The sequence below is a fragment of the Lentzea albidocapillata subsp. violacea genome (genome assembly GCF_900100275.1).
In the GTDB taxonomy this organism is placed as follows: domain Bacteria; phylum Actinomycetota; class Actinomycetes; order Mycobacteriales; family Pseudonocardiaceae; genus Lentzea; species Lentzea violacea.
Window position 1 is genome coordinate 1 of record NZ_FNET01000027.1, and the last position, 56,309, is coordinate 56,309.

The following is a 56,309-nucleotide window of genomic DNA, read 5'->3' on the forward strand; positions in this document are numbered from 1 at the left end:
CCACACCAGATCATGCGATCCAGTGTCGTATCCGGTATTAGACCTCGTTTCCAAGGCTTATCCCAGAGTACAGGGCAGGTTACCCACGTGTTACTCACCCGTTCGCCGCTCGTGTACCCCGAAGGGCCTTACCGCTCGACTTGCATGTGTTAAGCACGCCGCCAGCGTTCGTCCTGAGCCAGGATCAAACTCTCCAATAAGGATTGTGTGATCGCTCCAGACGGAATATGTCTGGCATCTATCTTCTCAAAGGAATTACCTCGACGAGAGGTAATTCATATATTACTGGCTGTGTTTCGGCACGCTGTTGAGTTCTCAAAGAACACGCGCACACCGCAGTCACATCAGCTTTCGCTGACTTACTTCCGGGGCTTGTGTTGAAGCTTATTTTCGTCAGGCCCGTTCCGGCTTGTTTCCCGGCCCGTGTCGCTCTGACTTGGAGAACATTACACGGGGCACTTTCGATCTCCAAATCGGGGGGTCACCTAAGCCTCAGCACCGCCGCTGACCTGCGCGTTCGTCACCGCGAAGACCGGATGGCGGTCCGCCTCGGCCTCGAACGCCGAGACGGGGTCGCCGACCCGAGCGTCGAAGAAAGGCCTAGTCACGGGCTCTTTGCGCACATAAGCGGCCAGCACGGGCGCCGCAACGGCCGCGGAAACCTCGTTCAAAACGACTTGACGTGACCTGCGTCCCCTTCGCAGGACCGCCGAACCGGCTGCCCGTGCGTTGTGCACCCAGTCCCGAACGCCATACGGCGCGACGAGCCACTCCTGGCCGTCGTGCTGCATCAGGCGAATGGGAATCGTCCGCTCAGCACCAGTGCGGCGGCCACGGATGGTCAGCAGCACGTAGCAGGAGGGCGCGATGCCGAGCGAGACAGCGCGACTGATGACGACGTTGCCGATACGGCGGACGAGGTGCTGACGGTAGGTCTTGGCCACAAGGTCAATCATGGACCTCATGGCGTTCGACGTGGTGGTGATTGGCGGAGGTCCGGCCGGCCGTGCACTCGCACGGGCGTGTGCGCACGAAGGCCTCCACACAGCGATAGTCGACCGTCGTCCGGACCGTCCGTGGACGGCGACGTACGGCGCGTGGGCCGACGAACTCCCGCCCGACACACCGACCAGGTCTGTGAGCACCACGGTTCGCGCGTACGCGCGCGAGGAGCATCAGATCCAGCGCACCTACGTCGTCCTGGACAACGCCAAGCTCCACGAACTGCCTGACACGGTCGAGGTACTCCAACGGCCAGAGGCAGCGCGCTACACGTTCAACGCCACAGGTGCGCGCAAGGGCCGTGCCGAGCAAACAGCTGTAGGCACGGTCATCGAGTCGGACAGCACCGAAACCACGTTGATGGACTGGCGCGGCAACGGCGACACGTTCCTCTACACGGTCCCGCTGGGGGGCAACCGGCTGCTGGTGGAAGAGACCTGTCTGGCGCGCAGGCCCGGCATGCCGTTGCAGGAACTCCGCGAACGCCTGCACGCTCGCCTCGCCCCAGGTGAGGAAGAGGAACGCGTGCGCTTCCCCCTCGACGCGCCGAGGGCCACGGACCACGCGTTCGGCGCCGCGGCCGGCTTCATCCACCCCGCCACCGGCTACAGCGTCGCCACCTCACTGCAGCTCGCGCCGCGGGTCGCCGGGGCGATCAAGGCGAACGAGGACCCCGGGCAGGTCATCTGGCCGAAGAAGGCACGCATCGTGCACGCCATGCGCAGGAGGGGCCTCGAAGCGCTTCTCCGCTTCAGCCCGGACGAGACGCTGGACTTCTTCGAGGTGTTCTTCCGGCTCGAGCCGGAAGAACAGCGCGCCTACCTGTCCGGCCGTGAGGACGTCAAAGGCACAGCAGCCGCCATGCTCGCGTTGTTCCGGACGACGCCAGGCCACCTGAGGTGGAAACTCCTGCGCTGAACTCCCAGCGTGAGGGCCACGTAACCGAACGCACCGCTGGTGTAGCAATTGGCCGCCAACCTCATGAACAGCTGGTAAACCCACTTGGAGCCGCTCGTTCGCACCGGCACGATCGGGATGTGCCCGCATTGCTGGATGACGTCAGGTTCGCCTTCCAGCCGCTGTTCAACCTGAACACCGGGGGCGTCGTCGCGATCGAGGCTCTGGCCCGGCCGCACGACGGCAGCGTGCAGGATCTGCTCCAGGCCGCCTTCCGGGCGGGCCTGCTGGCCAACGCCGACGTCGGACTGGCCTGCCGCGCCATCCGGTCCGCGGCCGACTTCGATTTGATGCTGCCCCTGCACGTGAACCTGCTCGCGATCACGATCGCGGACAAACCCGAGGTCATGAGCCCTCTCTACGGCGCTCTCCGGGACACGGGCCGGTCGCCGGGCAGCGTCGTCATCGAGATCGGCGAACCGTACTCACGCGCCAACCGCGGCCGTCTGGCTCATGGCATGCAGACGCTGCGAAACAACGGTTTCCGCATCGCGCTCGACTGCGTGGGCGAGGGCGACGTACCGCTCGGTCTGCTGACCAGCGCCTCGCCGGACTACCTCAAGCTCGACCGCGAGATCGTCCGCTCGCTGCCCGACGACGCCGCGCGGGGTGCGCTGGTGAAGTCGCTGGTGCACCTCGGCGAGTACACGGGCGGCCAGGTCGTGGCCGAGGGCGTGGAGACCGAGGCGGAACTGACCTACCTGCGCAAGCTGGGGGTGGGGTATGCGCAGGGCAAGTTCCTGGCGCCGCCGCAGCGAAGGCCGGCGGTGAACGCCCGGATCGCGCCCGAGGCGGTCACGGAGACCGGGGAGATCCGGCGCGGCAACACGGGTCCCCGGATCACGGCCTTCCTGCACCCCGCCACGGTGCTGCCCGAAAACGCCACGAGCGAGGAGGTGCGTGAGGTCCTGGCCTCGCAGCCTTCGGTCACGGGTGTCGTTCTCGTGGACGACGAGGGCCGCCCGAAGTGGTCGGTGGACCGCAACCGGTTCCTTCTCGCGGTGACCGGTCCGTACGGGCATGCCCTGCATGCCAAGCGTGAAGCCGCACGGCTCGCGGACAAGCCACACGTCATCGGCACCGATGCGTCGGCGCTCGACCTTCTGGACTTGGTGACGGGTGCGAACCGTGAACGCACGAACGACGACCTCATCGTCGTGGACCACAACGAGCGGTGCATGGGTGTTGTGCGCGTGGCCGACGTTGTGCGCGGTGTCGCCGAGCTCAAGGTGGAGCAGGCGGCCGCACTGAGTCCGCTCACGCGCCTTCCCGGTAGTGACGCGGTCGCGAAGGAAGTGGACAGGCGTATCGAGCTCGGCGAGATCTTCGCGATCTCCTGGCTGGACGTCGACAGCTTCAAGCTGGTCAACGACACGGTCGGGTTCGCGGCGGGCGACGACCTGATCCGCGCCATCGGGTACGACCTGGCGGACCTCGCGCACGCGTTCCCCGGCACGCAGGTCGGGCACGTCGGCGGTGACGACTTCCTCCTCCTCGCCGGGCTCGACGAGACAGTGCCCCTGAGTGCTCGTTTGCTGGACAAGCCGTACACGGCAGAGGGACGACACGTCACCCTCTCTCTTGCGACCCTTATCTGTGCCCCGGGATCAGTCGGGTCGTATCGCGAGGTGTCGCGGTTGCTGGCGCCAGTGAAGGAGCACGCGAAGTCGCTCGCCGGGTCCAGCTGGGTCATGGGTAGGCCGGGCACCGAACGACGCGACGTGCTGCGTGGTGTCGCGCAACGCGCGGTGAGTTAACAAGTACAACCAAACGCCTCCTGCGCCGCGCGCTGATCACTCATAGCATCGAGAGTGCTACTCAGTGCACAGGAGGTTCGGCGTGCAGGTCGGCAGCAGAACTCAAGCGGTACCCGCGCAACGCAGAAGCTTCGACGGCCTCCTCACCGTTGGCGTGGAAGAAGAATTCGTTCTCGTCGAAGCTTCCACCGGCCATTTGGCCAACCGCGCCACGGAAGTGCTTGCCGGAGCCGACCGGTTCGAGGTGGACCTGCAGCCGGAAATCGCGCAGTACCAGGTGGAATCGGCCAGCGGCATCTGCACGGACATGGCCGTGCTGCGCGAGCAACTGGTCGTGGCGCGCCGGGCGTTGATCGAACGGGCCGCGCGTCACGACGCGAGGCTCGCCGCGACCGGAACACCGGTGCTGGGCCTCACGATGCCGACGCCGCTGACGAACTCGCCGCGCTACCACCGGATGGCGCAGGAGATGGGCGCGCTCACCAACGACCTGGCGATCTGCGGCTGTCACGTGCACGTCGGCCTGCCCGACGACGAGTCGAAGATCTTCGTGAGCAACCACCTGCGGCCGTGGCTGCCCACGTTGCTGGCGCTGGGCGCGAACTCGCCGTACTGGCTCGACGGCGACACGGGGTACGCGAGCTGGCGGTACGTGGTCTGGAACCGCTGGCCCACTTCGGGTGCGCCGCCGCACTTCGACTCGGCGGCCGAGTACTACGCGGCACGGGAGGAGATCGTCGCGAGCGGCGCGGCGATGGACGCCGGGATGCTCTACTGGGACGTCCGGCTCTCCGCCCGCCACCCCACGCTGGAGTTGCGGGTCTCCGACGTCGCGCCGACGGTCGAGGAGGCGGTGCTGATGGCCGCTCTGGTGCGCGCGATCGCCGCCACCGCACTGAGTTCCGGTGCCGCGCCGGTGAAGCTGCCGCCGCACCTGCTGAAGGTCGCGATGTGGCGGGCCGCGCGCGACGGCCTGGAGGGCTTCGGCATCGACCCGGTGACGGGCGCGCCCACGCCCGCGTCGTCGATCGTCGCGTCACTGCTGCGGTGGATCAGGCCGGCGCTGGAGTTCGCCGGTGACCACGAGATGGTGACCACCGCGATCGACCGGCTGCTGCTCGACGGCACGGGCGCGGTGCGGCAGCGCCGGGCGTTCGCACGGCGCGGCAGGCTGGACGACGTGGTGGGATTCCTGGTGGCACAGACCTCACCGGTCTGAGCCGTTCACTCGATCGGGTACATGTCGAGCCGGCTTGGTGTGCCTCCAAGCCGCGATCCGGTAATCAGTCCCCGTGGCGACCCCCATCTGGGCACCGGGACTGAACGGTGCGGAGCTTCCCAACACCGCACGGGTCAGGGATTACTGGCTCGGCGGCACGCACAACACCGAGGCCGACCAGGAACTGGCGGCCCACCTCGTGTCCGCGGCACCGCACCTGCCGTACCTGTGCCGCACGCACCGCGCGTACCTGGGCAGGGTGGTCAGGCGACTGACCGCCCTCGGCGTGCGGCAGTTCATCGACCTCGGCTCCGGCCTGCCGACCGCGGCCAACGTGCACCTCGTCGCGCCGGACGCGAGCGTGGTCTACGTGGAGATCGACCCGGCGGTGGCGGCCGAGGGCCGGGCGATCGTCGCGGACGAGCCGCGGGTGGAGTACCTGTGCGCGGATCTGTGCGATCCGGAGAAGGTGCTGGAGTCGCAGGAGATCCGCTCGACGCTGGACCTGTCGCAGCCGGTCGCGGTGCTGGTGCTGGACGTGCTGCACTTCGTTCCCGACGAGGCCGAGCCGCACAAGGTCCTCGCCCGGTACCTGGACGCGCTGGCACCCGGCAGCTACCTCGGGCTCTCGCACACGTGCCGCGACCCGTTCATGCTGGCCGCCGTCGGGCTTTTCGGTGCCATGTACGGGAATCAGCCGTTGCCGGCGTTCACGTTCCGGTACCCGGAGCAGGTCGTGCGGTTCTTCGACGGCATGGAGGTCCTCGCGCCGGGCGTGGTGCCGATCCCGTTGTGGGAACCGGATCCCGGCGAGGTCCAGGACCGCAATCCGGAGAACTTCCATGGATGCGGCGGTCTCGCGCGCAAGCTCTAGGCGAGCAACGGGATCGCGGCCAGCACGATCGTCGACACGACGGCCATGGACATGCCGTAGCGCAGCTGCTGCCTGGCCGTCGGCAGGTCCCGCGCGAGCAGGAACGCCGAGCACGCGACGACCCCGACGGCGGCCCAGAACGGCCCGAACCGGAACCACAGTCCGCCGCCGACCAGCAGCAGCCCGCCGACGGTCAGCTGGGTGGTCGCGTTGACGGCGTGACGCGTGCCGTACAGGACGGCCGGCGTGCGTGACCCGACGCGGGCGTCGCCGGCCCGGTCGGGGACTGCCCACCAGAGCGCCCGGCCCGTGGCGAGGGCGGCGACCCCGGAGAACAGCAGCCACACCGCGGGATCGGCCTGGCCCCCGGCCGCCGAGTAGGCCGTCACGCTCGGCAGCAGCCCGGCGGCGATCGCCAGCACCACCGGACCCGCGTACCCGCGCCGCTTCAGCCTGATCGGTTCGAGGTTGTAGGCCAGGTACAGCACCAGAATCAGCCCGACACCGATCGCGACCTTCCACGACACGGCGACGGCCAGCGCGAGCGCGAAGATCATCTCGAAGATCGCCAGCGTGAGGACCTTCCGCGCGCCGATCTCCTGGACCGCCCGCGCCAGATGGCGTTTGTCCGCGGTGTGGATGTCGTTGCGGACGTCGGCGTAGGCGTTGAGGGGGTTGCCGGAGATGATCGCGACGAAGTTCGCGAGCACCGCGAGCACCACGGCGAGGTCGAATCTCGTCGCGTAGCAGGCACCCCAGGAGGCGGCGCACGCGTAGTGCACGCCGAAGGGGTGTTCCAGGCGGTGGAGGTAGGTCAGCGCCGGCAAGTGGCCACCATCGCGAGGCTCGGCGGCGGCGCCATCGCGGCGCCGCGCAACTGGGGTGTGCAGGTCGGGGAGCTGAGCTTGATGCGCTTGTGCCGCAGCAACGCCGTGACGATCAGGCGGATCTCCAGCAGCGCCAGGTCCCTGCCGGGGCAGTGCCGCACTCCCCCGCCGAACGGGAAGAACGCGCCGGGCGGCGGTGGCCGGCGAGCGGGGTCGAAGACGTGCGGGTTCTCGTAGGTCGCGGCACGGCGGTGCGCCAGGTAGATGCTCGGGGTGATCACCATGCCGTCGGCGCTCATCCGGTTCCCGGCCAGCGTCGCGGGCGGCGACAGCCTGAGCGACTCCCTGATCGTGGCTTCGAGCAGGTCGTCGTCGAGCCTCTCGGCCAGACCTGGCGTCCGGCTGATCCAGTACAACGTCCACGCGGTGGCGCTCGCCGTGGTCTCGTGGCCCGCGAACAGCAGTGACACGACCTGGTCGCGCAGGTCCTCGGGTGGCAGGAAAGCCGCAAGGGCCGGAGGTTCGGCGGTGCGCGCGCGGTGCAGCAGCATCGCGTCGAGATGCGGGTCGGACCTGGTGCTGTCCGGGGTCAGGCAGCGGTGCGCGAGGGTGCGGACGCGACTGCCGAGGCGGCGGTCCAGCCAGCGGGTGAACGCGGCCAGCAGCTCGTCGTCGTCCACGCCGAAGACGATGCGGCCGATGATCCGCAGGGTGAGCTTCCTGGTCCACTCCGGGAGGCTGGTCGGGCCGCTCGGCAGTGCGCCGATCGAGCGTTCGACCATCTCCTCGATCAACGCCTGGTAGCGGGTCCCGCGCAACGCGGGAGTGAGCGTGCGCCGGTACGCGGTGTGCTCGGCGCCGTCGAGCCACAGCACGGATCGGCTGCCCAGCAACGGGCTCAGCGTGCGGCTCGGTGGGTGCCGCAGGTCGCGGTCGTTGCGGAACAGGGCGGACATGACGTCCGGGTGCCAGACGAGCCAGCGCCGGTCCCGGAGCCTGACCATGCCGTCCTCGAGGCTCTCCACCGAGTCGAGGAACGGGATCAGGCGCAGCCTGAAGCCGAGCTCGGTCCGGTTCACCGGCTCACCGCGCAGGCGAGGTGGAGCGCGGCCATGCCTTCCGCCCGCACGATTCTCGTTGGCGTGTAAAGGTCCTTGTCGTGCCACAGCGGCGGGTGCTCGCGCTCTCCCCACTCGTGCATGAACTTCGCGCCACGGCTCATGGCTCTCGTGACGTCACGTGCCGAGTGCGCCAGGATGCGGATGGCGTAGGCGGTCTCCTCATAGGTGCCTTCCCACCGGCCCCACGAGCCGTCGTCGTGCTGCGTGCCGAGCACCCAGTCGACGGCCTTTTCGTTGCCTTGCAGGGCGTTCGTGACGCACGCGGTGGCGTAGTAGGGCGAGGCGTGCCACTTGTCGAGCCAGTTGCCCGCCGGTTCCTGCATGTCCCGCAACCACTCCTCCAGTTCGCGGTCGTGACCGATGGCCTGCAGCGCGTGGGCGTTCGTGCTGGTCGACGGCGTGCGCTCGTCAGGGAAACAGGCGAAGTGGCGGGCTTCCCGGTAGCGGTCGAGGGTGTCCACGGGCCCAGGGCTGTCACATAACGCGAGGGCGTGCAGTGCGGTGGCCGTGTCGTCGGCGTCGGCCGGGAGCCCTGGTCCGCCCGCCGCTCCTTGGGCACCGAGCGCGGCTTTGATCTGGCCGGCCACGGCTTCGGGAACGTCCAGGCCCGCGGATCTGAGGGCGACGACGATCCAGGACCGTTCGAACAGCGGGACCGGGACCCCGGCGGGGACAGGACCATTGTGCCGGCCTTGGACGGCTTCCAAGTAGTCGAGGCTCGCGCCCGGTAAGGGGCCTTGGAGCTGCGCTGCGGTGGCGGCCGGGCTGGCGGCGACGATGCCGTCGACCGCGGTGACCTCGGGACGGGGACCGAAGATCTCCAGGGTGTGCCAGAGTTTCTCCGGCAGCGGGCGTCGCCGCAACGCGTGCAACGGACGGGGGTCGAGCGGTGTGCGCAGGCCGAGCCTCTCCGCGAGCGCGGGCACGATGAGCTCGACGGCGACCGTGTCCGGCAGCTTCACCGGCAGGCTGAGCAGCCTGCGCAGCGCTTCGAGACCTCTGCGCGCCGCCGGGTGCAGGCCGAGTGCGTCGACCGCGCTCAGCGTCGGGACCAGCGCGTACTCACCGGGACCGCCCCACGTGCCGTCGGCGTGCTGGGTGTCGAGAAGGTACCGGACCCTGGCGTCGTGACCGGCGAGCCACGGCGCGAGCGCGACGAGCCGGCCCGTCTCGTACACGGACGGTGAAATGCCGCCCCAGGGATCGTCGGTCAGTCGCGCCAACAGCCTCATCGCGGGCCCCCGGAGATAGCAACTGCGTAACCCTAGGAACACAGAGAGTAGCACTCTGCGCCATTCGCACCGCAACGATTTAGTCCGTTCAGCGGACCACACTGCGGAGTGGGCAGGGCGGGCGGATCCTGGGTGAAAGGCCGGAAGGAGGAGGTTGTGACGACAGCGCGCGACATCATGCACCCCGGAGTGCGGTGCGTGGACGAGGACGCGAGCCTCGTCGAGGCCGCCCGCATGATGCGGGACCTCGACGTCGGTTCCCTGCCGATCTGCGGCAAGGACGACCGGCTGCACGGAATCATCACCGACCGCGACATCGTGATCAGGGCCGTGGCGGAGGGCATGGACCTCGCGACGACCCGCGCCGGCGAGTTCGGCGGCCACGTCCACTGGGTCGACGCGGAGGACCCGCTGGAACACGTGCTCGAGACCATGGGCGAGCACCAGATCCGGCGGCTGCCGGTCATCGAGGACCACCGGCTGGTCGGCATGGTGTCCGAGGCGGACCTCGCGAGGCACCTGCCGGAGGACCAGCTGGCGGCGTTCGTCGAACGGGTCTACGCCTGACGCGACCTGCCGTGCTCCAGGTACCGGGTCTCGCCTGATTCCCTTGCTCGCAACGCTTCCGCGACCCTGCGGGCGAGCCTGGGGATCAGGCGTTCCCCGGCCTCGGTCGGGGGCACGAACTCGTACGACCTGAGCTCTTCGGCCTGCAGGCGGATGCGGTCGCCGGCGGTGAGCAGGCCGCCTTCGAAGACGAACAGGACGCGGTCCTCGCCGTCACGCGGTGCCCAGTCGGCCACGAGCAGGCGGCCGGGTTCCCTGACCAGGCCCAGTTCCTCCTCGATCTCACGGCGGCAGGCCTCGCTCGGCGTCTCGCCGTGCTCGATCACCCCGCCCGGGATCTCCCAGTGCGGCTTGTAGGTGGGCTCCACGAGCAGGAGGCGCCCTGCTTCGTCGAAGAAGAGGGCGCCCGCGCCCGAGAGCGCTCTGCTGCTGTGTTCCACAGTTCCTTTGTACGGTGGTCGTCCGGCCAGGGTTCGAACCTGGGACCCTCTGCTTGTAAGGCAGACGCTCTTCCGCTGAGCTACCGGACGGTGGTCGTCCCGCCAGGACTTGAACCTGGGACCTACCGCGTATCAGACGGACGCTCTCACCGGACTGAGCTACGGGACGGAGTGGAAGACGAGGGTGTCGAACCCTCCGGGGCGATCTTGCAAGGATCACCTGCGCGCCGGCGCGTCCCCCGATTCAGTTGTGTCGTGCCCCAGGCAGGATTCGAACCTGCACTGGACGCGTTCTGAGCGCGTTGCCTCTTCCGTTGGGCTACCGGGGCGTGCGGATCCGGGGAGTCGAACCCCGACTGTCATGGCCCTCAACCATGTGCCTCTACCAGTTGGGCTAGATCCACTTTGCGGCGAGCGGCCGGAGGGCATCGAACCCTCTGCTTCGGTTTGAAAGACCGACGTGTCCGGCGAGTTCACCACGACCGCATTGTTTTCGAGCAGCACCGATGGAAGGAGTCGAACCCTCGGGAAACGGGTTTGGAATCCGTTCCGCTACCAAAGCTCATCGGCATTGGCGGGACAAAAAGAAAACCGCCCAGGGTTTCCCGTGGGCGGCTCCGAGGTCATGACCTGGGGATCAGGTCATGGCGTGGAGCCCCACGCCATCGCCAGCAGACCGCCGGCGACGAGGGCGAGAATTCGCCATCCCGCGAGCTGAGTCTTGGCAAGCATGTCTTCCTCCGGTTGATCTCTGTTGTTCGTGATGGGATCAAGCTATGCGACCTTCTCGCACGCTCGCAACGCATTTAATTCTCTCCCAGGAACTGGGAATCAGCCGCCGAGAGGTCTACGAATCTCTGCGGCGCGCGCCGCGCCGTACTGTGCCGTGAGTGCCTGGGTGAGCACCTGGTCGACGGTCGTGCCCTTCTGGGCCGCCACCTCCTCCAGTGCCGCGGTCGCCGTGTCGGCGAGGGACGTCGGGTCGGCCTTCCACCTCTCGCCCTCGCGCACGAACGTGAACTTGAGCGGCTTGCTGCTCGGCGGCCCGCCCGGATCGTCCGAACCGATCTCGGCGGTGGCGGTGTCGGCGCCAAGGATCAGCTTCGTCAGCACGGGATTCGACTCGGTGACGGTGCTGGTGCCGTCGGCGTACACGAGCTTGGTCGACGTGTTCAAGGAGATGAGGCCCTGCTGGACCGCCGTGATCAGAACGGTGCTGCCGTTGCCGGCCCGCAGGACGGCTGGATCGACGGTCGCGCGCAGGCCGTAGACGGTGGCGCGTTGTCCAGCCGGAAGCGCCGCAAGCTGAGCCTCGGTGCTCTTCAGCGCATGCAGCCGGTACTCCTCCCAGCGGGAGATGGCGGTGCTCGCCATCACCGCCAGCGCGATCTCGCCGTCCTTGGTGCGGAGGGCTTTCACGTAGACGGCGAAGACGATCTGGATCTCCTCCGACTGGTCGAACTTCCGCGACGTGGTCGTCGGAGGCGGCGAGGAAGACGCGGACGTGGACGTCACGGGGGGCGGCGTCGAGGAACACGCGGCCAAAGCCAGGACCACCAGCGGAACCAGTCGCTTCACGGCCGGAGCGTAGAGCAAACGGCGCGCATCCCGTGGAGGAATCGCGCCGTTCGAACTCGGGTGACGTCAGCCTTGGGCTCGAGAAGACCGGCTTGTCTCAAAGCTCAACGCCGTGCTCCAAGTAGAGGGTCGTCCCCTTCCTTCGAGCGCGTACAGCTGACGCCACTCGGCGCGCGAGTCTGGGGGATCATCCGGTCGGCCGCTGCCGAGAGAGCGACGAACTCGAGTTCAAGCAGCGGGACGATCCACTGCCACACCGTGAGAAGCTCACCGCCGCAGCATGGATCTGGGCCAAGCACCGACTCAGGCTGGTCTGAAACGGCAACGGCGCGCATCCCAGCGGGATGCGCGCCGTTCGAGAACAAGCCGATCAGACGGTGAAGCCCAGCGCGCGCAACTGGTCGCGGCCGTCATCGGTGATCTTCTCCGGGCCCCACGGCGGCATCCACACCCAGTTGATGCGGAAGTCCGACACGAGGCCGCCGCCCGTGCCGCCGGTGAGGGCCGCGCGGGTCTGGTCCTCGATGACGTCGGTCAGCGGGCAGGCCGCGGACGTCAGCGTCATGTCGATGGTGGCGACGTTCTTCTCGTCGACGTGGATGTCGTAGACGAGCCCGAGGTCGACGACGTTGATGCCGAGCTCCGGGTCCACGACGTCGCGCATCGCCTCTTCGAGGTCGTCGAGCGCGGCGACGTCAGCTTTGGGCTCGAAGACCGGCATGCCTTCGGCTCCCCGGACGACTTCTTCGGTGCTCATGCTGCTCCCTGGCTTCGTGCTACTGCGTCTTTGAAGGCCATCCAGCCCAGCAGCGCGCACTTCACGCGTGCCGGGTACTTCGCGACACCGGCGAAGGCGATGCCGTCCTCGAGGATGTCCTCGTCCGGCTCCACCTTGCCGCGACCCTGCATCAGCTCGACGAACGCGTCCAGCTTCTTGAACGCCTCGCCCAGGGGCTTACCCACGACGAGGTCGGTCAACACCGACGTCGAGGCCTGGCTGATCGAGCAGCCCTGGCCGGCGTAGGAGACGTCCTTCACCATGTCGTCGACCAGGTGGACGCGGAGCGTCACCTCGTCGCCGCAGGTCGGGTTCACCTGGAACGACTCCGCGTCGAACGGGTCGCGCAGGCCTCGGCCGTGCGGGTTCTTGTAGTGGTCCAGGATGATCTCCTGGTACATCTGCTGGAGCTGCATCAGGCCACCCCGAAGAACTTCTGCGCCTCGCGGACGCCGTCGACCAGTGCGTCGACCTCGTCCAGCGTGTTGTACAGGTAGAACGACGCGCGCACCGACGACTGGGCGTTCAGGCAGCGGTGCAGCGGCCACGCGCAGTGGTGGCCGACGCGCACGGCGATGCCCAGGCTGTCGAGCACCTGGCCGGCGTCGTGCGGGTGGACGCCCTCGATCTCGAACGGCACGGCACCGCCGCGGTCGACGGCATCGGCGGGGCCGAGCAGCCGGACGCCCTTCACCGAGGAAAGACCTTCCAGCGCGGCGACGGTCAGCGCGTGCTCGTGGGCGTTGACGCGCTCCATGCCGACGATGCTGAGGTAGTCCACCGCCGCGCCCAGACCGACGGCCTGGGACGTCATCGGCGAACCGGCCTCGAAGCGCTGCGGCGGCGGGGCGAACGTCGAGCCCTCCATCTTGACAAGCTCGATCATCGAGCCGCCGGTGATGAAGGGAGGCAACGCCTCCAGCAGCTCACGACGTCCATAAAGGACACCGATGCCGGACGGGCCGAGCATCTTGTGGCCGGAGAACGCCGCGAAGTCGACGCCCAGCCTGCGGAAGTCGACCGGGCGGTGCGGAACGGACTGGCACGCGTCCAGCACCGTCAAAGCGCCCACGCGCTGAGCCGCCGCGACGAGCACGTCGACCGGGTTGATCACGCCGGTCACGTTCGACTGGTGCGTGAACGCGACGACCTTGGTGCGCGGCGTGATCACGCTGTCCACATCGGACAGGTCGAGGCGACCGTCCTGGGTCAGCGTGAACCACTTCAGCGTCGCACCGGTGCGGGAAGCGAGCTGCTGCCACGGAACGAGGTTCGCGTGGTGCTCCATCTCGGTCACGACGATCTCGTCGCCAGGACCCACGACGAAGCGCGCGGCCTCGGGACCCGAGGTCGCGGCGTTGCCCATCGCGTACGCCACGAGGTTGAACCCCTCGGTGGCGTTCTTGGTGAACACCAGCTCGCCGAAGTCGGCGCCGACGAAGTCCGCGATGCGCTGACGCGCACCCTCGTACGCGTCGGTCGCTTCCTCCGCGAGCTGGTGGGCACCCCTGTGCACAGCGGCGTTGTGCTGCTGCAGGAAAGCCTTTTCCGCGTCCAGAACCTGCGTCGGGCGTTGCGAGGTGGCGCCGGAGTCCAGGTAGACCAGGCGCTTCCCGTCACGAACGGTGCGAGACAGGATGGGGAAGTCCGCCCTCAGGGCGGTTACGTCCAGTGGTGCTGCGGTGGTGGTCACAGCGCCTCCTCTCAACACCTTGAACACTAGGAAAGTGCGGCAGCTTCCGTCTTGCCGGTGTACTTCACGTAACCCTCGGACTCGAGCACGTCGGCCAGCTCACGGCCACCGGACTCGACGATCCGGCCGTTCGCGAAGACGTGCACGAAGTCCGGCTCGATGTACTTGAGGATCCGGGTGTAGTGCGTGATCAGCATGACGCCGACCTCACCGGAGGCCTTGTAGCGGTTGACGCCCTCGGACACGACGCGCAGGGCGTCGACGTCGAGGCCGGAGTCGGTCTCGTCGAGGATCGCGATCTTCGGCTGGAGCAGGCCCAGCTGCAGGATCTCGTGGCGCTTCTTCTCACCGCCGGAGAAGCCCTCGTTCACCGAACGCTCGGCGAACGCAGGGTCGATGTCGAGGTCTGCCATCGCACCCTTGACCTCCTTCACCCAGTGGCGAAGGGCCGGGGCCTCACCGCGCACGGCGGTGGCGGCGGTGCGCAGGAAGTTCGACATCGAGACGCCGGGGACCTCGACCGGGTACTGCATGGCGAGGAAGAGGCCCGCGCGGGCGCGCTCGTCGACGGTCATCTCGAGGACGTCCTCGCCGTCGAGGGTGACGGTGCCCGAAGTGATCGTGTACTTCGGGTGACCGGCGATCGCGTAGGACAGCGTGGACTTGCCTGAGCCGTTGGGGCCCATGATGGCGTGCGTCTCGCCGGCCTTGATCGTCAGGTCGACGCCCTTGAGGATCTCCTTGGGAGCGTCCTCGCTGACGACCGAGACGTGCAGGTCCTTGATCTCAAGGGTGGCCATGACTTGCCGTTCTCCTGGTGGTGTAGCTAGAAGTCAGTTCTTGGTGACGGTGACGTCGACGAAGACGTCGCCGTCACGGATGTCGACGGCGTAGACGTCGACCGGTTCGCTGGCGGGCGGCGAGGAGGGCTTGCCGGTCTCCAGGTCGAAACACGACCCGTGCAACCAGCACTCGATCCCCTTGCGGGAGACCTCGCCCTCGCTCAGCGACACCGCGGCGTGCGAGCAGAGATCCGCGAGTGCGTGCACCCGCTCGCCGTCGCGCACCAGTACGACGTCAGTTCCGTCGACGTCGGCGGCGAACGGCTTGCGGTCGTCCAACGAGGACAGTGCACACACCTTGATCACGTGCCGACCGCCTCGAGCTCTGCCTCGATGGCGGCCTCGAGGCGCTCGCGCACCTCGGGGACGGCGATCTTCGCGATCAGCTCCTGGAAGAAGCCGCGCACGACGAGACGCCGTGCCTGGTCCTCCGGGATGCCGCGCGCCTGCAGGTAGAACAGCTGCTCGTCGTCGAACCGGCCGGTGGCGCTGGCGTGGCCCGCACCCTCGATCTCGCCGGTCTCGATCTCCAGGTTCGGCACCGAGTCGGCACGCGCGCCGTCGGTCAGGATCAGGTTCCGGTTCAGCTCGAACGTCTCGGTGCCCTCGGCAGCGACACGGATGAGCACGTCGCCGATCCACACCGCGTGCGCGCCCTCGCCCTGCAGCGCGCCCTTGTAGACGACGTTGCTGCGGCATTTCGCCTGCGCGTGGTCGATGAACGGCCGGTGCTCCTGGTGCTGGCCCGCGTCCGCGAAGTACAGACCGAACAGCTCGGCGTCTCCGCCGCGGCCCGCGTACTGCACGACCGGCGTCACACGCACGACGTTGCCGCCGAGCGTGACCACGGTGTGCTTGATGGTCGCGTCGCGACCGAGCTTCACGTGGTGCTGCGAGACGTGCACGGCGTCGTCGGCCCAGTCGTGGATGGTGATCACCGTGAGGTGAGCGCCGTCCGCGACGAGGAACTCGATGTTGTCCGCGTACGCGCCGGAACCACGGAAGTCCAGGATCACGGTGCCCTCGGCGAACTGCGAGGCCTTGACCTGGATGTGGCCGTAGGCGACGGCATCCACGCCGGCACCGGTCACCGTGACGGTGGTCGGCTCGGACTTCACGTCACCGGGCAGCGTCACGATCGTGGCGTTCTCGAAGGACGAGTACGCCTGCGCCGCGACGCGGTCACCGGGGACGCCGGCCTTGCCGAGGCGCTCGTCGTCGCGACCGACGGTCTCGACGGTGACACCTTCAGCGGCGTTCACCTCGACGGCAGCGGAACCCGTTGCCGCAGCGCCGGAGTGCAGACCGGCAAGACGCTTGAGAGGCGTGAAGCGCCAGATCTCCTCACGGCCGCCGGGCACCTCGAACGCGTTCACGTCGTAGGACGTGAAGTGCTCCGCGCGCGACGTGACCGGAGCGACGGCTCCGTGGGAGTGAGGTTTCGTAGACAGGGCGGCCATGTCAGCCGACGGCCCCTTCCATCTGCAGTTCGATCAGGCGGTTCAGTTCGAGGGCGTACTCCATGGGGAGCTCACGCGCGATGGGCTCGACGAACCCGCGCACGATCATCGCCATGGCCTCGTCCTCGTTCAGGCCGCGCGACATCAGGTAGAACAGCTGGTCCTCGGAGACCTTCGAGACCGTGGCCTCGTGACCCATCTGCACGTCGTCCTCGCGGACGTCGACGTACGGGTAGGTGTCCGAGCGGCTGATGGTGTCGACCAGCAGCGCGTCGCACTTCACCGTGGACTTCGAGTGGTGCGCCCGCTTGTTGACCTGGACCAGGCCACGGTACGACGTGCGGCCACCGCCACGCGCCACCGACTTCGAGATGATCGTCGAAGAGGTGTGCGGTGCCATGTGGACCATCTTGGCGCCGGCGTCCTGGTGCTGGCCCTCGCCCGCGAACGCGATCGAGAGGACCTCGCCCTTGGCGTGCTCGCCCATCAGCCAGACCGCCGGGTACTTCATGGTCACCTTGGAGCCGATGTTGCCGTCGACCCACTCCATGGTCGCGCCCTCTTCTGCCTTGGCGCGCTTGGTGACCAGGTTGTAGACGTTGTTCGACCAGTTCTGGATCGTCGTGTAGCGGCAGCGGCCGCCCTTCTTCACGATGATCTCGACCACGGCCGAGTGCAGCGAGTCCGAGGAGTAGATCGGCGCGGTGCAGCCCTCGACGTAGTGCACGTAGGCACCCTCGTCGACGATGATCAGCGTGCGCTCGAACTGACCCATGTTCTCGGTGTTGATCCGGAAGTAGGCCTGCAGCGGGATGTCCACGTGCACGCCCTTCGGCACGTAGATGAACGAGCCACCGGACCACGTCGCGGCGTTGAGCGCCGAGAACTTGTTGTCACCCGCGGGGATGACGGAGCCGAAGTACTCCCGGAAGAGCTCCGGCTGCTCCTTCAGGGCCGTGTCGGTGTCGAGGAAGAGGACACCCTGCTCCTCCAGGTCCTCGCGGATCTGGTGGTAGACGACCTCGGACTCGTACTGGGCGGCGACACCGGCGACGAGGCGCTGCTTCTCGGCCTCCGGGATGCCCAGGCGGTCGTAGGTGTTCTTGATGTCCTCGGGCAGGTCCTCCCAGCTGGTGGCCTGCTTCTCGGTCGATCGCACGAAGTACTTGATCGAGTCGAAGTCGATCCCAGAGAGGTCAGCGCCCCAGCTCGGCATCGGCTTGAGGTCGAAGAGCCTCAGCGCCTTCAACCGGTACTCGAGCATCCACTCGGGCTCGCTCTTCTTCGCCGAGATGTCGCGGACGACATCCTCGCTGAGACCTCGGCGAGCGCTCGCGCCGGCAGTGTCCGAGTCGGCCCAGCCGAACTCGTAGTTACCGAGAGACGCAATCGTCTCTTCCTGCGTGAGCGGAGACTGCACCGTGGTGGGCGTGCGCTGCTCGGCAGCGGCAGTCATGCGGGCTCCCCTCCATCATCTGGGTTGAGCTTTCCGGCGGAGCCGGGGGAACTGGGTGAAATGTTCGGGATGTGCGTCGTGCACACGGCGTGGCCGCGTGCGATCGTCGCGAGGCGCTGCACGTGGGTACCCAGAAGAGCCGCGAAGGTCTCCGTCTCGGTCTCGCACAGCTGGGGGAACTCGGCGGCGACGTGGGCGACCGGGCAGTGGTGCTGGCACAACTGCTCGCCCGTACCCACATTTCGCGCCGCCGCAGCGTAGCCTTCCCTGCTCAACGCGGTCGCCAGGGCCTTGGCCCGTTCGGCGGGCGTGACCTGGGCCACGATCGTCGAACGATGACCGTCCACGAGTGCGTCGACACGACTTTGCGCGAAGGCGCGCACTGCCTCTTCCCCACCCGTCTGGGCGAGGAACCTGAGGGCGGCGACCGCGAGGTCGTCGTAGGCGTGGCCGAACCGGGCGCGTCCGGCGTCAGTCAGCAGGAAGAACTTCGCGGGACGGCCACGGCCACGTTGGGTCTGCCGGGGTGCGTCCCTCGTCGTCGCCTCACCGTCCGCGAGCAGCCCGTCGATGTGCCGACGCACGGCCGTGGGACTGATGCCCAGCTCCTCGGCGATACCCGCCGCGGTGACCGGGCCCTGCTCCAGGAGGAGCCTGGCGACAGCACGCCGAGTCCTGCCGTCGTGCTGCGGCACGGCGTCAAGGTGGGTCTCGGCGTTTTTCACAACACCAGTGTTGCGTATTTCGCCGGAGGTCGCAAAGATCGCGGTCACAGGGTGACCTGACTCACGGCTGAACGTGGCTCGATACGCTCCTGGCATGTCCACGAACGGCGGAGCTGTAACTCCGGAGAGCGACCTCTTGAACGGTCGGGAGCGACGCCAGCTGGACATCGTCCGTCGCTGGGGCACCATCGGCGCGTTGCTGCTGACCGTCGGGTCCCTGGGTGGCGGCGCCGCACCGATCTACTCGCCGCTCTACGGCGTGCCCGTGCTCGGGCTCTTCTCGAGGATGCCCAGTGTCGCGATGGGGGTCGTCTGGACCGGCATCTTCATGATCGTGTCGGCCTGGCTGGCGCTGGGCCGGTTCGTGAAGCCCGGCCGGCCGAGGCTGATCTCGCGCGGCCAGATGGACCGCACGCTGCTGATGTGGACCGTTCCGCTGGTCTTCTGCGTGCCGATGTTCTCCCGCGACGTGTACTCGTACCTGGCGCAGAGCGAGATCGCGGCGCGCGGGCTCGACCCGTACGAGCTGGGGCCCGCGAACGCGCTGGGCGTCGACCACGTGCTGACGCGCGGTGTGCCGAACATCTGGCGGGAGACGCCGGCGCCGTACGGGCCGTTGTTCCTCGCGTTCGGCCGGTTGACCGCGATGCTGACCGGCGACCACGTGGTGTCGGGTGTGTTCGTGCACCGGCTGCTCGTGCTGGTCGGCCTGGGGATGATCGTGTGGGCGCTGCCCCGGCTCGCGGCCCGGTTCGGGGTGCCGCCGGTCGGCGCGTTGTGGCTGGGCGCGCTGAACCCGCTGGTGCTGTTCCACATCGTCATCGGCGTGCACAACGACGGCCTGGCGCTCGGCCTCATGCTGGTCGGCCTGGAGCTCGCGATGCGCGGGCTGGAACCGTTGAAGTGGACCTGGATCACGCTGGGCGCCGGGGTCATCGTGTGCGGCGCGATGGTGAAGATCCCCGCGATGGCCGCGCTCGGGTTCCTCGGCGTGATGGTGGCGCGCAAGCTCGGCGGGCAACTCAAGCACCTGGCGATCGTGGCCGGGATCATGGCCGCCATAGCCGCGGTCGGGGTGGTGGTGATCTGCCTCGGCACCGGGTTCGGCTTCGGCTGGGTCGAGACGCTGAACGTCGCGTCGACCGTGAAGTCGTGGATGTCGCCGCCGACCGCGCTCGGGTTCCTCGGCGCCGGCACCGGCATCCTGCTGGGCCTCGGCAACCACACCGAGGCGATGATCTCGCTGACCCGGCTGCTCGGGCAGGCCGTGTCCGTGGTGATCACGGTCGGACTGCTGTGGCGCAGCTTCAAGGGCCGGATCAAGGCGATGAACGGTCTGGGCGCGGCTCTGGGCGCGATCCTGGTGCTCGGGCCGGTGCTGCAGCCCTGGTACGTGCTGTGGGCGGCGATCCCGCTGGCCACCGCCGTGGTCGGGCCGAAGTTCCGGATGTTCGCCATGGTCACGTCGGCGATCATCGCGGTCATCCTGCCGCCGACCGGGTCCGCGTTCGACGGGCGTGCCTACACCGTGCCGCAGGCGGTCGCCGGTGCGGTGATCACGTTCGCGGTCTGCGTGCTGGTCGCGCGCAAGCGGGTCGGGCCGTTCCTGAAGTCCGACCCCGCGGGCGGAGGACAGGTCTGAGCGGCCGGTAACCCCGAACCTCCGGCGAACGAGAAACCAGCAGGGGAGGATCGTCGCCGGAGGGGGTGACGTGGCATGTCCGAACAACCCATGTCGCGGGAAGAGGTCCGGTTCGCCGTCGTGCTCAACGGGGGCGTGAGCCTCGCCGTCTGGATGGGCGGCGTCGTGCTGGAGCTCGACCGTCTGACCAGGCCGGGATCGGTGTACCAGCCACTGCTGGACCTGGTCGGCTGCACGGCGAGAGCCGACGTCATCGCGGGCACGTCCGCGGGCGGCATCAACGGCGCCGCGCTGGCGTTGTCGCAGGTCAACAAGCAGGCCGACCTGACGAGGCTGCGTGACCTCTGGGCCGAGCAGGGCCGGATGGAACAGCTGCTGCGGACGCCGTTCCGCGGCCAGCCGGGCTCGCTGCTCAAGGGTGACGAGTTCTTCCTGCCCCGGCTCCAGGAGGCACTGGCCCGGCTCACCGCGGACTTCGAGCCGACCGAGCCGGACGAACGCCCGATCGACCTGCGCATCACCACCACACTGCTCGGCGGCGTTCCGGCGGTCACCTACGACGACCTGGGCCAGCCGCTGACGCAGTCGGTGCACCAGGGCTCGTTCTCGTTCCGCCGCGACCCCTACCACTGGGTCAGCGAGGAGACCAGGGACGACTTCGCGGCCGCGACGCTCAACGACCGCGTGCTGCAGCTCGCGCTGGCAGCACGGTCGAGCGCCAGCTTCCCGTTCGCGTTCGAGCCGAGCTTCATCCCGGTCGGCGGTCAGTCCACGCCAGATCGCCCGGACATGGCGGACGTCGCCAGCTGGGCCAACGGCGGCGACCGCAGCAGGTTCGCGGTCGACGGTGGCGTTCTCGTGAACACGCCGACGAAGGAGGCCCTCGAAGCCATCGACCGGATGCCGGCGGACGGGCCGGTGCGGCGGGTGATGCTGCTGGTCTTCCCGCACGCCGAGCCGCTGGGCTCCGAGCCGGTGGCCGACACCTTCGAGAAGGGACCGACGACGGTCGGGTCCGGCGGCAGGCTGCTGGGCGCGATGTCCAGCCAGGCCGGCCGGACCTACGTCGAGAAGATCGAGGAGCACAACCGGCGCGCCGCCGGCAGCAGGGGCGGCCGGATGGCGTTGCTGGAGCGGCTGCACACGAGCGGCGAGGACGTCGTCGGCGAGGTGTACTCCCTGGCGGACAAGCTCTTCGGCCACTACGAGGACGTCGAGATCCGGCTCGCGGCACGGCAGGTGACGGCGCAGCAGTTCGCGCTGCCCGGCGGAAATCCGGCGAACTGGTCGTTCGAACGGGCGCGCCGGGCCGCGGAGACCGCACAGCGCAAGTGGAAGAAGCTGCACGGCGTCCTGCCGTACGTGCCGGGCGTGCGGCTGCCGGGCGTCGTGTGCCGCGAGGACGTGGGCTGGGAGTGGGGCATCACGATGGCCGAACGCCTCGGGGCGTCGGCGCTCGACCTGCTCAAGCGGCTCGTGTGGGTGGTGCCCGAGGCGCAGGCCGGCAAGGTCACCACGGCCCGCCGCGAACTCCACCGGGTCCGCGCCGAACTGCGCAGGCTGCGGGAGGAACTGTTCGACTGGAAGCCGTCGGACTCGCTCGGCGAGACCTACTGGACCGGCAGGCTCGCGAGCTACCACGAGCACATGATCGACGGGCAGATCGGCCTGCGGGTCAGGGCACAGGTGGCCGAGATCGGCCGGGTCGTCGGCGCGGCGCAGCAGGTGATCACCGCGCTAGACGAGCACCGGCTGAAGCTCGGCGGGCTGGTCTGCTGGCACGCGCTGCTCGACGCCCCGGCGGTGGCGTCCGAGGCCGGGCTCGGCGACGGCGAGCGGTGGCTCAGTCGCCTGCTGGCACTGGAGATCGCCGGCACGTGCCTGTCCGACGACGCCTCGACGGGGATGGACTCCCCGGTCGAGCTGGTGCAGGTGTCGTTGCAGACGCGCAACGCGTTCGCGCAGCAGTCGCTCACGGCCGACGACAAGGCCGGCGGTGCTTCGCTGTCGCGGTTCTCCGGGTTCCTCAAGCGGTCGTGGCGGGTCAACGACTGGATCTGGGGCCGGCTGGACGGCGCCACGATGCTGTGCCGCGTGCTGTTCGACCCGCGGCGGTTGCGGCGCATGGACCTGCTGGGCCGGCCGGCCGATGATCGCCGCACGGCGGAGGAACGCGCGCAGGCCGTCGTCGACCAGGTCGTCACGGCGATGTTCGGCCTGGAGCTGCCGGTGCAGGTCGCCGCGTGCGCCGACGAGGCCAAAAAGGAGCTCACGGGCATCTACGAGACCGAGAACGAGCTGTCGCCGTCGTCGATGAAGCTCGCCGAACTCGCCGCGTGGGGCCTGCACTGGCGGATCATCTGCGAGGAGCTCCCCCGGCTGCGGGCCGCGATCATCGCCGACCGCGGTGACGGCGCGGACAGGCGTTCGCGGGGTGAGCTGTTCCTGGAGGAGCACGCGGACCTGTTGCGGCGCCTGGAGTATCCGCAGGGGCACACGGTCACGCTGGGCATGTCGGCGCTGAACGCGTTCGACCGCGCGGGCATCGGCCGAGAGCCGCTGACCCAGGAGGCGGCGTCGGACCAGATGATCCGCACGGCCGCGACCGCCGCCGCCGTGGCGGTCACGGTCGCCGACTCCGAACGGTCCGGGCTCGCCGCGGTGAGGCCCGTGACGCGGGTGCTGCGGGGTGCCGCCCTGCTCCCCTACTGGACGATCACCGGCCTGACCCGTGGCGGCAAGCTCGCGCAGTTCCTGGGCCTGCTGGGCCTCGCGGTCGGTGGCGCGCTGGTCGTCATGGCGTTGTTCGGCATGCTGCCGGCGTGGGCCGCCGGTCCCGGCGCGGCGCTCGGCGCGGCCGGTCTGCTCGGCGCCTTCGGTTACGCGGCACTGCGCAGCGGCACGATGCTGCACGGCCTGGTGCTGTTGTCACCTGTGATTCCGTTGGTGGCCATAGCCGTCGACAGGCTGCCCGACGAGTCGGCGGAGATCACGACCGGCACGATCACGGTCGCCGGTGTCGCGTTCGTCGTCGCGGCGTTGCTCGTCCTCGGCTCGCTGCCCTCCCCGATCCGCACACCGCTCGCCGTGCTGGCCGACTTCCGGCCGTTGCGGATCATCAGGCGGCGCTGGAAGCAGGCGGCGGTGGTGCTGGTGGTGGCGGGGATGGTCTGGGCGGTGTGGCAGTTCGAGCTGCACACCAGGCCGTGGCTGGTGATTCCCGCATCGATCCTTTGTGGAGCGTTCGGTGTGTACATGGCGCTGACGGGCGGCAATTCGCTGCAGCGCTGGCGCCGCGTCGAGGGCGTGTGGGGCACGGAACGCGCCGAGCCTCCCGCCGCCGCGACCGCCGGGTGGGCCGTGGTCTACGGCATCGGCTACCTCGTGATCGCCGACGTGCTGCTGGTCATCGGGCCGCGCGGGTGGGGCTGGCAGGCGGTGATCGGCACGGCGCTGGCGTTCGGCCTGGTACTGCTGCTGATCACGCCCTGGTACGTGCCCCGCATCGAACGCCGGCGGCTGCGCGACCAGCTCGTCGACGAGGCCGTTCCGGCGGTCTACCCGCCCGGCTGCGACGTCGCGGCGACGTTGCGCGAACGGCTGGAGGGGCACGCCTCGCTGTACCGGTTCCTCATCCGGGGAGACGGCGAACACCCTGCAGAACTCACCCTCTCCCCGACCGGACTGGCTGTGGCGCAGCGGATCGAGGCAAAGCTCAGGACCACCGGCCCGGCCGCGTGACGCGGCCGGGCCGGTGGGTCTCCCCCTGAGCGGTCAGGCAGCCAGTGCGATGACCGGCACCGTCTGACCCATCGCCCGCGCGTACAGCGCCTCGAAGCGCTCCAGCGTCGTGCCCAGCGCGTGGTGCGAGATGATCTCGCTGCTGGCCGCGCCCATCCGCGCCCGCATCGGCGCGTCGTGCACGAGCGTGTGCAGGCGCTGGGCCAGCTGGTTGACGTCGCCGGGCTCGAACAGCCAGCCGTTGCGGCCGGAGTGCACGAGGTGCGGCAGTGCCATGGCGTTCGCGGCGATCACCGGCTTGCCCGCGGCCATCGCCTCCATGGTGGCGAGGCTCTGCAGCTCCGCGACGCCGGGCATGACGAACAGGTCGCAACGGGCGTAGGCGTCGAGCAGGTCGTCCTCGGAGACGAAGCCGTGGAACCGCACGCGGTCCGTGATCTCCAGGTCGCGGGCCAGGAGCTCCCACTCCGCCTTGCAGGTGCCGTCGCCGACGATCTCGCCGAACGCGCCGGGCACGCGGGCCAGGGCACGCAGGAACTCGTCGACGCGCTTCTCCTCGTCCAGCCGTCCCACGAACAACGCGGTCGGACGGTCGTTGTGCGTCACGGAACGCTGGTAGCGGGCGATGTCGATGCCGCACGAGACGGGCACCGCGGCCGTGGGGAAACCGCTGTCGTGCAACAGCTGCACGGCGCGCGGGGTCGGCGCGGTCACGACGTCGGCGCGGCCGAAGACGCGGGCCAGGTCGCGGTAGGCGAACTTGCGGGCCATGCCCTGCAGGAACGCCGGCACGTGGGCGTGGCTGAACAGGTTCTCCGGCATGAAGTGGTTCGTGGCGAGCGTCGGGATGCCCTGGGCGACAGCGGAGTTCAGGACGAACCGGCCCACCACGAAGTGCGCCTGCACGTGTACGACATCGGGCTTGAGCGACTTGATCAGTGCGTCGGCTTCCTTGGAGGCCTGCCACGGCAGGCAGAAGCGGAAGTCCGGGTAGAACGGCAGCCGGTGCGACCGGAGCCGGTGGACTGTCACGCCGGGGATCTCCGTGGCCTTGGGCGAGTCCGGGGCGATGACATGGACGTCGTGACCCTTCTCGGCGAGGCCGACCGCCAGGCGCTGCGCGAAGCGCGCGGCACCGTTGACGTCCGGCGGGAACGTGTCGGCGGCGATGACGACGCGAAGCGCGCTGGAGGTGTTCACGAGAAGCTCCGTTCGGATGTTTTCACGAGGTTGACGAGCAAGTGCGAACACGCCGCAAACGGCGGCGAGAGCGCAGGCGAACAGCGCGACACCGGTCAAAGGAGACAGATGCGCGGCCTCGCCGAGCAGGAAGGCACCGAGGCCCACGGCGACCAATGGGTCCACCACGGTCAGGCAGGCGACGGCGAGATGAGGGGGTCCGCCGGCGTAGGCGTGCTGGACCAGCCAGCCGCCGACGGCGAGTGAGAGGGCGATGCCGAGCACGGACGCGAGGTGCGAGAGCCCGAAACCGCCTTGCTGCACGGACTGGGAGACGGCGCGCATCAACACGGACACGTAGCCGTATGCGACGCCACCGGCTGAGGCGAACGCCACAGCGCGAACGCGTGCGTTCGACGTAAGGGCTGCGATCACGCCCGGCACCGCGATCAGGCCGAGAGTCACGAGTCCGGCGGTGAGTTCGATGTCCGGCGCGACCTTCGTCGCGGTCGCACTGCCCGAGGCGAGCAACACGAACGCACCCACGCCCACGGTCGTGAGCAGGATCGCCGGCAACTCACGGAAACGGCGGTCCATCAACGCGGTCATGCCGATCGCGAGCACGCCGATCGGCTGCACGACCGTCAACGGCGCCATGCCCAGCGCGGCGGCGTGCACTCCGGCACCGGCGATGAGCAACGCGAGGCCGCCGAGCCAGCGGGGCTGCCGCAGGACACTGGCGCGGGCTCCGGTCGAGGCGATCGCGTCGTGCTGCAGGCGGGCCGCGAGGGCGAAGCACACGGCACCGAACACGGCGAGCGTGATGGCGATCATGGTCATGAGGTGCGCCTCACCTGTAGTGCCGCGATGGCGAAAAGGAGTCCGTAAAGTGAAGCGAACAAAACGCGTTCCGTAAGTCCGCGTGCCTCGAAACCCGCGAAGGAAACGTGGCTGACCAGAAAAGCCGCGCTGGAGACACTCGCCGTTATTGCGACACCGAGCAGGGCCGGAAACTTGCGGGCGATGAGCACACCGGCCGCGGGCAACGCCATGAACATGACCGCGCCGGCGTACCGGTGGATGTAGCCCGACATGGACGTCGGCGCCCCCGTCGGATCGGTCGGGAAGATCGTCGACACGGTCAGCCCTGCCGACCAGATGCCGATCAGCCACTGCGCTGACCTGCCTACACCGTGCAGGTTGACGGCCAGCAAAGCTGAGACGGCCGCGAGACTAAGAGACGTCGCCGCGAGCCAGCCCGTGCCGTTGTCCACGAACACGTAGTCGCTGATCACGTCCGTGACCGGGTTGAGCTGACCTGCCGACATGACATGCAGGTAGAAAATCGGGACCAGTGAGAACACCAGGCCCCCGACCACCAGTCCCCGTCTTTTCTCCCCCGCTTCGATCACGGGAAAAGTCTCTTCCGAATGCCGTGATCAACCAATGGGGAACTCCCCCGAGCGAACCCTGAGGTGTCCCTGAGTCACCGGGGTAGGGCTAGCCCCACCTTTTTCAGCTCTGCTTCAGGAATAGGCCGATTGACCCAGCTGCGTGCGGGTCGCCCGGACCGCCTAGGCTGCGTGCTCGTGAGCCCGAATCCCCAGCCTGCGGTGGAAGTGTCGGGGCTGGTCAAGAGGTACGGCTCGAAGACCGCCGTCGACGGCCTTGATCTCGTTCAGCAGCCCGGCACCGTGCTGGCCCTGCTCGGGCCCAACGGCGCGGGCAAGACGACGACCGTCGAGATCTGCGAGGGCTTCCGCACGGCCGACGCCGGTTCGGTGCGCGTGCTCGGGCTCCCGGCCGGCACCGAGGCGCTGCGGCCCCGCATCGGCGTGATGCCGCAGGGCGGTGGCGGCTATCCCGGCATCCGCGCCGAGGAGATGCTGAACCTCGTGGCCGCGTGCGCCGCCCATCCACTCGATCCGAAGTGGCTGATCGAGGTCCTCGGGCTCGGTGGCGCGGTGCGCACCCCGTACAAGAGGCTCTCCGGCGGCCAGCAGCAGCGGTTGTCGCTCGCGTGCGCGCTGATCGGCCGTCCCGAGCTCGTGTTCCTGGACGAGCCGACCGCGGGCATGGACCCGCAGGCACGCCGTCTGGTGTGGGACCTCGTGGGCGCTCTCAAGGAAGACGGCGTGTCCGTGCTCCTGACGACGCACCTGATGGACGAGGCCGAGTCGCTGGCCGACGACGTCGTGATCATCGACGAGGGCCGCGTGGTCGCGCACGGCTCGCCCGCCGAACTGACCGCGAACCGGCCGGACGACCAGCAGCTGCGGTTCCGCGCCCGGCCCGGTCTCGACACCACGCTGCTGTCCGCCGCACTGCCCGAGCGGTTGAAGGTGCGCGAGGTGACGCGGGGCGCGTACGTCGTGGAGGGTCTGATCGACCCGCAGGTCGTCTCGACCGTCACGTCGTGGTGCGCGCAGCAGGGCGTGCTGGCCGAGGAACTGACGGTGGCCAAGCGCAGCCTCGAAGACGTTTTCCTGGAGCTGACCGGCAGGGAGCTGCGCTCGTGACCACCTTCGCTCCCGGCACGTTCAAGCCCTCGCCCGGCCGCGGGTCGCTGCCACGCATGCTGTTCGTGCACGCGCGCACCGAGGCGACGCTGACGTTGCGCAACGGCGAGCAGATCCTGCTGACGGTGATCATCCCGCTGGCGTTGCTGGTGGCGTTGTCGTTGATGTCGGTGATCCCGATGCCGGAGCCGCGCGTGGGGTCCGCCACCGCGCGGATCTTCGCCCTGGCGATCATCTCGTCGGCGTTCACCGGGCAGGCCATCGCGCTCGGCTTCGACCGGCGTTACGGCGTGCTGAAGCGGCTGTCGGCCTCGGCGCTGCCCCGCTGGCTGCTCGTCGCGGGACGGGTCTGCGGCGCGCTGGTCGTGGTCGCGCTCCAGATCGCGTTGCTGGCGGTCACGGCGCTGTTCCTGGGCTGGCGCTTCCCGCTGAGCGGCCTGCCGTGGGTGGTGCTGCTGATCGTCCTGGGCACGCTGACGTTCGGCGCGCTGGGTGTGCTGCTGGGCGGTTCGCTGCGGGCCGACATCGTGCTGGCCCTGGCGAACATCATCTGGTTCGTGCTGCTGATGGTCGGCGGTGTGGCGCTGTCCGTGCCGGTCGGGTTCGTGCACCTGCTGCCGTCCGCCGCTCTGGCTCAGGCGCTGGAAACCTCTGTGGTGCACGGCACGGCACCGGGTGTGGGCCCGGTCGCAGTGCTCGTGGCCTGGGGTGTTGTGGCGGGTGCGTTGGCTACCCGGACGACAAAGCTCACCTAGCGAGACCTACCATCAAGGCGTGTCGAAGCTGACCGCCTTCCTCGTGTCCTGGCAGCGCGCTTTCGCGATTGCCGTCGTCATCGCGCAGGCCGGAATCGCGGTCACCGGGTCGATCGTCCGCGTGACCGGCTCCGGGCTCGGCTGCCCGACGTGGCCCGAGTGCGTCGAGGGCAGCGTCGTCCCGGTGGAGCACCCCGAGGTCGCGGCGCTGCACCAGTGGGTCGAGTTCGGCAACCGGACGCTGACCGGTGTCGTCGGCATCATCGCGGGCCTGTGCGTGCTGGCGGCGTGGTTCCACCTGCCGCGACGCAGGCGGGTGCTCGTGCTCTCGCTCGTCCAGCTCGTCGGCGTGGCCGTGCAGGCGGTCGTCGGCGGCATCACGGTGCTGACGGGCCTGGCCTGGTACACCGTCTCGATCCACTTCATGATCTCGATGGGCCTGGTGTGGATGGCCGTGCTGCTCGTGAGCTCGCTGTCCGAGGGCGACGGTCCGGTCAGGCTGAAGGTGCCGGCGCCGTTGATGAAGCTCCAGGTCGTGATGGCCGTCGTGCTGGGCGCGTTGCTGCTCGCGGGCACCTGGGTGACGGCCGCCGGGCCGCACGCCGGTGACGCGTCGACGCCTCGCCTGGGCGTTGAGGTCGAGACGCTCGCGCAGATCCACGCGGACCTGCTGTTCCTGTTCCTGGGCCTGCTGATCGCGGTCGGGTTCTTCACCCGCACCCGCACCTACTGGACTTTGGTCGGCGTCGTGCTCGCTCAGGGTGCGCTGGGCATGGTCCAGTACTGGACGGGTGTGCCGGAGGTGCTCGTGTCGATCCACGTGCTCGGTGCCGGCGCCGTTGTCGTTGCCACGGCGGCACTCTGGACGTCGTCGCGCGAACGCACGCACGAGGTCGAACTGCCCGCTTCCGAGGATCAGGCGCTCAGCAAGGCCTGAGCCTCACCCTGGTCGTTGTGGCCGGCCCAGTTCGCGGGCGTGGCCTCGAAGTTCACGTCGGTGATGGTCCGATCGGCACCCGCGTCGAGCAGGACGCGGATGACCGGCAGGTGGCCGCGTTCCGCCGCGAGGTGCAGTGCCGTCACGCCCTCGCCGTGCATCGGCCCGCCGAACGTCGTGCGCTGGTTGGGATTCGCGCCCAGGTCGAGCAACGTGCGGGTGGCGTTCTCCAGCCCGCACCAGGCCGCCCACGCGAGCGCCGTGCCGCGGTAGACGTCCGCGTCGATCCTGGCGCCACGTTTGAGCAGGTCGCCCAGGATCTCGGTGCGGTCGTTGCGGGCGGCCCACGACAACGCCTCGTCGAGCACCTCCTGCGGGTCGTTCGTCGGCCACCAGCGCGGGAACCCGCTGTGCGGGCGGTAGTAGCCGCGCCTGGCCTCCGGTTCGGCCGCCAGGTCCAGCTCACCCAGACCGGCGGCGGTGCGCAGGTTCGGCGGGTGGACTCCGTGCTGTGCCAGGAGTTCGGCTGTTGTGACGTTGCCCCAGAACAACGCGACCGTGAGCGGTGTGCCGCCTTCGCCCCGTGCGTCCAGATCGGTGCGAGCACCTCGTTGCAGGAGCATTTGTGCCAGTTTCGGCAGGTTCGAGTAGGCCGCCTGGTGCAATGCCGTCCAGCCGTGGACGTTCTGGTGGTCGATGTCCGCGCCGTCGTTGAGCAACACCTCGACGAGGCGTTCGTCGCACTTGGCCGTCGCGAGGCCGAGCAGGTCGTTTCCGTTGGTGCCACTGGCCTTCACGAGCCACGGGTCGCGCGTGATGATCGCCTTGAGCTCACCGGGGTTCTGCATTTCGATGGCCTGGTAGGCGCGGGCGAACGGGCGCGGCTTGCGGATGTTCGCCCTGAGCGCCTTCCAGTCCTCGCAGCCGTGGGCCCTGGCGAGCACCATGTGCGCGCCCTCGTCCGTCAGCGGCACGTCGTCGAAGACCTCAAGCGCACCCGGCACGCCATCCCACGCGGAAGCGAGCAGACCCCTGGCCCGCTCCTCGTAGTACTCGATGTCATCACGAAACGGGTGCCACATGGCACCACGCTACTTCGGTGCGGCAGGCCTGCGCTCCCACAAAGCGGGGAGTTCCTCCGAGAGCCAACCGTAGAGTTTGTCGACGGTCCTCAGCCGCATCGACCGCTCCGGATCGCCACTGAGCAACCGCATGCCGTCGTCGGTGAGCGTCTGGACGCTGGCGATCGCGTCGAACTTGCGCTGGATGAAGTCCGTCCAGGCCTTCTCGTTGATCCGGTACTCGGCCGCCTGCCGCCCACGCCGGGTCCGCTTGGTCACCAGCCCGACGTTGACCAGGTACTTCAGGTTCGTGCTGATCGACCCGCTGCTCGCCTCCAGCTCCTGCGAGAGCTCGGCGGCGGTGCGCTCGACCGGCTGGCACACCAGCAGGTAGCCGAGGATACGGCCACCGATCAGCGGGATGCCCTCCTCGGCGAAGTGGGCCGCGAACCGCTCGATCCAGGCCGACAGGCGGGTCTCCCGTCCGACGCTCATCTCAGTGATCCCTTTCGGTCGACACTGAAACTATCGTAGCGATCTTGTCAATACATGCAACCCGGCGGTTGCAATACAGGACAGGAAGTGCAACCATCGGTTGCACTTCACCTCCGACATCGACAGGGACGTACCGATGGACACGACCGCACTTCGCAGCGCCTACAAGAAGTTCCTCGACGTGGCGACGACGCCCGGCCTCGGCGAGGCAGCGGACGGAGGCTGGAACGCCGACCAGGTGCTGGCCCACGTTCTCAGCGTCGACGCGGCGGCCGCCGCTGTCGCACTCGGCGTCGTGTCCGGCGCCCGCCCCACCTTCGACAACCGGATCTGCCTCGACCGCTGGAACCTCGACCGGATCATCGCCGAGCATTCCGGCCGAGCCGGCCTGATCACCCACGTCCGCCACCAGGCGGCCGTCCTCTGCGACATCGCCGATCAGCTCAGCGAGCAGACCGCCGCGGTTCTGGTGCCGTCATTCCTAATGTCCGGCGACGAGCTCGTGCTGGACCAGCCGCTCGCACTCGCCGATCTCGTCAACGGTCTTGCCGAGAAACACGTACCCGGGCACACCCGGCAATTGGCCGACCTGCGGCCTTAGACCGCCGCCGGCACCCGATTCACCGTGGCGAGGAATGCCGACCAGGCCTGCGCTGACACCTGCCGGTTCGCTCGGCGACGAGGCTTGTGGAGATCGGCTGGATCGAAGGTGACGGAGATGGTGCCCGCGACGAGCACGGGTTCCTATTTGCCGGTGCCAGCGTCCACCATCACAAACGGAGGCTAGAAGGCCAAGCCCTCCCAGCCTCCGCTACGTCAGCAGATCAACCAGAACATGTAAGCGCTTGGACAAAGCCCAAGTCAGCAGACAGGCGCGAGCGGAGTCGTCTCGTCGCTGGCCACTAGAAGACGTCGAACTCCTGCCACTGGACGCAGGTGGGGCGCTCGGCGGTGCGCATGAACTCGTGCAGCGCCTCCCGCAATTGAGCCAGCGAAACCACGGAGTCGGACGGGAACGCGACGTCGGCGTCGCGGTCCAGCCACAGCGTGGCCGTCGCCGGCTCGGACTTAGTGGTCCAAGCGCGGCGAGCCTGGGCGTCCATCAGGTAGAGGGCGGCGGTGCCCGATTCTCTGTCCGTGGCGAACTTCAGCTGGTGGTCCGGGAGGCCCAGCGCACCCACGGTGGGTCGCCCGTCGGCGACGACCACCGTCGGATGCGGCTGGTGGTTGGCAAGCACGTCGTCGAGGAGCGCGTCGAGCGCGGTTGCCGTGTACACGGCAACCGGCTCGTCGTCATCGTCGACGTCGCGGAAGTACCAGACGCTGAGCGAATTAGTCACCTGGCTTCCTTTCCTCGGTGAACCCGTGTTGCCCGTGGGTCGTGAATCACGAGTGTTTGGCCTGGTAGCAGTATCTCTTGCAGCAGCTTGGTGCAGGAATACGGCCCCCTGCACATCGGGTTGTTGATGACCAGTTCCACCCGATCGACACCGCCGGCGCGCATTCGCCACGCCACCTTGGCCTCGACGTGGACCCCCAACGTCACCCGTGCTCCAGCCGGTCCAGGCGGATAGCCACGTGCGAACAGGAACTCGGCGATCTCGTCGTGTTCGCCGTCAGGCTCATATCCGCTACGAACCGAATCGGTGTAGCCATCCGGATCGACGTACTTTCCGGTGGTCTTGCCATCATAGGCGGGGAGCGTCGCCCGCTGTTGCGCCGACCAGGAAAGATCGGGTGGAACAGGCTCTGCGCCTGCGCCTGCGCCTGCGCCGAGAAGCGACCTCAGATGGTCGGCAAGCCGTTCAGACACCTGTTGCGCTTGGGTGACCAGATCACCTACACCGACGTGCGCGTCGTTCCAGTGCCGCAGGACAGCGGAGTAGTCGTCCTCGTGCCGGCTTCCGCGGCCGGCAGGACCGAGCAGCTCACAGGCGTCCTTGGCCAGACTCTCGGCCTGCCGCAGCGCGTTGATGAGCTGCTCTGCCTTGAGCAACACCTCACGCAGGCGCTGCCCGACCTCCCCCAGGGACACCACGAGCCAACGGACTCCTAACGGGCAGAATCGCCCTTCACGTCGGTGAGGAACGCGGTCCACGACTCCGCCGACACCGGCAGATGTGTGGCCGGAGCCTTGCTGTCCCGAACGCCGACACCACGCCCCACCTCGACACAGTTGTCAGCGGTGCTGCTGTAGCTGCTCTTGCGCCAGTCGGTCATTGGAGGCCCTCCAAATGTCGTCGATCACCGCCCTGGATTGTTCACGATCGAGGGCGACGGCGGCGAGGCGCTTCACCCTGTCCTCGTAGAGCGCGACGGTTTCCTTGTCGTCGAAGAACAACCCGCAGTTCAGAGTGTCCAGAAAGACGAGTGGCGGGTACTTCGGGAACTTCATCACCCGGAAGTCACCCGACACCCCGGGGTGCGCGCCGATCGACCTGGGGATGACGTGGAAGTTGATGTACTGCCGCACCGACATCCGCAGGAGGTGCGCCAACTGCTCGCGCCACACCTCTTCGCCGCCTACAGGCAGCAAGAGCGCCTGCTGATGCACGTAGAAGGTGAACGTCCGGCCTGGCCGCAGAATCTCCGCTCGCGCCATCCTCGCGGCCACGACCTTCGGGACGTCCTCCTTCTCGTGAGGTCCGGCCTGGGCGACGGCGTACGCATAGTCATGGGTTTGCAGCAGGCCGGAGACGAGGTTCATCGACCACGCGACGATCGCGCTGGACTCCTTCTCGTGGTTGATGAGCGTGCGCAGCTGGTCCGGGACGCCGTCCTCGGGAAAGAGGATGAACCCCTTCTCCCCCGCCTCCAGGAACAACGCCATCAGATGCCGTCGTTCGGCCAGCGACAGGCGGCAGTAGGCGAGCAGCACCTCGACCTCGTGCGCGGTGACGCCACCCTTGCCGTTGACGAGGTCGGACAGCTTCGACTCGTCCCAGTCGAGCTCTTCGGCCAGCTGGCGTTGTGTCAGGCCGGTTTTGGCGTTGGCGGCGCGGAGGCCGTTGCCGAACTCGCGGTCCACGACGTTCGACTCTCTTTTGGGCATGCGAAAACGCTAGGAGGCGAATGCCTCACAGCTCCATCGTTTCAGCTCAAAAAGCCCTGAAGGAGATCTGCTTGGAGAATCTCCAAGCCAGGAACGAAAGCCCTGATCAGCGGCATCTTCGCGAGAGATCCGCTGGATCGAACGTGACCCAGGCCGTGCTGGTGATCGCCACTGTCCCAACGGTACCGGACGTCAGCGTCGCGACATGGGAATAGACACCGTTGGACAGCCGGTAGCAATAGATGGCCAGACCGTCTTGACCGATCATCTCGACGCGCCAGTAACCTTCCACGCCGGCAGCCGCGAACGCCGCCGGCTTCTCCAGCCTGTCGGTCTTCTTCGTCGGCGGGCTCACGACCTCGACGATCAGCGTCACGTCGCGGACGTCGACCGAGTCTGCATCGATGAACTCGGACGTCACGACGACATCGGAGATGTAGCCGAGCATGCTGTCGACGCGGACGCCGATCGCAGTCAGCGCTTCCATGCCCTCACGCGCGACAGCCGCGTCGAGGAGGGTCTGGAGCCGGTCAGCGACCCGCTGATGCCTCATGGCGGGCGTGGCGTTCACGACGAACCGCCCGTCGACCAGCTCGATGCGGCGGCCTTCCTGGGGATCGAGGCTCTCCCAGTCGTCCAGGGTGTAGCCCTCCAGCCGCCCGGCATCGGTCACATCAGCGTCGACCATCATGAAGCGGAGGCTAGAAGGCCAAGGCCTCCTGGCCTCCGCTTCGTCAGCAGATCAACCAGAACGTGTGAGCGCTTGGACAAAGCCCAAGTCAGCAGACAGGCGCGAGCGGAGTCGTCTCGTCCGGCCCAGCCCGCCGCCGCCACCGGTCCAGCTTCGCGTGCTCGGTCAACGAGATCAGCGTCTCCCGCACGGAAAGCCGCACGCGCGGATCGCAGTTCACGACCGGCACGTCGGGCGAGATGCCCATGCCGCGGATGATGGCCTTCACGTCCGACCGGACCGAGGAGTGCACGTTGTTCAAGGCGAGCACATAGGGAATCCGGTGGTCCTCGAAGTACCGCATCGCGTCCACGGAGTCCGCGGGGCGCATCACGTCGAACAGCACCACGGCACCCACGGCGCCGCGCACCACGTCGCCCCAGCCCGCGCGCGCGTCCTGCCACTGCGGCGCCACGAAGAGGTGCAGGGCGAGGCCCGGGTCGAGCCACACGCGGCCGAACTGGATGCGCACCAGTTCCGTCACGGCGCCCGCGCGTTCCGGCGGGAGTGCGTTCATCGTCAGGAGATCGTTCTCCACGATGGACCTGATGAAAGTGCTTTTGCCCACGCCGAAGCCACCGGCGACGACGATCTTGGCCGAGGTCAGCTCCCGACCGGGTGGCCCAGGAGGGCCGAATTCGGGAAATCTAGAGCCGACGTAGTCCACTAAGCACTCTCTCCATCAACCCGAGGTCCGGCGTACCACCGCCTGCGGAAGCGGTCTGGTGCACGTCCACCAGGCCTCGTTCCGCCATGTCACCGAGCAACACCTTGACGACTCCCAGCGGGAGACGCATCAGTGCGGCCACTTCCGCGACGGATCGCGGGGCGTGGCACAGCTCGACGACGCGTTGGTGCTCAGCCTGCAAGATACCTGCAGACCGCCGACTCTGATCATTGGCGGAGACAAGTGTCTCGATCTCGAGGTCGATGTTGGACCGAGTGCGCCCACCCGTCCAGGCATATGCACGAACGATCGAGGCGTCGTGACTCTCCTGAACGGAGGACTCGAAGGCCCGGACATCTTCTTGCGGTACAACGGGAGTCGCTTCCCGCGCGGGCGCCTGCTCCGGTGTTGGCGGCCGCTTTCGGCCCGAGTCCAGGGAAAACCCGTTCATCAGGTCGGCGAACGTCTGCTCGGCGGGCGTTTCGTCCCGCCTGCGCCGTCGGTGTGCGTCAGAGGAGGAGCTCATGGATCACCTCACGCTGTGCAGCTGCGCTCGCAGTTCGGGAGTGAGGATCTGGCCTACCTGCTCGACGACCACGGTCATCTCGTAGGCGACTTGGCCGACGTCGCTGTCGGGAGCGGCGAGTACCGCCAGACAGGACCCGTCTCGAATGGACATGAGGAGCATGATCCCGTAGTCCATCTCGATCACGGTGCGCAACACTCCGCCACCTTCGAAGCATCGCGAGGCGGCCATGGTGAGGGCCGCGACTCCCGACGCGATGGCGGACAGCTGGTCCGCGCGGTCCGGCGGCAGACCTGTCGACTTGGTGAGCAGCAAGCCGTCCACCGAGATCACGATCGCGTGGGCGACACCGGCCACGCGATCGGTGAAGTTCGTGATCAACCAGCCGAACTGGTCGACCTGGCGCGACTGAGGCGTGCTCATGCCTTCTCCCCGTTGTACTGGCCGTTCCCCTGGCCGTTTCCATTCCCGTTGCCGCCGAGCGGCGCCTGGCGCAGGCCCGTCTGGTAGCTGGCGAGAAAGCCTCGGGCCCGTTCCGGATCGCGCTTCTGGCTCACAGCGGGACGTGCGCTGTTCTCGGAGTGTTCCGCGAGGTCGGGTAGCAGGTTCTTACGCGGCGCCCGTTTCGGCAACCCGGCATCGGTCTCCCCTGCGTCGGTGACGGGGTCTCCGGCCTGTTCCCAGACCGTCCCTCCGGGCTTCCTGCCGAACCAGGATGCCACTACCGACGGTGACGACGCGGGTGAGGGTCCGGGGTGGGGCCGGGCCGGCGAATGATCACCGTTGACCGGTTCGCCCGAGATCGGGCCCCTGAACCAGGAGGACGTCGTCTCACTTGGTGACTCGGGCGGCACGCCGTTGTGCTGTGCCGACGCGGGCCTGGGTGTGCGCTGGGGCAGCGACTCGTCGATCGCGGCGCCGCGGAACGACGTCCACTCGGCGGACTCGCGCGGGCTGTCGATGGCCGGCGCGGGTACGGGTGGCGGCGCCAGGTTCGGCGTCTTCACGACGACGTGCGGCTGCCTGGGGAGGGCTGACTTCGGCTGGGGCAGCGCGGCGTGCCGCGGCTGGGACGGCGCCGGGGCCTCCTCGTGCGAGCGCACGAGGTCCGCGGGCACGAGCACGAACGCGCGCAGGCCCTCGCGGCCCTCTCCCGCGCCGCGCAGCCGGACGGTGATGCCGTGGCGGCCCGCGAGCCTGCCGACGACGAACAGGCCCATCTGACGCGAGACGGGCACGTCCTCCTCGGTGCCGGTCGAGAGCCGCTCGTTGGCCTCGGTGAGCTCGGCCGGGCCCATGCCGATGCCCTGGTCGGCGACCTCGATGAGCACGGCGCCCTGCTGGTCGACCCGCGAGCCGATCATGACCTGGGTGGTGGGCGCGGAGAACGCGGTGGCGTTGTCCAGCAGCTCCGCGACGAGGCGCACGAGGTCGCTGGCCGCGTAGCCGACGATCTCGACCGACGGCGTCGACTTCACGACGACCCGCTGGTAGTGCTCGATCTCCGACGCGGCGGCGCGCAGGACGTCCGCGAGCGGGACGGGCTGGTGGAACCGGCGGGCCACGTCGGTGCCGGACAGCACCATCAGGTTCTCGTTGTTGCGGCGCATGCGCGTCGCGAGGTGGTCGAGCTTGAACAGGTTCGCGAGCTGCTCGGGGTTCTCCTCGTGGCGCTCGAGCTCCTCCATGAGCTTGAGCTGGCGCTCGACGAGGCCCTGCGAGCGGCGCGACAGGTTGACGAAGATGTTCTTCATGCCCGACCGCAGCGACGACTGCTCGACCGCGCCGCGGATGGCCTGCTCGTGCACGGCGTCGAACGCGCGGGCCAGCTGGCCGAACTCCTCGCTGGTGTGCACGGGCACCGGTTCGATCTCGGTGTCGGGCTTGCGGTCGGCGCGGATCGCGGCGACGACCTCGGGGAGGTGGTGGTGCGCCACGTCGAGGGCGGAGCGGCGCAGCTCGGACAGCGAGCGCAGCAGGTAGCGGCCGATGACGAAGCCGAGCGTGCCGGCGATGAGCAGCATCGCGAGCAGGATGACCGCGGCGGCGCCCGCCTTGTTGGACGTGTCGTCCTGCAGGGCACTGGCGGTGTCGGCGAGCTCGTCCTGCAGTTCGCGGACGACCTGTTCCATCAGCCGCGCGGTGGTGCCGGACGACTTGTTCCAGTCGTCGACGGCGATGCCGAACTCCTGCGGCGGCTTGGGCTGGCCGGGGCGCGTCGCGGGCGGCGGGGTGCCGTCGGGCTGGGTGAGCGCGCGTTCCACGAGCGCGGAGCGGTTCGCGACGGCGGCACCGGTCACGGTCTGGTCGTAGGTGCGGCGCTGCTCGGTGGTGCCGGTGGCCTGGAAGTCGTTCAGGCGGTCCTGCAGGCGGATGTCGGACTGCTCCAGCGCGCGGACCTCGGGGCCGAGGAGCTTGCCGCGGCCGATCCCGGCTAACACGAACGCGTGCTGCAGCGAGACCTGCTCCTGCGCGATGACCATGCTGTGCAGGGCCGCCGCGGTGCCCGAGATGGCGCTGTCGTTGAACTGGCCGACGAGCGCCTGTTCGAAGTCCAGCAACGACTTGATGATCGCGGTGTAGCCGTAGGTGCCACCGGACGGGTCGCCGCCGTCGCCGCCCTGCGCGACCTTCTCCCGCAGGTTCTTGAGCGTCTCCAGCTGACCGCCGACCTCGGCGAAGCGCTGGCGGGAGACGTCGCTGACGCCGTCGGTGCGGTCGATCCGGCGGCGCACGGTCGAGGCGGCGTTGTCGGTGGCGCTGATCTGGTTCTGGTAGGCGCCGACGCCGGACCCGCTGGTGGCGCTCTGCGCGGCGAGCGTGCGTTCCTGCTGGACGCTCGAGATCAACGGCGCGAGATCCGCCCTGAGCCGGACCAGGCCCTGTATCTGCACGTAGTTGTCGGACCGGTCGACGTAACCGGAGATCTGCAGTGCGCCCGCGCCGACGGCCACCGTCACCGGGACGAGCAGCACGACGCCGAGCTTGACGGGCAGGCGCCAGTTGCGCCAGTCGCTGATCTTTCTCCACTCGACATTCACGAAATGATCCCCAAGGCGCGTTCGAAGTGCCCCACTATCGGCTACCTCCTGGCCTGGCGAATCCCCGCGAGTCGATGTCCCCGCAGCTCGATATCTCCATCAGCCGTATCGGGTGTGAGCGGATAGTAGGCCAGAGAGCGTGACGCGACAACGACCTGAGGCGTGCACGATCGATCACCCAGGGTGACACCGGACCTTTTGGGGTGGTCCTGCGGGCTCCAGGGATTGACTCGCCGCCACGCGTGGTTACGCTTGCGCCTCCCAACCCCGGATCGGACGCGCCGTGTGCGCGGAGCCTCGCCGGGCACTCCCCGTAACGAATGCGAGCGGTTGATGACGAAGGCGCTGCCCTCCGTGTCACGCCCGGCCACCCCCGGTTTCGCCACCTTTGACGAGCCACATCACTCATTGCTTATCGATGGTGACGGTGAGCCTGATTTCGATGCCATCCAAACGAGTGACGATTTCCTCGACCTGAAGCGCCGGGTGAAGCGTTTTATCGTCCCCGCGACGCTGCTGTTCCTCGCTTGGTACGTCACGTTCGTATTGCTTTCGGCTTACGCCGCCGAGTTCATGAGCACTCCGCTGTTCGGAACGGTGAACGTCGGCCTGACGATGGGATTCCTCCAGATCGTCACGACCGTCATCATCACAATGGCGTACGCGCGTTACTCCAAGCGGAAGCTCGACCCTCAGGTCGACAAGGTGCGCGCGCTCGTGGAAACCGACGAGGAGCTCGCGTGACCGGGGCGAACACCGCGATCAACCTGTCCGTCTTCGGCATCTTCGTGCTGCTGACGCTCTACGTCGTCTACCGGGCGTCGACCCGGAACGTGAGCGCGTCGGACTACTACGCGGCGGGCAGCAGTTTCACGGGCACGCAGAACGGCATCGCGCTCTCGGGCGACTTCCTGTCCGCGGCGTCGTTCCTGGGCATCTCCGGCGCGATCGCCGTGAACGGCTACGACGGCTTCATGTACTCGATCGGATGGGTCGTCGCCTGGCTGATCGGTTTGATGCTGATCTCGGAACGGCTGCGCAACACCGGCCGTTTCACCATGGGCGACGTCATGGCGTTCCGTATGCGCCAACGCCCCGTGCGCGCGGCCGCGGCGAACTCGACCCTGGTCATCTCGCTCTTCTACATGATCGCGCAGATGGCCGGCGCCGGCGGTCTGATGGCACTGCTGCTGGACGTGCACAGCAAGATCGGCCAGGCCATCATCATCGCGGTCGTCGGCATCGTCATGGTGCTGTACGTGCTGGTCGGCGGCATGAAGGGCACCACGTGGGTGCAGATCATCAAGGCCGTGCTGCTGCTCCTGACCGTGTCGCTGCTGACGATCTTCCTGATCGGCAAGTTCGGCTTCGACTTCTCCTCGATACTCGACCGCGCGGCGCAACGGTCGCCGCTGGGCGAGGCCGTCCTCTCGCCGGGTGTGAAGTACGGCGCGTCGGACCTGTCGAAAATCGACTTCATCTCGCTGGCCCTGGCGCTTGTTCTCGGCACCGCATCGCTCCCCCACGTGCTGATGCGCTTCTACACGGTGCCGAACGCCCGTGAGGCGCGTAAGTCCGTCGTGTGGGCCACGTGGATGATGGCGATCTTCTACTCGTGCACGCTGGTCATCGGCTTCGGCGCCATGGCGCTGGTAGGCACCGACAAGATCAACAGCGCTCCCGGCGGCGAGAACTCGGCGGCGCCGCTGCTGGCGTTCCAGGTCGGCGGCACGGTCCTGCTGGGCATCGTCTGCGCGGTGGCGTTCGCGACGATCCTCGCCGTGGTCGCGGGCCTGACGCTGACGGCGTCGGCCTCGTTCGCGCACGACGTCTACGCCAACGTGATCAAGCACGGCGAGGCCGACCCGCGCGAGGAGGTCCGCGTCGCCCGCATCACCGCCGTGTGCGTGGGCGTGCTGGCGATCGTCGGCGGCATCGCGGCGAACGGCCAGAACGTCGCCTTCCTGGTCGCTCTGGCCTTCGCCCTGGCCGCGTCCGCGAACCTGCCGACGCTGCTGTACTCGTTGTTCTGGAAGCGTTTCAACACGCGCGGCACGCTGTGGAGCATCTACGGCGGCCTCACGTCGTGCGTGCTGCTCATCGTCTTCTCGCCCGCGATCTCCGGCTCGAAGTCGTCGGTGTTCCCGGACGCCGACTTCGCGTTCTTCCCGCTGTCGAACCCCGGCATCGTGTCGATCCCGCTGTCGTTCCTGGCCGGGTTCCTCGGCACGATCATCGGCGGCGAGAAGGCGGACCCGGCCAAGCAGGCGGAGATGGAGGTGCGCGGCCTGACCGGTATCGGCTCAGGTCTGCGCTAGCAGGTCTTCGACCGCCTTGTTGAAGAGTGCGGGGCGTTCCAGGTTCGGCATGTGGGCGGCGCCGTCGACCACGACCAGTGTCGAACCCGGAACGCGCTCGCTCATGTACTCGGCCGCGCTGACCGGCGTGTACTCGTCGTCGCTGCCGACGATCACCAGCGTCGGCACGGTGATCCCGGTGAGGGTCTCGGTGTAGTCGGGCCGTTCCGCGCGGCCTCGCAACGCCGCCGCCGCGCCCTCCGGTGGCGCGTCGTGCATCAGCCCCGCGACGAACTCGCCGACCTCCGGGTTGTGCGGCGCCACCATCTTCCACTTCACCTCGGTGGCGTAGCCGGACATGCCCTCGCGCAGCAGCCGGTCGGCCATGTCGTTGCGGTTGCGGCGGCCGTCCTCGGTCTCGGCCTGCGCGAACGTGGCGGCGAGGATCAGGCCGCGCAGGCGCTCGGGGAACGTTCGCGCGAACTCCATGACGATCTGCCCGCCCATCGAGAGGCCGCCGAGCACGACCTTCCTGATGCCGAGGTGGTCGAGCAGCCCCGCGATGTCGGCGGCGAAGACGTCCAGCGGCGTGCTGCCGGGGACGACGGTGGTCTCGCCGTACCCGCGCAGGTCCGCGGCGATCACGCGCCAGCCGTTCGTGCTGAAGTGCTCGACCTGCGGCCGCCACATCGTGCGGTCGAAGGGATGGCCGTGCACGAGCACCAGCACGTCGTCACTGGTGCCTTCGTCGTCGTAGCCGATGCTGATGCCGTTGACGCTCGCGGTGGTCATGCTTCGACCTTAGCCGCGGGAGGCGGCCTCCTGGATGACCTTGCTGAACCGGGCGACAGCCTCGCCGGTCGTGAGCTTGAAGCCCAGCGACGGCTCGGTCAGCTCCAGTTCGAGCAGCAGCGGTTCGCCGTCGGGCCCCTCGACGACGTCCACGCGGGCGTAGAGGAAGTCGCCGCGCCGCAACGAGAGCAGCTCTGCGGCGACGTCGAGCACCTGCTCGGCGAGCGCGACCTGACGCGTAGTGGGCTCGATGCCGGCCAGCCGCTCCTCGACGTAGAGCCCTGACTCGGCCTCGGCGAGGCCCTGGGCCAGCATCGGTCCTTTGTGGAACGAGTGGGAGTAGTCGCCGGCGAAGAACACCAGCGCCGTCTCACCGTGGGCGTCCACACTGGACTGGTACGGCTGCACCAGCGCGGTCACACCGAGGGCTTCCAGGTGCGCGCGGGCCTCGGCGTGGCCGGTGAACCGGCCGGCACCGCGCGAACCCGCGCCGACCGCCGGCTTCACCACGAACTCGCCGTCCGGGAAGACCGGCTCCTCCCCCGGCCGCACGACCGCGGTGGGCACGACCGGGACTCCAAGCGCGGCGAGCTCGGCCATGTACGACTTGTCGATGTTCCAGCGGACCACCGGCAGCGGATTCGCGAGCGTGGGCACGCCGGCGCACCACGCCAGGAACTCGTCCAGGTGGTCGGGGTAATCCCAGGTCGTGCGCAGGACCACGAGGTCCGCCTCGACCTCGCCGCCCCACGGCTGCCACTCGACGTCGACGCCGTCGCGCTGGAGGGCGGCGACGAGCGACTCCTCGTCACCGTCTCCCAGGGGCAGCCGGTCACAGGAGGCGAAGACGACCTTCACGACTGCATCCGAGCCATCTTGCGGCGGTGCGCGGGGCCGATCGTGGTGGCGGCGGTGGTCTCGCGGTCCCATTCGGCCTGCTCGACGCCGTCCGCGGCTTCGACGGCCGTGGTGGCGGACTCGACGTCCTTCACCATCACGTCGCCCATGGCGCCGTCCGCGCCGACCAGCACGATCCGCGCGCCTGCCCGGCCGATCGGTTCGACGACGGCCCGGACCGGCGTGCCCTCCTTGCCGTGGGCCTTCACGAACTCGGCGATGCGCTTCTGGGTGGTGTGATCAGACATCCCCACACTGTAAAACCAGCGGGTAGCTTCGGTCGGGTGACCACCGACACGCTCACGTCGTTCCTCTCGTGGTACTTCGACCACCACCCCGCCCACGCCGCCGGAGCCGGCTCGCTTCCGCACTACTCGACGTTCGGGGACTTCTCCGCGGCGGCGTTCGAGCAGCGGGCCAGGGAGAGGGAGACCTGGCTGGCACGGCTGGAGGCGACGCCGAGGTCGGTGGACCGCGATCTCGCCGTGTCGGTGCTGCGCGGGGCGTCGGCGATGGAGGCGTGGCCGGGCTGGCGGCGGGACCCGCACGAGTACACCGGGATGATCTTCTTCGGGTTGCTCGGGCCGTTCCTGCACGGGTTGCTGCCCGAGGCCGAGCTCGTCACGTCGACCGTCGCCAAGCTGCGCGAGGTGCCGTCGGTGCTCGCCGCCGCCGAAGCGAACCTCGACGCGTCGCTGGCGTCGTCACTGGTCGTGCTGCGCACGCTCGGTCAGGTGCGGACGGGGCGCGCGTTCCTGCTGGACCAGCTGCCGCAGCAGGTGTCGTCACCCGAACTGCGCGCGACGCTGGTCGCGGCCGCCGTCCCCGCGGCCGACGCGTTCGACCGGCACGCGGTGTTCCTGGAGGACCTCGCCGTGCGGGCCGGCGGCGACTGGCGGATGGGCGAGAAGCTCTACTCGACCCTGTTGCAGGACAAGGAGTTGCTGGGCTACGGAGCACCGGAGCTGCACCAGCGCGGGCAGGACGCCTACGCGGCGCTGGAGGCCGAACTGGCCGAGCTGGCGGGGTCGCCGGACTGGCGTGCGGTGATGAGCTCGTTGCAGGACGACCACCCGCCGACCCTGGAGGCGATGCGCGCGGAGTACGAGGCGGAGACCTCACGGGCGCGTGCCGCGCTGATAGAGCACTCGCTGGTGACGATGCCCGAGGGCGAGGACTGCCAGGTGGTCGGGTCGCCGCCGTTCCAGCGGGCGCTCATGTCGGTCGCGAGCTACCTCGGGCCGCCGGCGCTGACCTCGAAGCGGACCGGTTTCTTCTTCGTGCCGTTCACGCCCGACGGAGCGTCGGACGAGCAGATCACGCAACGCCTGCGCACCAACTCGCGGTCGCAGCTGCCGACGATCTCCGTGCATGAGGCCTATCCCGGCCACCACTGGCATTCGGCGTGGCTGGCGGCGCAGGGCCCGGCGCACCCGCTGCGCAAGGTGTTCCGGACGTCGTACTTCTCCGAGGGCTGGGCGCTGTACTCGGAGAAGCTGCTGCGCTCGGTCGGGTACTACACGTCCCGGGGCGCCCTGATGAGCCACGTCGAGGCGCGGCTGTTCCGGGCAGCCCGGATGATCGTCGACACGGCGCTGCACTGTGGCGACATGACTCCCGCCGAGGCCGAGTCGTTCATGGTGACGCGCACGGCCCTGACGCCGGGCACCGCCACCGGCGAGGTGAAGCGGTACTGCGCGTGGCCGACGCAGGCGCCGTCGTACCTGACCGGGGCGTTGGAGATCGACCTGATCCGCGACGAGTACCTGGCCGCGGGGCTGGGGTCGTTGCGGGACTTCCACGACCGGATCGCGGGGTCCGGCGCGCTGCCGCTGGGGCTCGCGCGCCGGGTCGCCCTCGGGGAGGACTAGGCGGGTGCGTAGGCGCGGCCCGCCGCCGTCAGCGCCGTGCCGGTGGACAGTCCGGTCGGGCTGGTCCTGCTGGACAGCGTGAACCACGCGTAGCGCTCCACGAAGGACAGCCCGTTGAGCATCCTGGTCGACGCGGTGATGAACGCGGTCTGCTGCTGCTGGCTCGGGTAGACCGCACGGCCGGAACGCCAGTCGATCAGCGCGTACTCGGTGAGCCAGATCGGCTTCTGGTAACGGTTGTACACGTTGCGCAGGTACGACTCCAGGTGCCCGGTGGCCCTGTCGGAGAAGTCCTGGCCGTACCAGTGGATCGGGATGAAGTCGACGCGGAGGTTGCGCGCCTTCGCCCCCGCCATGAACCGGTCGAGCCAGCCGCCCGCGACGTCACCGCCGAACGCGACCCCCGGCGCGCCGAGCCTCAGGCCGGTGCTCTGCAGGCGTGGCCACAGGTCCAGCGCGCGTTCGACGGTCATGTTCGCCTGGCCGGCCATGTCGGGTTCGTTGAACCCCAGCAACTGCCGGCCGTTGGCCTTCGCCCTGTTCAGCTCGGCGTCGGTGACGCTGGCCGCGCCCCAGATCATGGGGACGAACTCGGCGTTGCTCTGGATTCCGCGCCGGTCCGAGGCCCAGGTGTAGTACCAGCGGGCGTCGAGCGCGGTCATGGCGGCGCCGGCCGGACCGGGGTCGTCGGCGGCGTTCACGCCCTTCTTGGCGGAGGCCGCGTGGGATGGAAGCGCTCCCACCAGTAGCAGCAATGCGATCAGCAGCAGGGATGTTTTTCGCATGGACCGGTCGTACCAGCGCTGAGTGCGGTCTGTCGCTGTGGGTACACCGCACGCGGGCGGAACGGGCCGGCTGCCGTCATGCTGGAGGACGGCGGTGGGTTCCCAATCGGTGGGAGCGGGAACATCGGGGCCGAGGCCTGGGTTGACCGGGTTGAGTCGATCAAGGAGGACAGATGCCCAAGGCAGTGGTGGTGCGTTCGGCCGGTGGCCCCGAGGTGCTGGAGCACACGGACGTGCCGTCGCCCGTGCCCGGTGACGGCGATCTGCTGGTGAAGGTGAGCGCCGCGGGCGTCAACTACATCGACACCTACCAGCGCAGCGGCCAGTACCCGCTGACGTTGCCCACCGCCCTGGGACTCGAAGGCGCCGGCGAGGTCGTGGCGAGCAACTCCCCGGACTTCGCCGCCGGCGACAAGGTCGCGTGGATGGGCGTGCTGGGCAGCTACGCGTCCGAGGTCGTGGTGCCGGCCGCGTCGGCCGTGCGGGTGCCGGACGGGCTGGACGTCGAACTGGCCGCGGCCTCGCTGCTGCAGGGCATCACGGCGCACTACCTGACCCACTCGACGTACGTGGTGAAGGAAGGCGACCGGGTTCTCGTGCACGCGGCGGCCGGTGGCGTCGGCCTGCTGCTGACGCAGTGGGCGAAGTCGAAGGGTGCCACCGTCGTCGCGACGGTGTCGACCGACGAGAAGGAGGCGTTGGCCCGCGAGGCCGGGGCCGACCAGGTGCTGCGGTACGGGGACTTCGCCTCGCGGATCGAGAAGGTCGACGTCGTCTATGACGGCGTCGGCGCCGACACGTTCGACCAGTCGCTGGCGTCGCTGAAGCCGCGCGGCATGCTGGCGCTGTTCGGGGCCTCGTCCGGGCCGGTGCCGCCGGTGGACCCGCAGCGGCTCAACGCGGCCGGGTCCGTGTACCTGACGCGGCCGTCGACCGGGGCGTACCTGCTCGACCGCGCGGAACTCGACTGGCGGGCGTCCGACCTGTTCGGCGCGATCGCGGCGGGAACGCTGAACATCAGGATCGGCGGCCGGTACAAGCTGGAGGAGGCGGCGCAGGCGCACACCGACCTGCAGTCGCGCCGGACGACCGGCAAGCTGCTGCTCCTGCCCTGAGCCCAGACCAAAACGGGCCCCCGGTGCTCCGGGGGCCCGTTTCGCTTTTCGGATCAGGCGGCGGGGGTGACCTTCACGCCGTCGATGACGAAGACGAGCGTCTCGTTCGCCTTGATGCCCTGGCCGCCGGGGCCGTAGCCCTTCTCCGGCGGCACGATCAGCAGGCGGCGGCCCTTCTCCTTGAGGCCGACGATGCCCTCGTTCCAGCCGTCGATGACCGGCGCCTGGCCGACGTTCTCGACGTCGAACGGCGCGCCGCGCTGGAAGGAGCTGTCCTTCACCTTCTTGTCGGAGAAGGTCGTGAGCTGGTAGTTGACCGTGGCCGTCGTGCCCGCCGTCACCTCGGCGCCGGTGCCCACCACCAGGTCCTTGATGATGAGCTCGCTGGTGGGCTTGCAGCTCGGGATCTCGACCTTGGGCGCCGACCCGAAGTCGCCGGTGACCTTGAAGTCGTCGGCCGTGCAGGGGTTCGTGGGCGCGGCGGCGGCCGGCGACGATCCGCCGGCCGAGGGCTGGGCCGACCCGGCGCACCCGGCGAGGCCGGTGGCCGCAAGCGCCACAGAAGCGATGAGCAGGACGTTACGCATGGTGGGTGAGGGTATTCGGACGGGTGTGAGCGGCGTGTAGCAACCCTCGCGGCCGTCCGGACCAGGACACCCGGCATGGGTGCATGTGGGTGGGGTGGTCACGCTCGTCCGACCCGTTCGGAGGCGGCGGCGACGGCGCGTCACCGAAGTGCACGAGTACGGGCCGACGACCGGGCTCAAGGGCACTTATTCCGGTCCTGAATGTCGCACGAATAGCAGCTTCCTTATCTTTTGACCGACGCGTACAGTAACTCCTCGCACTTGATCGCACACCCAGCGCATTCGTCCGTTCGGGTAGCGGCCAATCTGGTGACTCGGGAGGTGGCACACGTGTCCGCGGAGGCCGGAGGCATCCGCAGCAACCTGATCCAGGAGTTGTTCTGGACCCGGACCGGGTTGCTCCTCCTCATACTCGTCGTGACGTCGGGTGCGTCGCTGGCCATTTCCAGTCAAATGGATTCCGGTGCAGCGAGAAACCTGCTGACGGCAGTGGGTACGGGCACGCTGATTTCCGCGGTGGTGAGCTTCACGCAGACGTTGATCACGTCGAAAGCGGCGCAGAAGGCACTGCTGGCTCCGGTCATCGAGGAGAGCCGCAAGGCGCTCAAAGAGCTCACCCAGGAGTATCGGGCACTCGATCGGGAGTTCTTCCCCAGTCACGTGTTCGAGCCGACCGCGAAGCCGGACCCGGTGTTCAACCAGCTCATGATGCAGGACCTGGAACGCACCCGGCTGTACTGCTTCCGCGGGTTCGCCGGCCGGTACGCGGCGGGCAGGGTGCTGCTCAGCCAGACGGAGTGCGAGCTCAGGGCCGTGCTGGCCGACCCACGCGATGACAACGCCATCAGCGGGCGGGCGCGGTACCTGCTGCGCAACGAGGGCGCGGACGGCGACTACGACGAGATCCAGGAACGGCTCAAGGAACAGATCGGGATTGGACTCGTCGGGCTCTACGCGGCCCGCAGCCGCTGCACGAGAATCGACGTCACGATCGTTTCGGATCCGCCGCTCGACCGGCTCGAGCTGTTCGACGACTCCGCGTGGCTCACGCTCTACAGCAACACCGCGGGAGTGCTCAGGCCCTATCCGCGCACGCTCAGGTTCACCGAGAGTTCGTTCCTTTACGCGATGGAACGCGCGGAGTTCCTGCGCATCAGCAATTCCAAAGCCGGCTACCACTTCACCATCACGCCGGCGACGACGCGGAACGACTTCATCGCGCTGTTCGAGAAGATCACCGGCGAGACACTCACCCAGGACGGTTTCAAGGAACTCCAAGGCAAGTTCCACGCATTCCGTCGCGAATTCTCCGCATCTGCTCAGTTGAGGAGCTGATCGATCTTGCTAGCCGAGTTCACCGGGTTGTCCGCGCTCGAGGAGCTCGCCGCCCGGGTGAAGCGCGCCGAATTTCCCGTCGTGGACCATTGGGCCGATGTCGGCACGTGGTTCACCGAATGGGCGGCCCGGCCCGAGCTGCGCAGAGAGCTTCGCGCGTACATCGACGCGCTCACCCCCCAGCAGGCGACCTGGGTGATCGCGCACTCACGCGAGACGACGACGCACTACGCGTGGCGCCTGAGGGACGAGGCGGACGAACCGTTCACGTTCTGGCTGCACGAGTACAAGCCGCTGGCGGACTGGCGGGCCGGCTACGCCGACTCGGTGCACAACCACCGCTACCACTTCTGCACCACGATCCTGAGCGGCGCCTACCTGCACGAACGTTTCGACGCCCGGCTCGGCATCGGCGGCCGCACCATCGTCGGCACGGAGCTCACGAACCGCACCCAGTGCACCGAGGGCGCCACCGGGATGATGCTCGCGCATGAGTTCCACCGCATCCCGCGAGCAGCAGACGGAACCATGACGTTCCTGGTCAAGTCACGTGCCGTGAACCCGTGGAGCCTCAGCTACGACCCGGACACCGGAATCAGCCACCGCCACGTGCCGGTGGAGGACCGACTGGAGGATCTGACGAACCACCTCTGAAGCCCCGCTGGTGGCGTGGCTCAGAACGTTGCCGAGCGGATTCGCGGTCAGGCGGGTGCATCGCGGTACCGCCCCCACGTCCTCATACTGGACGTATGGGGGCGTGGGGGCGGTGCCGCGAGGTGCCCTGCTGACCGCGAATTCACCGCCAAGGTTCTGAGTCACGCCACCATGCCGCCGCGACACGCCTACCATCAGCCCACCTTGTCAGGAGGGCTGATGATGCGTACGCGCACGATGATCCCGAGGTCTGTCATAGCGGACGTGGAGCAGCGCGTGAGGCGGCTGTGCGAGGACCTGGCCGCGAAGCTGCAGTTCCACGGCTGGCACCACGTGAGCTTCGTCCGTGACAAGTCCGTGCACTTCGCCGAACGCAACGGGGCCGCACGGGACGTCGTGGAGGTCGCCGCACTGGTGCACGACCTGAACTACATGGTCCGCCGCAACTCGCTGCCCACGGACGGCGCGGCGCTGCGCCGGAAGGTCCTCTTCGTCGCCGGCGTCTCGCAGGGCGACATCGAGTGGATCGAGCGGATCGTCGTCGAGGCGGAGATGCGCACCCGCTCCCGTGACATCTCACTGGAGGCGCAGGCGCTGTCCGACGCGGACACGCTGTTCAAGGCGCTGCCGGTCACGCCGGTCGTCCTGGCGCACAGGTACCTCCAGGAGAACGGCATCACCCTGCGCGAGCTCGCGTACAAGATCGTGGGCGAGCAGGTGGGCAAAGCCGACGAGGGCTACTACTTCTACGACTCGGAGGCCGCCGCGACCTACACGAAGTGGGCCGAGACGAACCTCCTGTTGTGGCAGTGCATCGTCGAGTCCCTCGACGACCCGTGCGTCGAGGACCTGCTGAGCAAGATGGCGTCCTGAGCACGTCTGAAGGTCAGCGAGCAGGCGTGAGGCCCACGGTCTGCTGCAGAGGCATCGTCACGCCGACGGCGGTGAACGCGAGTTCGCGAGCTGCACGGCGCACGGTGAGCACGCCGAGATAGGAGTGCACGATCGAAGCGCGCCGCAGGTCGACGTACGCCTCGACAGCGGCGTCGACGATCAGGTCGCCCGCCACGCGATCACCGAAGCGGCGAACCAGTTCGTCGACCGCCTGCCGCAGCTGGGCTTCCGAGTTCAGCATGCCCAGGTAAACGCCCAGTCGCCGCCCGCGGTTCAGCGCGCCCGGAGATCGGCACTTCCGTGCAGCGCGTACGCGAGCCCCATGACGTTGCCGCGGCTGAGCATCTCCCACCGCACCTGCCGCAACGCCTCACCGGCGCTGATCCCGGCGGCCAGCCGGGAGAGCAGCATGCCCGTCACCCAGCCGGCCATGTCCTGCGGTACGGCGACCTCGGGACTGATCACGCCCGACGCGCCGTGCTCGACGAACGAGCGCACCAGGCCGTTCATCGGTGTCGTCCCCACGATCAACGGCTTGCGCACGGGCCAGTGCGGCTGCGGCCACACACCCTCGCTGTGCCACCGTGCGATCTCCTCCGCGTCGAGGAAACCCTCGCGGAAGTGCAGGTGCACGACGTCCATGACCTCGTCCGCCAGCGCCCTCCCCAGCTCGGACGGACTGACGTACGCCGACGTCACGGACTCCGGCGGGACCTGCGACATCAGCTCCGTCACGTGCCGCTCGGTCAGTGCACGGTCCATTCCGGCATCGACCGCCATCGCCACCTCGAACGGCCACGGGCGCGGCAGGATCCGCTGCACCAACGGCCCGACGGGGTGCTCCAGCACGCTCGACAGACCCCAGAAACCGAAGGGGCACAACACGTTCCCGCTGTGATCGGGCACCGGACAGTGCGCGGGCACCTCTCCCCCGGCGCCGAACGGCCCGAACTGCCCGACCGACGGGCACAGCCGGTGTGGCCCGTCCGCGAACGGCAGGTCGTAGATCATCGGCCACCGCACCGGACCGGAGGCCGCGGACGCCACCATCACCCCGGCCGGACGTCCCGTCACCCGTGCCGTGTGCCGGACGGCGTCGGCCGGCCCGCGCTCACCGAACAGCCGCGAGTACGCCGCCGCGCCCTGCCGGGCCAGGAAGGCGAGATCGGCGCAGTAGGCCGGGAAGTCCTTGCCGTACCAGGGATCCAGCCCCGACGACGAGGGCAGCGACAGCGCGGGCCCGGCCAGGCTGGTCCACGACGGCACGCCTCCCGAAGCGACGAGCGCCCGGTCGCCGAGGTCCAACACCGACACCGCGCGCGCCGCCGGGAGATCCGCGAACGTCCGGGAGAGCTTCCACCGCGGCAGTGCACGCGGCTCACCCGCGCCGACCGGCAGCACGACCTGCTGGACGTGCACCGGCACCACACCGTGGTAGACGACCAGCTCACCGGTCCACGGCACGGCGGCGTACGGCGTCGTGACGTCGAAGCTCACCCACGAGCTGGGCCCCTCGGCCGGCAGCACGAACGACTCGGACAGCCCTGGCCGGCCCGACATGCTGAGCACGGCGCGCAGCTCCAGATCGCCCGGCAGGACGACGGGATGAGCCCCGACGCGCGCCCACACCTCGTACTCGGCGCCCGGCCGCAACGCCCCGGCGATGCCCTCGGTGGCTCCCGGCAGCGCGACCATGACCGTCACCGCGCGATCCGCGACCACAGGCGGTGCGGGCAGGGACGTGTACGTCATCCTCCCCAGCCGCTCCAGCTCCCGGAACTGCCAGAGGACGTCCTCGACCCGTGCCTCCCCCGAACCGCGTGGCGCGGCGAGGACGACGTGCGGCGCGCTCCACCCCACCATCACCGAGGCAGTGTCCACACCGGACACCCAGGTGTGCACGGCGGTGAAGAGGACGACCGGCCGGCCGAGCGCGCGCAACGACGCGACCACCGGAGCCGAGTCCCACGAGCGCGTGTCGTGCAGCGCCACCACGTCGCCGGGCACGTCCGAGAGCGGCGGCAACGACGAGGCCGACGAGAAGTGCCGGAGGTCGAGCACCGCGAACCTCAGCACCCGAACCCGCGTCGGGACCGCGGTGGACGCGGCCGATCCGACGGCCAGCCCCCGGCTGACCTGCTCCCACCCGGCCGGATCGGTGATCACGACGAGCGAGGACGCGGGCGTCAGGGCGGCGACGAAGTCCAGTGGTGAACCTTCACCACCGGTGACGGTGAACTCAACGGGCGCCACAGCCGTACGACTGGAGGTGCAGCTAGAACGGCCAGCCAAGCACCGGCAACCCGACCACGGCGTCCACGGCGAGACCGCAGAACACGAACATCAGGTAGAGGTTCGACATGTGGAAGAACTTCATGGTGTTCGTGGATCCGCCGCGCCGGACAACGTTGTGCAGCTTGTGCGCGAAGACCGCGAACCACAGGCCCGAGAGGGCCGCCACCGCCACGTAGATCCAGGAGGTGACGGGGGCGAGGGCGAGCGTGCAGACGACGGTGATCCAGCTGTAGATCACGATCTGCCGCGTCACCTGCGCAGCTGTGGCCACCACGGGCAGCATCGGCACGCCTGCTCGGGCGTAGTCCTCCTTGAACTTCATCGCGAGGGCCCAGGTGTGCGGCGGGGTCCAGAAGAAGATCACGCCGAACATGACCAGGGCGGGCCACTCGACGGTGCCCGTCACCGCGCTCCAGCCGATGATCACCGGCATGCAGCCCGCCATGCCGCCCCAGATGATGTTCTGGGAGGTGCGGCGCTTGAGCACGAGCGTGTAGACGAAGATGTAGAAGAGGATGGTCGCCACCGCGAAAGCGGCCGACATCAGATTGACGAAGATCCACAGGAACGCGAACGAGACGACTCCGAGCACGATGCCGAAGATCAGGGCGTTGCGCGGCGGAATGGCGTTGTGCGCGAGCGGCCGGGCCGCTGTCCGCTTCATGATCGAGTCGATGTCGGCGTCGACGAAGCAGTTGAGGGCATTTGCCGACCCCGCGGCGAGGGTGCCGCCGGTGAGGGTGCAGGCGATGAGCCACAGGGGCGGCAGGCCGCGCTGGGCCAGGAGCATCGCGGGGATCGTCGTGATCAGCAGGAGCTCGATGACCCGCGGCTTGGTGAGCGCCACGTACGCGCCGACAACCTGGCGAGGCGACCTGGAGGGGGCCTCGGCGACGAGACTGTCGGCACTCATCGGGTGAACGCTCCTCGTGTCGAAACAGGTGTGAAAACCAGCGACTGATGGTAACCGCGCAAAGAATTCACAGCCCGTTCGGGTGCTGGTGTGCCCCGGCACACACGTGCCTGGGACCTTTCAGAGCAACTTCTGAATCTCTCCGGACTAGGCTGGCCGGAGGACGTGGGAGAGACGCGGGTGAGGCTCTTCGGGATCGATTCCGAACGAGCTGGGCACCCGCCCTAGCGACAAGTTTGGAGCTGTAAGTCCGTGACCGTCACCGACGACATCACCCGGCTCACCAAGGCCGATCTGCCTGACGACTGGACCGACCTCGACAAGCGCGCCGTGGATACCGCGCGCGTGCTCGCGGCGGACGCCGTGCAGAACGTCGGCAACGGCCATCCCGGTACCGCGATGAGCCTTGCCCCACTCGCGTACACGCTGTTCCAGCGCATCATGCGGCACGACCCCGCGGACGCGGACTGGGTCGGCCGCGACCGGTTCGTGCTCTCCGCCGGGCACTCCAGCCTGACGCTGTACGTCCAGCTGTTCCTGTCCGGTTACGGCCTGGAGCTCGACGACCTCAAGCACCTGCGCAAGTGGGGCTCGAAGACGCCGGGTCACCCGGAGCACGGCCACACCAGGGGCGTCGAGATCACCACCGGCCCGCTGGGCTCGGGCCTGGCCGCCGCCGTGGGCATGGCGATGGCCGCCCGCCGCGAGCGCGGCCTGTTCGACCCGGCGGCCGCGCCGGGCGAGAGCCCGTTCGACCACCACATCTACGTGATCGCCTCCGACGGTGACATCGAGGAGGGCGTCACCTCCGAGGCCTCGTCGCTCGCGGGCACGCAGCAGCTGGGCAACCTCGTCGTCTTCTACGACGACAACAAGATCTCCATCGAGGACGACACGACGATCGCGCTGTCCGAGGACACCGCGGCGCGTTACGAGGCCTACGGCTGGCACGTCCAGGTCGTGGAGTCCGGCGAGAACGTCAAGGGCATCCTCGAGGCGGTCGAGAAGGCCAAGGCCGTCACCGACCGGCCTTCCTTCATCCTGCTGCGCACGATCATCGGCTTCCCGGCGCCGAACAAGCAGAACACCGGTGCCGCGCACGGTGCCGCGCTGGGCGTCGACGAGGTCAAGGCCACCAAGCGAATCCTCGGCTTCGACCCCGAGCAGACCTTCGAGGTCGCCGACGAGGTCCTGGCGCACACCCGCGAGGTCGTGAAGCGCGGCGAGCACGCCAAGGCCGAGTGGCAGAAGTCGTTCGACGCGTGGGCGTCGGCCAACGCCGAGGCCAAGGCGCTGCTGGACCGCCTGGTCGCGCGCGAGCTGCCCGAGGGCTGGGACGCCGACCTGCCGGTCTACCCGGTGGACGCCAAGGGCGTGCCGACCCGCAAGGCCTCCGGTGAGGTCATCAACGCGCTGGCGAAGCACCTGCCGGAGCTGTGGGGCGGTTCGGCCGACCTGGCCGAGTCGAACCTGACCACGATCAAGGGCGCGAAGTCCTTCGGTCCCGAGGAGATCTCCACGGGCATGTGGAGTGCCGACCCGTACGGCCGCGTGCTGCACTTCGGTGTCCGCGAGAACGCCATGGGCATGATCCTCAACGGCATCGCGCTGCACGGCCCGACCCGTCCGTTCGGTGGCACGTTCCTCGTGTTCTCCGACTACATGCGTCCCGCGGTGCGCCTCGCGGCGATCATGCAGGCCGCCGTCACGTACGTGTGGACGCACGACTCCATCGGCCTGGGCGAGGACGGCCCGACGCACCAGCCGATCGAGCACCTCGCCGCCCTGCGCGCGATCCCGGACTTCGCCGTGGTCCGCCCCGGTGACGCCAACGAGACCGCGTTCGCGTGGAAGGCCGTCATCGAGCAGCTCGGCCCGGTGGGCCTGGCGCTCAGCCGGCAGAACGTCCCGACGCTCGAGGGCACCTCGGCCGAGGGCGTGAAGCGCGGCGGTTACGTGCTCTTCGGTGACGAGAACCCGGAGATCGTGATCATCGGCACAGGCTCCGAGCTGCAGGTCGCCGCCGAGGCAGGGAAGGTGCTGCAGGGCGAGGGCGTTGCAGTACGTGTGGTCTCCATGCCGTCCATCGACTGGTTCGAGAAGCAGGACGCCGAGTACCGCGAGTCGGTGCTGCCGCCCTCGGTCAAGGCGCGCGTCGCGGTGGAAGCCGGCATCGCGCAGCCGTGGTACCGCTACGTCGGCGACAACGGCGAGATCGTCTCGATCGAGCACTTCGGTGCCTCGGCCGACTACCAGGTCCTGTTCAAGGAGTTCGGCTTCACGACGGAGAACGTCGTCGCCGCCGCCCGCCGTTCCCTTGACCGAGTGAGGGGTTAATCCAGTGAGCAAGCCGAATCTTGCCGCCCTGTCCGGCGCCGGTGTCTCCATCTGGCTCGACGACCTGTCCCGTGAACGGCTCACCAGCGGCAACCTGGACGAGCTGATCCGCGACTGGAACGTCGTCGGCGTGACGACGAACCCGACGATCTTCGCGGGCGCCCTGTCGAAGGGCGAGTCCTACGACGAGCAGGTCCGCGAGCTCGCGAACCGGGGCGCCGACACCGAGGCGACCATCCGCGAGGTCACGACGACCGACGTGCGCAACGCGTGCGACAAGTTCCGCGACGTCCACAGCTCGACCGGTGGTGTGGACGGCCGCGTCTCCATCGAGGTCGACCCGCGCCTGGCGTTCGACACGGACAAGACCGTGGCCGAGGCGCAGGACCTGTGGAAGACCGTGGACCGGCCGAACCTGCTGGTGAAGATCCCGGCCACCGAGGCGGGCCTGCCGGCGATCACGAAGACGATCGCCGAGGGCATCTCCGTCAACGTGACGCTGATCTTCTCCGTCGAGCGGTACGAGAAGGTCATGGAGGCCTACGTCGCGGGCCTCGAGCAGGCCAAGGCGAACGGCCACGACCTGCGTTCGATCCACTCCGTCGCGTCGTTCTTCGTGTCCCGGGTGGACACCGAGATCGACAAGCGCCTGGGCGCGATCGGC

The 56,309-nt window shown here is 68.6% G+C and carries 55 protein-coding genes, 5 tRNA genes and 1 rRNA gene (1 of these 61 running past the window's edge); 20 read left to right on the forward strand and 41 right to left on the reverse strand.

The window, feature by feature from the left end:
• Both BLR21_RS36515 and BLR21_RS36520 read right to left on the reverse strand, forming a co-directional pair.
• Window positions 1-200 (reverse strand): 16S ribosomal RNA (locus tag BLR21_RS36515); the annotation flags it as partial.
• A gap of 285 nt (window positions 201-485) precedes the next feature.
• Complete coding sequence (locus tag BLR21_RS36520) at window positions 486-944, reverse strand: nitroreductase family deazaflavin-dependent oxidoreductase (RefSeq protein ID WP_256335170.1); 459 nt, start codon at window positions 942-944, stop codon at window positions 486-488.
• A 19-nt stretch (window positions 945-963) separates the two neighbouring features.
• Between BLR21_RS36520 and BLR21_RS36525 the strand changes: the two genes are divergently transcribed.
• The 4 genes from BLR21_RS36525 to BLR21_RS36540 all read left to right on the forward strand — a co-directional run bounded on the left by BLR21_RS36525 (window position 964) and on the right by BLR21_RS36540 (window position 5,809).
• A complete protein-coding gene (locus BLR21_RS36525; RefSeq protein ID WP_218131075.1) occupies window positions 964-1,920 on the forward strand; it encodes a lycopene cyclase family protein in 957 nt (318 codons plus the stop codon).
• Window positions 1,921-2,039: 119 nt separating this feature from the next.
• Entirely contained in the window at window positions 2,040-3,716 is a 1,677-nt protein-coding gene (locus tag BLR21_RS36530; RefSeq protein WP_090013873.1) for a GGDEF domain-containing protein, read from the forward strand.
• 154 nt (window positions 3,717-3,870) lie between these two features.
• On the forward strand, window positions 3,871-4,935 hold the full coding sequence (locus tag BLR21_RS36535; protein ID WP_256335171.1) for a carboxylate-amine ligase: 1,065 nt from the start codon (window positions 3,871-3,873) through the stop codon (window positions 4,933-4,935).
• A 73-nt stretch (window positions 4,936-5,008) separates the two neighbouring features.
• On the forward strand, window positions 5,009-5,809 hold the full coding sequence (locus BLR21_RS36540) for an SAM-dependent methyltransferase (RefSeq protein WP_090013875.1): 801 nt from the start codon (window positions 5,009-5,011) through the stop codon (window positions 5,807-5,809).
• Here the strand turns inward: BLR21_RS36540 and BLR21_RS36545 are convergent.
• Genes BLR21_RS36545 through BLR21_RS36555 form a run of 3 tightly spaced genes read right to left on the reverse strand, consistent with a single transcriptional unit; the run spans window position 5,806 to window position 8,989 of the window.
• Complete coding sequence (locus BLR21_RS36545) at window positions 5,806-6,636, reverse strand: UbiA prenyltransferase family protein (protein ID WP_176929950.1); 831 nt, start codon at window positions 6,634-6,636, stop codon at window positions 5,806-5,808. The two genes, BLR21_RS36540 and BLR21_RS36545, sit on opposite strands and share 4 nt — an antisense overlap.
• Window positions 6,624-7,715, reverse strand: a complete 1,092-nt coding sequence (locus tag BLR21_RS36550; RefSeq protein ID WP_090013878.1) for a cytochrome P450 — start codon at window positions 7,713-7,715, stop codon at window positions 6,624-6,626. Before BLR21_RS36550 ends, BLR21_RS36545 begins: the two co-directional genes overlap by 13 nt.
• Window positions 7,712-8,989, reverse strand: a complete 1,278-nt coding sequence (locus BLR21_RS36555) for a prenyltransferase/squalene oxidase repeat-containing protein (protein WP_090013881.1) — start codon at window positions 8,987-8,989, stop codon at window positions 7,712-7,714. The genes BLR21_RS36550 and BLR21_RS36555 overlap by 4 nt, the downstream gene beginning before the upstream one ends.
• Window positions 8,990-9,145: 156 nt before the next feature.
• On the opposite strand from BLR21_RS36555, the gene BLR21_RS36560 reads away from it, so the two are divergent.
• Complete coding sequence (locus tag BLR21_RS36560; protein WP_030478166.1) at window positions 9,146-9,556, forward strand: CBS domain-containing protein; 411 nt, start codon at window positions 9,146-9,148, stop codon at window positions 9,554-9,556.
• On the opposite strand, the gene BLR21_RS36565 is transcribed toward BLR21_RS36560, so the two are convergent.
• The 15 genes from BLR21_RS36565 to BLR21_RS36635 form a co-directional block, all read right to left on the reverse strand.
• A complete protein-coding gene (locus tag BLR21_RS36565; protein WP_090013883.1) occupies window positions 9,547-9,996 on the reverse strand; it encodes an NUDIX domain-containing protein in 450 nt (149 codons plus the stop codon). The genes BLR21_RS36560 and BLR21_RS36565 overlap by 10 nt on opposite strands.
• A gap of 15 nt (window positions 9,997-10,011) precedes the next feature.
• Window positions 10,012-10,086, reverse strand: a tRNA-Val gene (locus tag BLR21_RS36570).
• A 1-nt stretch (window position 10,087) separates the two neighbouring features.
• Window positions 10,088-10,165: transfer RNA gene (locus BLR21_RS36575), tRNA-Ile, on the reverse strand.
• An 87-nt stretch (window positions 10,166-10,252) separates the two neighbouring features.
• Window positions 10,253-10,325, reverse strand: a tRNA-Leu gene (locus BLR21_RS36580).
• 1 nt (window position 10,326) lies between these two features.
• Window positions 10,327-10,400, reverse strand: a tRNA-Leu gene (locus BLR21_RS36585).
• A 9-nt stretch (window positions 10,401-10,409) separates the two neighbouring features.
• Window positions 10,410-10,482, reverse strand: a tRNA-Glu gene (locus tag BLR21_RS36590).
• 345 nt (window positions 10,483-10,827) lie between these two features.
• Window positions 10,828-11,574 carry a hypothetical protein gene (locus BLR21_RS36595; RefSeq protein ID WP_143028034.1) on the reverse strand — a complete coding sequence of 249 codons (747 nt, stop codon included), beginning with the start codon at window positions 11,572-11,574 and terminating at the stop codon, window positions 10,828-10,830.
• A gap of 370 nt (window positions 11,575-11,944) precedes the next feature.
• A complete protein-coding gene (locus BLR21_RS36600; protein WP_090013886.1) occupies window positions 11,945-12,331 on the reverse strand; it encodes a metal-sulfur cluster assembly factor in 387 nt (128 codons plus the stop codon).
• Window positions 12,328-12,768 carry a Fe-S cluster assembly sulfur transfer protein SufU gene (sufU, locus tag BLR21_RS36605; protein WP_030478164.1) on the reverse strand — a complete coding sequence of 147 codons (441 nt, stop codon included), beginning with the start codon at window positions 12,766-12,768 and terminating at the stop codon, window positions 12,328-12,330. The genes BLR21_RS36600 and sufU overlap by 4 nt, the downstream gene beginning before the upstream one ends.
• A complete protein-coding gene (locus BLR21_RS36610) occupies window positions 12,768-14,045 on the reverse strand; it encodes a cysteine desulfurase (RefSeq protein ID WP_090014022.1) in 1,278 nt (425 codons plus the stop codon). The genes sufU and BLR21_RS36610 overlap by 1 nt, the downstream gene beginning before the upstream one ends.
• A 26-nt stretch (window positions 14,046-14,071) precedes the next feature.
• Window positions 14,072-14,845: a Fe-S cluster assembly ATPase SufC gene (sufC, locus tag BLR21_RS36615; protein WP_090013888.1), complete on the reverse strand. Its 774-nt coding sequence runs from the start codon at window positions 14,843-14,845 to the stop codon at window positions 14,072-14,074.
• A 33-nt stretch (window positions 14,846-14,878) separates the two neighbouring features.
• Entirely contained in the window at window positions 14,879-15,193 is a 315-nt protein-coding gene (locus BLR21_RS43345; protein ID WP_090013890.1) for a non-heme iron oxygenase ferredoxin subunit, read from the reverse strand.
• Complete coding sequence (sufD, locus tag BLR21_RS43350) at window positions 15,190-16,347, reverse strand: Fe-S cluster assembly protein SufD (protein ID WP_090013892.1); 1,158 nt, start codon at window positions 16,345-16,347, stop codon at window positions 15,190-15,192. Before sufD ends, BLR21_RS43345 begins: the two co-directional genes overlap by 4 nt.
• A gap of 1 nt (window position 16,348) precedes the next feature.
• The gene (sufB, locus tag BLR21_RS36630) at window positions 16,349-17,803 is read right to left on the reverse strand and encodes a Fe-S cluster assembly protein SufB (protein WP_090013894.1); all 1,455 of its coding nucleotides are present in this window, start codon (window positions 17,801-17,803) and stop codon (window positions 16,349-16,351) included.
• Window positions 17,800-18,528, reverse strand: coding sequence for a helix-turn-helix transcriptional regulator (locus tag BLR21_RS36635; protein ID WP_256335172.1), 729 nt, complete (start codon window positions 18,526-18,528; stop codon window positions 17,800-17,802). The genes sufB and BLR21_RS36635 overlap by 4 nt, the downstream gene beginning before the upstream one ends.
• 94 nt (window positions 18,529-18,622) lie before the next feature.
• On the opposite strand from BLR21_RS36635, the gene mptB reads away from it, so the two are divergent.
• A complete protein-coding gene (gene mptB / locus BLR21_RS36640; RefSeq protein WP_090013896.1) occupies window positions 18,623-20,170 on the forward strand; it encodes a polyprenol phosphomannose-dependent alpha 1,6 mannosyltransferase MptB in 1,548 nt (515 codons plus the stop codon).
• Between the two features lie 75 nt (window positions 20,171-20,245).
• Window positions 20,246-23,911 carry a patatin-like protein gene (locus BLR21_RS36645; RefSeq protein WP_090013898.1) on the forward strand — a complete coding sequence of 1,222 codons (3,666 nt, stop codon included), beginning with the start codon at window positions 20,246-20,248 and terminating at the stop codon, window positions 23,909-23,911.
• Window positions 23,912-23,944: 33 nt separating this feature from the next.
• On the opposite strand, the gene BLR21_RS36650 is transcribed toward BLR21_RS36645, so the two are convergent.
• Together BLR21_RS36650 and BLR21_RS36655 are read right to left on the reverse strand one after the other, a co-directional pair.
• Window positions 23,945-25,930: a glycosyltransferase gene (locus BLR21_RS36650; protein ID WP_090013900.1), complete on the reverse strand. Its 1,986-nt coding sequence runs from the start codon at window positions 25,928-25,930 to the stop codon at window positions 23,945-23,947.
• Window positions 25,927-26,502 carry a DUF998 domain-containing protein gene (locus tag BLR21_RS36655; RefSeq protein ID WP_256335173.1) on the reverse strand — a complete coding sequence of 192 codons (576 nt, stop codon included), beginning with the start codon at window positions 26,500-26,502 and terminating at the stop codon, window positions 25,927-25,929. Before BLR21_RS36655 ends, BLR21_RS36650 begins: the two co-directional genes overlap by 4 nt.
• Window positions 26,503-26,679: 177 nt before the next feature.
• On the opposite strand from BLR21_RS36655, the gene BLR21_RS36660 reads away from it, so the two are divergent.
• Genes BLR21_RS36660 through BLR21_RS36670 form a run of 3 tightly spaced genes read left to right on the forward strand, consistent with a single transcriptional unit; the run spans window position 26,680 to window position 29,301 of the window.
• Complete coding sequence (locus BLR21_RS36660) at window positions 26,680-27,609, forward strand: ABC transporter ATP-binding protein (RefSeq protein WP_256335174.1); 930 nt, start codon at window positions 26,680-26,682, stop codon at window positions 27,607-27,609.
• Entirely contained in the window at window positions 27,606-28,364 is a 759-nt protein-coding gene (locus BLR21_RS36665; protein WP_030478153.1) for an ABC transporter permease, read from the forward strand. Before BLR21_RS36660 ends, BLR21_RS36665 begins: the two co-directional genes overlap by 4 nt.
• A gap of 19 nt (window positions 28,365-28,383) precedes the next feature.
• A complete protein-coding gene (locus tag BLR21_RS36670) occupies window positions 28,384-29,301 on the forward strand; it encodes a COX15/CtaA family protein (RefSeq protein WP_090013904.1) in 918 nt (305 codons plus the stop codon).
• Here BLR21_RS36670 and BLR21_RS36675 read toward each other — a convergent pair.
• The gene (locus BLR21_RS36675) at window positions 29,280-30,383 is read right to left on the reverse strand and encodes an ankyrin repeat domain-containing protein (protein WP_090013906.1); all 1,104 of its coding nucleotides are present in this window, start codon (window positions 30,381-30,383) and stop codon (window positions 29,280-29,282) included. The two genes, BLR21_RS36670 and BLR21_RS36675, sit on opposite strands and share 22 nt — an antisense overlap.
• 9 nt (window positions 30,384-30,392) lie before the next feature.
• The gene (locus BLR21_RS36680) at window positions 30,393-30,857 is read right to left on the reverse strand and encodes a GbsR/MarR family transcriptional regulator (protein WP_030478150.1); all 465 of its coding nucleotides are present in this window, start codon (window positions 30,855-30,857) and stop codon (window positions 30,393-30,395) included.
• Between the two features lie 136 nt (window positions 30,858-30,993).
• Between BLR21_RS36680 and BLR21_RS36685 the strand changes: the two genes are divergently transcribed.
• On the forward strand, window positions 30,994-31,458 hold the full coding sequence (locus BLR21_RS36685) for a hypothetical protein (protein WP_143028036.1): 465 nt from the start codon (window positions 30,994-30,996) through the stop codon (window positions 31,456-31,458).
• Window positions 31,459-31,759: 301 nt separating this feature from the next.
• Here BLR21_RS36685 and BLR21_RS36690 read toward each other — a convergent pair whose 3' ends face one another.
• From BLR21_RS36690 to BLR21_RS36730, 9 genes are all read right to left on the reverse strand, one after another.
• On the reverse strand, window positions 31,760-32,197 hold the full coding sequence (locus BLR21_RS36690; RefSeq protein WP_176929951.1) for an Imm1 family immunity protein: 438 nt from the start codon (window positions 32,195-32,197) through the stop codon (window positions 31,760-31,762).
• Window positions 32,194-32,892, reverse strand: a complete 699-nt coding sequence (locus BLR21_RS36695) for a DddA-like double-stranded DNA deaminase toxin (protein ID WP_176929952.1) — start codon at window positions 32,890-32,892, stop codon at window positions 32,194-32,196. Before BLR21_RS36695 ends, BLR21_RS36690 begins: the two co-directional genes overlap by 4 nt.
• 17 nt (window positions 32,893-32,909) lie before the next feature.
• Window positions 32,910-33,077, reverse strand: a complete 168-nt coding sequence (locus BLR21_RS36700; protein WP_084402129.1) for a DUF397 domain-containing protein — start codon at window positions 33,075-33,077, stop codon at window positions 32,910-32,912.
• Complete coding sequence (locus BLR21_RS36705; protein ID WP_090013913.1) at window positions 33,037-33,909, reverse strand: helix-turn-helix domain-containing protein; 873 nt, start codon at window positions 33,907-33,909, stop codon at window positions 33,037-33,039. The genes BLR21_RS36700 and BLR21_RS36705 overlap by 41 nt, the downstream gene beginning before the upstream one ends.
• Before the next feature lie 106 nt (window positions 33,910-34,015).
• The gene (locus BLR21_RS36710) at window positions 34,016-34,600 is read right to left on the reverse strand and encodes a Uma2 family endonuclease (RefSeq protein WP_090013915.1); all 585 of its coding nucleotides are present in this window, start codon (window positions 34,598-34,600) and stop codon (window positions 34,016-34,018) included.
• A gap of 88 nt (window positions 34,601-34,688) precedes the next feature.
• On the reverse strand, window positions 34,689-35,177 hold the full coding sequence (locus tag BLR21_RS36715; protein ID WP_143028037.1) for an ATP-binding protein: 489 nt from the start codon (window positions 35,175-35,177) through the stop codon (window positions 34,689-34,691).
• Between the two features lie 109 nt (window positions 35,178-35,286).
• Window positions 35,287-35,832, reverse strand: a complete 546-nt coding sequence (locus BLR21_RS36720) for a DUF742 domain-containing protein (RefSeq protein WP_090013917.1) — start codon at window positions 35,830-35,832, stop codon at window positions 35,287-35,289.
• A gap of 3 nt (window positions 35,833-35,835) precedes the next feature.
• Window positions 35,836-36,255 carry a roadblock/LC7 domain-containing protein gene (locus BLR21_RS36725; RefSeq protein ID WP_030478143.1) on the reverse strand — a complete coding sequence of 140 codons (420 nt, stop codon included), beginning with the start codon at window positions 36,253-36,255 and terminating at the stop codon, window positions 35,836-35,838.
• Window positions 36,252-38,873: a nitrate- and nitrite sensing domain-containing protein gene (locus BLR21_RS36730; RefSeq protein WP_090013918.1), complete on the reverse strand. Its 2,622-nt coding sequence runs from the start codon at window positions 38,871-38,873 to the stop codon at window positions 36,252-36,254. Before BLR21_RS36730 ends, BLR21_RS36725 begins: the two co-directional genes overlap by 4 nt.
• A gap of 333 nt (window positions 38,874-39,206) precedes the next feature.
• On the opposite strand from BLR21_RS36730, the gene BLR21_RS36735 reads away from it, so the two are divergent.
• Window positions 39,207-39,617 (forward strand): DUF485 domain-containing protein, encoded by a 411-nt coding sequence (locus tag BLR21_RS36735; RefSeq protein WP_090014031.1) that lies wholly within the window; start codon window positions 39,207-39,209, stop codon window positions 39,615-39,617.
• Window positions 39,614-41,191: a solute symporter family protein gene (locus tag BLR21_RS36740; protein ID WP_090013920.1), complete on the forward strand. Its 1,578-nt coding sequence runs from the start codon at window positions 39,614-39,616 to the stop codon at window positions 41,189-41,191. The genes BLR21_RS36735 and BLR21_RS36740 overlap by 4 nt, the downstream gene beginning before the upstream one ends.
• On the opposite strand, the gene BLR21_RS36745 is transcribed toward BLR21_RS36740, so the two are convergent.
• Genes BLR21_RS36745 through BLR21_RS36755 form a run of 3 tightly spaced genes read right to left on the reverse strand, consistent with a single transcriptional unit; the run spans window position 41,177 to window position 43,107 of the window.
• Window positions 41,177-41,962, reverse strand: a complete 786-nt coding sequence (locus tag BLR21_RS36745) for an alpha/beta fold hydrolase (protein WP_090013922.1) — start codon at window positions 41,960-41,962, stop codon at window positions 41,177-41,179. The two genes, BLR21_RS36740 and BLR21_RS36745, sit on opposite strands and share 15 nt — an antisense overlap.
• A 9-nt stretch (window positions 41,963-41,971) precedes the next feature.
• The gene (locus BLR21_RS36750; RefSeq protein WP_090013924.1) at window positions 41,972-42,820 is read right to left on the reverse strand and encodes an ATP-grasp domain-containing protein; all 849 of its coding nucleotides are present in this window, start codon (window positions 42,818-42,820) and stop codon (window positions 41,972-41,974) included.
• Window positions 42,817-43,107: a hypothetical protein gene (locus BLR21_RS36755; protein WP_090014033.1), complete on the reverse strand. Its 291-nt coding sequence runs from the start codon at window positions 43,105-43,107 to the stop codon at window positions 42,817-42,819. The genes BLR21_RS36750 and BLR21_RS36755 overlap by 4 nt, the downstream gene beginning before the upstream one ends.
• 36 nt (window positions 43,108-43,143) lie before the next feature.
• On the opposite strand from BLR21_RS36755, the gene BLR21_RS36760 reads away from it, so the two are divergent.
• On the forward strand, window positions 43,144-44,730 hold the full coding sequence (locus tag BLR21_RS36760; RefSeq protein ID WP_090013926.1) for a DUF885 domain-containing protein: 1,587 nt from the start codon (window positions 43,144-43,146) through the stop codon (window positions 44,728-44,730).
• Here the strand turns inward: BLR21_RS36760 and BLR21_RS36765 are convergent.
• On the reverse strand, window positions 44,727-45,515 hold the full coding sequence (locus BLR21_RS36765; protein WP_090013928.1) for a glycoside hydrolase family protein: 789 nt from the start codon (window positions 45,513-45,515) through the stop codon (window positions 44,727-44,729). The two genes, BLR21_RS36760 and BLR21_RS36765, sit on opposite strands and share 4 nt — an antisense overlap.
• A gap of 173 nt (window positions 45,516-45,688) precedes the next feature.
• On the opposite strand from BLR21_RS36765, the gene BLR21_RS36770 reads away from it, so the two are divergent.
• Window positions 45,689-46,630 (forward strand): quinone oxidoreductase family protein, encoded by a 942-nt coding sequence (locus BLR21_RS36770; protein WP_090013930.1) that lies wholly within the window; start codon window positions 45,689-45,691, stop codon window positions 46,628-46,630.
• Window positions 46,631-46,683: 53 nt separating this feature from the next.
• Here BLR21_RS36770 and BLR21_RS36775 read toward each other — a convergent pair whose 3' ends face one another.
• Complete coding sequence (locus tag BLR21_RS36775) at window positions 46,684-47,217, reverse strand: FKBP-type peptidyl-prolyl cis-trans isomerase (protein WP_090013932.1); 534 nt, start codon at window positions 47,215-47,217, stop codon at window positions 46,684-46,686.
• Between the two features lie 321 nt (window positions 47,218-47,538).
• Between BLR21_RS36775 and BLR21_RS36780 the strand changes: the two genes are divergently transcribed.
• The 3 genes from BLR21_RS36780 (at window position 47,539) to BLR21_RS36790 (ending at window position 50,079) form a co-directional block, all read left to right on the forward strand.
• A complete protein-coding gene (locus tag BLR21_RS36780) occupies window positions 47,539-48,552 on the forward strand; it encodes a hypothetical protein (protein ID WP_420843933.1) in 1,014 nt (337 codons plus the stop codon).
• Between the two features lie 6 nt (window positions 48,553-48,558).
• The gene (locus BLR21_RS36785; protein WP_090013933.1) at window positions 48,559-49,206 is read left to right on the forward strand and encodes a hypothetical protein; all 648 of its coding nucleotides are present in this window, start codon (window positions 48,559-48,561) and stop codon (window positions 49,204-49,206) included.
• Window positions 49,207-49,425: 219 nt separating this feature from the next.
• A complete protein-coding gene (locus BLR21_RS36790; RefSeq protein ID WP_176929953.1) occupies window positions 49,426-50,079 on the forward strand; it encodes an HD domain-containing protein in 654 nt (217 codons plus the stop codon).
• 13 nt (window positions 50,080-50,092) lie between these two features.
• On the opposite strand, the gene BLR21_RS36795 is transcribed toward BLR21_RS36790, so the two are convergent.
• The 3 genes from BLR21_RS36795 to BLR21_RS36805 are packed head-to-tail and all read right to left on the reverse strand — an operon-like array spanning window position 50,093 to window position 53,308.
• A complete protein-coding gene (locus BLR21_RS36795; RefSeq protein WP_090013936.1) occupies window positions 50,093-50,341 on the reverse strand; it encodes a three-helix bundle dimerization domain-containing protein in 249 nt (82 codons plus the stop codon).
• Between the two features lie 32 nt (window positions 50,342-50,373).
• Window positions 50,374-52,353, reverse strand: a complete 1,980-nt coding sequence (locus tag BLR21_RS36800; RefSeq protein WP_090013939.1) for a hypothetical protein — start codon at window positions 52,351-52,353, stop codon at window positions 50,374-50,376.
• Window positions 52,354-52,375: 22 nt separating this feature from the next.
• The gene (locus BLR21_RS36805; RefSeq protein ID WP_090013941.1) at window positions 52,376-53,308 is read right to left on the reverse strand and encodes a heme o synthase; all 933 of its coding nucleotides are present in this window, start codon (window positions 53,306-53,308) and stop codon (window positions 52,376-52,378) included.
• Between the two features lie 252 nt (window positions 53,309-53,560).
• Here BLR21_RS36805 and tkt point away from each other — a divergent pair, with 252 nt between their 5' ends.
• Together tkt and tal are read left to right on the forward strand one after the other, a co-directional pair.
• Window positions 53,561-55,645, forward strand: coding sequence for a transketolase (tkt, locus tag BLR21_RS36810; RefSeq protein ID WP_090013943.1), 2,085 nt, complete (start codon window positions 53,561-53,563; stop codon window positions 55,643-55,645).
• 4 nt (window positions 55,646-55,649) lie between these two features.
• Window positions 55,650-56,309: the 5' portion of a transaldolase gene (gene tal / locus BLR21_RS36815; protein ID WP_090013945.1), read on the forward strand. The gene runs 453 nt beyond the window's last position; only the first 660 of its 1,113 coding nucleotides appear in the window; the start codon lies at window positions 55,650-55,652; its stop codon lies beyond the right edge, outside the window.

What these genes read in the sequence shown, in the direction of transcription:
- BLR21_RS36720 (WP_090013917.1), bottom strand. Translation starts at nt 35,832, where the DNA reads ATGAGCTCCTCCTCTGACGCACACCGACGGCGCAGGCGGGACGAAACG.
- sufD (WP_090013892.1), bottom strand. Translation starts at nt 16,347, where the DNA reads ATGGCCGCCCTGTCTACGAAACCTCACTCCCACGGAGCCGTCGCTCCG.
- sufC (WP_090013888.1), bottom strand. Translation starts at nt 14,845, where the DNA reads ATGGCCACCCTTGAGATCAAGGACCTGCACGTCTCGGTCGTCAGCGAG.
- sufB (WP_090013894.1), bottom strand. Translation starts at nt 17,803, where the DNA reads ATGACTGCCGCTGCCGAGCAGCGCACGCCCACCACGGTGCAGTCTCCG.
- BLR21_RS36745 (WP_090013922.1), bottom strand. Translation starts at nt 41,962, where the DNA reads ATGACCACCGCGAGCGTCAACGGCATCAGCATCGGCTACGACGACGAA.
- BLR21_RS36725 (WP_030478143.1), bottom strand. Translation starts at nt 36,255, where the DNA reads ATGAGCACGCCTCAGTCGCGCCAGGTCGACCAGTTCGGCTGGTTGATC.
- BLR21_RS36525 (WP_218131075.1), top strand. Translation starts at nt 964, where the DNA reads ATGGCGTTCGACGTGGTGGTGATTGGCGGAGGTCCGGCCGGCCGTGCA.
- BLR21_RS36555 (WP_090013881.1), bottom strand. Translation starts at nt 8,989, where the DNA reads ATGAGGCTGTTGGCGCGACTGACCGACGATCCCTGGGGCGGCATTTCA.
- BLR21_RS36600 (WP_090013886.1), bottom strand. Translation starts at nt 12,331, where the DNA reads ATGAGCACCGAAGAAGTCGTCCGGGGAGCCGAAGGCATGCCGGTCTTC.
- BLR21_RS36795 (WP_090013936.1), bottom strand. Translation starts at nt 50,341, where the DNA reads ATGCTGAACTCGGAAGCCCAGCTGCGGCAGGCGGTCGACGAACTGGTT.
- mptB (WP_090013896.1), top strand. Translation starts at nt 18,623, where the DNA reads ATGTCCACGAACGGCGGAGCTGTAACTCCGGAGAGCGACCTCTTGAAC.
- BLR21_RS36710 (WP_090013915.1), bottom strand. Translation starts at nt 34,600, where the DNA reads ATGATGGTCGACGCTGATGTGACCGATGCCGGGCGGCTGGAGGGCTAC.
- BLR21_RS36650 (WP_090013900.1), bottom strand. Translation starts at nt 25,930, where the DNA reads ATGACCATGATCGCCATCACGCTCGCCGTGTTCGGTGCCGTGTGCTTC.
- BLR21_RS36645 (WP_090013898.1), top strand. Translation starts at nt 20,246, where the DNA reads ATGTCCGAACAACCCATGTCGCGGGAAGAGGTCCGGTTCGCCGTCGTG.
- BLR21_RS36705 (WP_090013913.1), bottom strand. Translation starts at nt 33,909, where the DNA reads ATGCCCAAAAGAGAGTCGAACGTCGTGGACCGCGAGTTCGGCAACGGC.
- BLR21_RS36805 (WP_090013941.1), bottom strand. Translation starts at nt 53,308, where the DNA reads ATGAGTGCCGACAGTCTCGTCGCCGAGGCCCCCTCCAGGTCGCCTCGC.
- BLR21_RS36685 (WP_143028036.1), top strand. Translation starts at nt 30,994, where the DNA reads ATGGACACGACCGCACTTCGCAGCGCCTACAAGAAGTTCCTCGACGTG.
- BLR21_RS36755 (WP_090014033.1), bottom strand. Translation starts at nt 43,107, where the DNA reads ATGTCTGATCACACCACCCAGAAGCGCATCGCCGAGTTCGTGAAGGCC.
- BLR21_RS36675 (WP_090013906.1), bottom strand. Translation starts at nt 30,383, where the DNA reads ATGTGGCACCCGTTTCGTGATGACATCGAGTACTACGAGGAGCGGGCC.
- BLR21_RS36765 (WP_090013928.1), bottom strand. Translation starts at nt 45,515, where the DNA reads ATGCGAAAAACATCCCTGCTGCTGATCGCATTGCTGCTACTGGTGGGA.
- BLR21_RS36735 (WP_090014031.1), top strand. Translation starts at nt 39,207, where the DNA reads ATGACGAAGGCGCTGCCCTCCGTGTCACGCCCGGCCACCCCCGGTTTC.
- BLR21_RS36790 (WP_176929953.1), top strand. Translation starts at nt 49,426, where the DNA reads ATGATGCGTACGCGCACGATGATCCCGAGGTCTGTCATAGCGGACGTG.
- sufU (WP_030478164.1), bottom strand. Translation starts at nt 12,768, where the DNA reads ATGCAGCTCCAGCAGATGTACCAGGAGATCATCCTGGACCACTACAAG.
- BLR21_RS36770 (WP_090013930.1), top strand. Translation starts at nt 45,689, where the DNA reads ATGCCCAAGGCAGTGGTGGTGCGTTCGGCCGGTGGCCCCGAGGTGCTG.
- BLR21_RS36700 (WP_084402129.1), bottom strand. Translation starts at nt 33,077, where the DNA reads ATGACCGACTGGCGCAAGAGCAGCTACAGCAGCACCGCTGACAACTGT.
- BLR21_RS36775 (WP_090013932.1), bottom strand. Translation starts at nt 47,217, where the DNA reads ATGCGTAACGTCCTGCTCATCGCTTCTGTGGCGCTTGCGGCCACCGGC.
- BLR21_RS36680 (WP_030478150.1), bottom strand. Translation starts at nt 30,857, where the DNA reads ATGAGCGTCGGACGGGAGACCCGCCTGTCGGCCTGGATCGAGCGGTTC.